52 protein-coding genes, 2 tRNA genes and 3 pseudogenes (1 of these 57 only partly in view) are annotated in these 56,570 nt (G+C 66.1%); 40 read left to right on the forward strand and 17 right to left on the reverse strand.

All coding sequences use genetic code 11. From position 1 onward, the window contains the following. The first annotated feature begins 10 nt into the window (after window positions 1-10). The 11 genes from rpmA (at window position 11) to AC50X6_RS08235 (ending at window position 8,429) form a co-directional block, all read left to right on the forward strand. Window positions 11-274: a 50S ribosomal protein L27 gene (gene rpmA / locus AC50X6_RS08185; RefSeq protein ID WP_069952019.1), complete on the forward strand. Its 264-nt coding sequence runs from the start codon at window positions 11-13 to the stop codon at window positions 272-274. 118 nt (window positions 275-392) lie between these two features. Continuing rightward, entirely contained in the window at window positions 393-1,982 is a 1,590-nt protein-coding gene (gene obgE / locus AC50X6_RS08190; protein WP_494965733.1) for a GTPase ObgE, read from the forward strand. After that, window positions 1,972-3,141, forward strand: a complete 1,170-nt coding sequence (gene proB, locus AC50X6_RS08195) for a glutamate 5-kinase (RefSeq protein ID WP_494965734.1) — start codon at window positions 1,972-1,974, stop codon at window positions 3,139-3,141. Before obgE ends, proB begins: the two co-directional genes overlap by 11 nt. 26 nt (window positions 3,142-3,167) lie before the next feature. Beyond that, window positions 3,168-4,526, forward strand: coding sequence for a glutamate-5-semialdehyde dehydrogenase (locus AC50X6_RS08200; protein ID WP_494965735.1), 1,359 nt, complete (start codon window positions 3,168-3,170; stop codon window positions 4,524-4,526). A 77-nt stretch (window positions 4,527-4,603) separates the two neighbouring features. Then, complete coding sequence (locus tag AC50X6_RS08205) at window positions 4,604-4,843, forward strand: hypothetical protein (RefSeq protein ID WP_494965736.1); 240 nt, start codon at window positions 4,604-4,606, stop codon at window positions 4,841-4,843. Between the two features lie 55 nt (window positions 4,844-4,898). Continuing rightward, entirely contained in the window at window positions 4,899-5,543 is a 645-nt protein-coding gene (gene nadD, locus AC50X6_RS08210; RefSeq protein WP_494965793.1) for a nicotinate-nucleotide adenylyltransferase, read from the forward strand. A 7-nt stretch (window positions 5,544-5,550) separates the two neighbouring features. Next, window positions 5,551-6,912, forward strand: a complete 1,362-nt coding sequence (locus tag AC50X6_RS08215; RefSeq protein ID WP_494965737.1) for a hypothetical protein — start codon at window positions 5,551-5,553, stop codon at window positions 6,910-6,912. Window positions 6,913-7,013: 101 nt separating this feature from the next. Further along, on the forward strand, window positions 7,014-7,415 hold the full coding sequence (rsfS, locus tag AC50X6_RS08220; RefSeq protein WP_326966225.1) for a ribosome silencing factor: 402 nt from the start codon (window positions 7,014-7,016) through the stop codon (window positions 7,413-7,415). Between the two features lie 151 nt (window positions 7,416-7,566). Beyond that, window positions 7,567-7,639 (forward strand) — tRNA-Ala (locus tag AC50X6_RS08225). A 372-nt stretch (window positions 7,640-8,011) separates the two neighbouring features. Continuing rightward, window positions 8,012-8,311: a hypothetical protein gene (locus AC50X6_RS08230; protein ID WP_494965738.1), complete on the forward strand. Its 300-nt coding sequence runs from the start codon at window positions 8,012-8,014 to the stop codon at window positions 8,309-8,311. Between the two features lie 45 nt (window positions 8,312-8,356). Then, window positions 8,357-8,429, forward strand: a tRNA-Ala gene (locus tag AC50X6_RS08235). 30 nt (window positions 8,430-8,459) lie between these two features. On the opposite strand, the gene AC50X6_RS08240 is transcribed toward AC50X6_RS08235, so the two are convergent. Beyond that, window positions 8,460-8,966, reverse strand: coding sequence for a DoxX family protein (locus tag AC50X6_RS08240; protein WP_494965739.1), 507 nt, complete (start codon window positions 8,964-8,966; stop codon window positions 8,460-8,462). 87 nt (window positions 8,967-9,053) lie between these two features. Between AC50X6_RS08240 and AC50X6_RS08245 the strand changes: the two genes are divergently transcribed. From AC50X6_RS08245 to AC50X6_RS08255, 3 genes are all read left to right on the forward strand, one after another. Beyond that, a complete protein-coding gene (locus AC50X6_RS08245; RefSeq protein ID WP_494965740.1) occupies window positions 9,054-9,407 on the forward strand; it encodes a zinc ribbon domain-containing protein YjdM in 354 nt (117 codons plus the stop codon). A 68-nt stretch (window positions 9,408-9,475) separates the two neighbouring features. Continuing rightward, window positions 9,476-10,678 (forward strand): class I SAM-dependent methyltransferase, encoded by a 1,203-nt coding sequence (locus AC50X6_RS08250; RefSeq protein ID WP_494965741.1) that lies wholly within the window; start codon window positions 9,476-9,478, stop codon window positions 10,676-10,678. Between the two features lie 132 nt (window positions 10,679-10,810). Further along, window positions 10,811-12,013 (forward strand): ROK family protein, encoded by a 1,203-nt coding sequence (locus AC50X6_RS08255; RefSeq protein ID WP_494965742.1) that lies wholly within the window; start codon window positions 10,811-10,813, stop codon window positions 12,011-12,013. A 38-nt stretch (window positions 12,014-12,051) separates the two neighbouring features. Here the strand turns inward: AC50X6_RS08255 and AC50X6_RS08260 are convergent, their stop codons facing one another. Then, on the reverse strand, window positions 12,052-12,249 hold the full coding sequence (locus AC50X6_RS08260) for a hypothetical protein (RefSeq protein WP_494965743.1): 198 nt from the start codon (window positions 12,247-12,249) through the stop codon (window positions 12,052-12,054). 150 nt (window positions 12,250-12,399) lie between these two features. Here AC50X6_RS08260 and AC50X6_RS08265 point away from each other — a divergent pair, with 150 nt between their 5' ends. The 8 genes from AC50X6_RS08265 to metE all read left to right on the forward strand — a co-directional run bounded on the left by AC50X6_RS08265 (window position 12,400) and on the right by metE (window position 21,453). Continuing rightward, window positions 12,400-13,395: an AAA family ATPase gene (locus AC50X6_RS08265; RefSeq protein WP_494965794.1), complete on the forward strand. Its 996-nt coding sequence runs from the start codon at window positions 12,400-12,402 to the stop codon at window positions 13,393-13,395. Between the two features lie 2 nt (window positions 13,396-13,397). Continuing rightward, window positions 13,398-14,279, forward strand: coding sequence for a DUF58 domain-containing protein (locus tag AC50X6_RS08270; RefSeq protein WP_494965744.1), 882 nt, complete (start codon window positions 13,398-13,400; stop codon window positions 14,277-14,279). Further along, window positions 14,269-14,784 carry a hypothetical protein gene (locus AC50X6_RS08275; protein ID WP_494965745.1) on the forward strand — a complete coding sequence of 172 codons (516 nt, stop codon included), beginning with the start codon at window positions 14,269-14,271 and terminating at the stop codon, window positions 14,782-14,784. Before AC50X6_RS08270 ends, AC50X6_RS08275 begins: the two co-directional genes overlap by 11 nt. Next, a complete protein-coding gene (locus AC50X6_RS08280) occupies window positions 14,775-15,788 on the forward strand; it encodes a vWA domain-containing protein (RefSeq protein WP_494965746.1) in 1,014 nt (337 codons plus the stop codon). Before AC50X6_RS08275 ends, AC50X6_RS08280 begins: the two co-directional genes overlap by 10 nt. After that, window positions 15,785-16,867: a vWA domain-containing protein gene (locus AC50X6_RS08285; RefSeq protein WP_494965747.1), complete on the forward strand. Its 1,083-nt coding sequence runs from the start codon at window positions 15,785-15,787 to the stop codon at window positions 16,865-16,867. Before AC50X6_RS08280 ends, AC50X6_RS08285 begins: the two co-directional genes overlap by 4 nt. After that, window positions 16,864-17,616, forward strand: a complete 753-nt coding sequence (locus tag AC50X6_RS08290) for a hypothetical protein (RefSeq protein ID WP_494965748.1) — start codon at window positions 16,864-16,866, stop codon at window positions 17,614-17,616. The genes AC50X6_RS08285 and AC50X6_RS08290 overlap by 4 nt, the downstream gene beginning before the upstream one ends. A 353-nt stretch (window positions 17,617-17,969) precedes the next feature. After that, complete coding sequence (locus tag AC50X6_RS08295; protein WP_494965749.1) at window positions 17,970-18,944, forward strand: methylenetetrahydrofolate reductase; 975 nt, start codon at window positions 17,970-17,972, stop codon at window positions 18,942-18,944. Between the two features lie 145 nt (window positions 18,945-19,089). Beyond that, on the forward strand, window positions 19,090-21,453 hold the full coding sequence (gene metE, locus AC50X6_RS08300) for a 5-methyltetrahydropteroyltriglutamate--homocysteine S-methyltransferase (RefSeq protein WP_494965750.1): 2,364 nt from the start codon (window positions 19,090-19,092) through the stop codon (window positions 21,451-21,453). Between the two features lie 83 nt (window positions 21,454-21,536). Here metE and AC50X6_RS08305 read toward each other — a convergent pair whose 3' ends face one another. Next, window positions 21,537-22,043 carry a DUF2004 domain-containing protein gene (locus tag AC50X6_RS08305; protein WP_326966208.1) on the reverse strand — a complete coding sequence of 169 codons (507 nt, stop codon included), beginning with the start codon at window positions 22,041-22,043 and terminating at the stop codon, window positions 21,537-21,539. A gap of 99 nt (window positions 22,044-22,142) precedes the next feature. Here AC50X6_RS08305 and AC50X6_RS08310 point away from each other — a divergent pair, with 99 nt between their 5' ends. After that, complete coding sequence (locus tag AC50X6_RS08310; RefSeq protein WP_494965751.1) at window positions 22,143-23,540, forward strand: aldehyde dehydrogenase family protein; 1,398 nt, start codon at window positions 22,143-22,145, stop codon at window positions 23,538-23,540. 28 nt (window positions 23,541-23,568) lie between these two features. On the opposite strand, the gene AC50X6_RS08315 is transcribed toward AC50X6_RS08310, so the two are convergent. Further along, on the reverse strand, window positions 23,569-24,534 hold the full coding sequence (locus AC50X6_RS08315; RefSeq protein WP_494965752.1) for a LysR family transcriptional regulator: 966 nt from the start codon (window positions 24,532-24,534) through the stop codon (window positions 23,569-23,571). Window positions 24,535-24,758: 224 nt separating this feature from the next. Here AC50X6_RS08315 and AC50X6_RS08320 point away from each other — a divergent pair, with 224 nt between their 5' ends. The 9 genes from AC50X6_RS08320 (at window position 24,759) to AC50X6_RS08360 (ending at window position 34,708) form a co-directional block, all read left to right on the forward strand. Continuing rightward, window positions 24,759-26,144 carry an NAD(P)/FAD-dependent oxidoreductase gene (locus AC50X6_RS08320; protein ID WP_494965753.1) on the forward strand — a complete coding sequence of 462 codons (1,386 nt, stop codon included), beginning with the start codon at window positions 24,759-24,761 and terminating at the stop codon, window positions 26,142-26,144. Continuing rightward, entirely contained in the window at window positions 26,141-26,872 is a 732-nt protein-coding gene (locus tag AC50X6_RS08325) for a DUF1365 domain-containing protein (RefSeq protein WP_494965754.1), read from the forward strand. Before AC50X6_RS08320 ends, AC50X6_RS08325 begins: the two co-directional genes overlap by 4 nt. After that, entirely contained in the window at window positions 26,869-28,230 is a 1,362-nt protein-coding gene (locus AC50X6_RS08330) for a class I SAM-dependent methyltransferase (protein ID WP_494965755.1), read from the forward strand. The genes AC50X6_RS08325 and AC50X6_RS08330 overlap by 4 nt, the downstream gene beginning before the upstream one ends. 474 nt (window positions 28,231-28,704) lie before the next feature. After that, the gene (nrdH, locus tag AC50X6_RS08335) at window positions 28,705-28,950 is read left to right on the forward strand and encodes a glutaredoxin-like protein NrdH (RefSeq protein ID WP_326966203.1); all 246 of its coding nucleotides are present in this window, start codon (window positions 28,705-28,707) and stop codon (window positions 28,948-28,950) included. Between the two features lie 39 nt (window positions 28,951-28,989). Next, window positions 28,990-29,484, forward strand: a complete 495-nt coding sequence (gene nrdI / locus AC50X6_RS08340; protein ID WP_494965756.1) for a class Ib ribonucleoside-diphosphate reductase assembly flavoprotein NrdI — start codon at window positions 28,990-28,992, stop codon at window positions 29,482-29,484. Between the two features lie 92 nt (window positions 29,485-29,576). Beyond that, entirely contained in the window at window positions 29,577-31,697 is a 2,121-nt protein-coding gene (gene nrdE, locus AC50X6_RS08345; protein ID WP_494965795.1) for a class 1b ribonucleoside-diphosphate reductase subunit alpha, read from the forward strand. A gap of 89 nt (window positions 31,698-31,786) precedes the next feature. Next, window positions 31,787-32,761 (forward strand): class 1b ribonucleoside-diphosphate reductase subunit beta, encoded by a 975-nt coding sequence (gene nrdF / locus AC50X6_RS08350; RefSeq protein ID WP_494965757.1) that lies wholly within the window; start codon window positions 31,787-31,789, stop codon window positions 32,759-32,761. Window positions 32,762-33,220: 459 nt separating this feature from the next. Then, window positions 33,221-34,132 (forward strand): hypothetical protein, encoded by a 912-nt coding sequence (locus AC50X6_RS08355; RefSeq protein ID WP_494965758.1) that lies wholly within the window; start codon window positions 33,221-33,223, stop codon window positions 34,130-34,132. A 33-nt stretch (window positions 34,133-34,165) separates the two neighbouring features. Further along, a complete protein-coding gene (locus tag AC50X6_RS08360) occupies window positions 34,166-34,708 on the forward strand; it encodes a hypothetical protein (protein ID WP_494965759.1) in 543 nt (180 codons plus the stop codon). Window positions 34,709-35,267: 559 nt separating this feature from the next. Here the strand turns inward: AC50X6_RS08360 and AC50X6_RS08365 are convergent. From AC50X6_RS08365 to AC50X6_RS08395, 7 genes and pseudogenes are all read right to left on the reverse strand, one after another. After that, on the reverse strand, window positions 35,268-35,885 hold the full coding sequence (locus tag AC50X6_RS08365) for a DUF4230 domain-containing protein (protein ID WP_494965760.1): 618 nt from the start codon (window positions 35,883-35,885) through the stop codon (window positions 35,268-35,270). After that, complete coding sequence (locus AC50X6_RS08370; protein ID WP_494965761.1) at window positions 35,882-36,379, reverse strand: hypothetical protein; 498 nt, start codon at window positions 36,377-36,379, stop codon at window positions 35,882-35,884. The genes AC50X6_RS08365 and AC50X6_RS08370 overlap by 4 nt, the downstream gene beginning before the upstream one ends. A 53-nt stretch (window positions 36,380-36,432) precedes the next feature. After that, window positions 36,433-38,106 (reverse strand): annotated as a pseudogene (locus AC50X6_RS08375) (DUF3387 domain-containing protein); the annotation flags it as partial. Between the two features lie 87 nt (window positions 38,107-38,193). Further along, complete coding sequence (locus AC50X6_RS08380; protein ID WP_494965762.1) at window positions 38,194-38,454, reverse strand: type II toxin-antitoxin system RelE family toxin; 261 nt, start codon at window positions 38,452-38,454, stop codon at window positions 38,194-38,196. A gap of 2 nt (window positions 38,455-38,456) precedes the next feature. Continuing rightward, window positions 38,457-38,714 carry a type II toxin-antitoxin system Phd/YefM family antitoxin gene (locus AC50X6_RS08385; protein ID WP_494965763.1) on the reverse strand — a complete coding sequence of 86 codons (258 nt, stop codon included), beginning with the start codon at window positions 38,712-38,714 and terminating at the stop codon, window positions 38,457-38,459. 202 nt (window positions 38,715-38,916) lie between these two features. Then, a pseudogene (locus tag AC50X6_RS08390) lies at window positions 38,917-39,213 on the reverse strand (DUF1016 N-terminal domain-containing protein); the annotation flags it as partial. A gap of 391 nt (window positions 39,214-39,604) precedes the next feature. After that, window positions 39,605-39,721, reverse strand: a complete 117-nt coding sequence (locus AC50X6_RS08395; RefSeq protein ID WP_494965764.1) for a restriction endonuclease subunit S — start codon at window positions 39,719-39,721, stop codon at window positions 39,605-39,607. A gap of 120 nt (window positions 39,722-39,841) precedes the next feature. Between AC50X6_RS08395 and AC50X6_RS08400 the strand changes: the two genes are divergently transcribed. Then, window positions 39,842-39,973, forward strand: a complete 132-nt coding sequence (locus tag AC50X6_RS08400; protein ID WP_494965765.1) for a hypothetical protein — start codon at window positions 39,842-39,844, stop codon at window positions 39,971-39,973. A 55-nt stretch (window positions 39,974-40,028) separates the two neighbouring features. Here the strand turns inward: AC50X6_RS08400 and AC50X6_RS08405 are convergent. Further along, a pseudogene (locus tag AC50X6_RS08405) lies at window positions 40,029-40,151 on the reverse strand (type I restriction enzyme endonuclease domain-containing protein); the annotation flags it as partial. 360 nt (window positions 40,152-40,511) lie between these two features. Here AC50X6_RS08405 and AC50X6_RS08410 point away from each other — a divergent pair. Then, a complete protein-coding gene (locus AC50X6_RS08410) occupies window positions 40,512-40,820 on the forward strand; it encodes a DUF4352 domain-containing protein (protein WP_494965766.1) in 309 nt (102 codons plus the stop codon). Between the two features lie 33 nt (window positions 40,821-40,853). On the opposite strand, the gene AC50X6_RS08415 is transcribed toward AC50X6_RS08410, so the two are convergent. Continuing rightward, window positions 40,854-41,876 carry a DUF808 domain-containing protein gene (locus AC50X6_RS08415; RefSeq protein ID WP_494965767.1) on the reverse strand — a complete coding sequence of 341 codons (1,023 nt, stop codon included), beginning with the start codon at window positions 41,874-41,876 and terminating at the stop codon, window positions 40,854-40,856. Window positions 41,877-42,067: 191 nt separating this feature from the next. Further along, entirely contained in the window at window positions 42,068-43,141 is a 1,074-nt protein-coding gene (locus AC50X6_RS08420; protein WP_494965768.1) for a LacI family DNA-binding transcriptional regulator, read from the reverse strand. A gap of 195 nt (window positions 43,142-43,336) precedes the next feature. On the opposite strand from AC50X6_RS08420, the gene pulA reads away from it, so the two are divergent. Continuing rightward, a complete protein-coding gene (gene pulA / locus AC50X6_RS08425; RefSeq protein WP_494965769.1) occupies window positions 43,337-46,414 on the forward strand; it encodes a pullulanase-type alpha-1,6-glucosidase in 3,078 nt (1,025 codons plus the stop codon). Here pulA and AC50X6_RS08430 read toward each other — a convergent pair. Continuing rightward, window positions 46,411-48,888, reverse strand: coding sequence for an alpha/beta fold hydrolase (locus AC50X6_RS08430; protein ID WP_494965770.1), 2,478 nt, complete (start codon window positions 48,886-48,888; stop codon window positions 46,411-46,413). The genes pulA and AC50X6_RS08430 overlap by 4 nt on opposite strands. Window positions 48,889-48,957: 69 nt before the next feature. Between AC50X6_RS08430 and AC50X6_RS08435 the strand changes: the two genes are divergently transcribed. Next, the gene (locus AC50X6_RS08435) at window positions 48,958-49,590 is read left to right on the forward strand and encodes a TetR/AcrR family transcriptional regulator (protein WP_494965771.1); all 633 of its coding nucleotides are present in this window, start codon (window positions 48,958-48,960) and stop codon (window positions 49,588-49,590) included. 26 nt (window positions 49,591-49,616) lie between these two features. Then, on the forward strand, window positions 49,617-50,471 hold the full coding sequence (locus AC50X6_RS08440; RefSeq protein ID WP_494965772.1) for a 3-hydroxyacyl-CoA dehydrogenase: 855 nt from the start codon (window positions 49,617-49,619) through the stop codon (window positions 50,469-50,471). Window positions 50,472-50,666: 195 nt separating this feature from the next. On the opposite strand, the gene AC50X6_RS08445 is transcribed toward AC50X6_RS08440, so the two are convergent. Continuing rightward, a complete protein-coding gene (locus AC50X6_RS08445; RefSeq protein ID WP_494965773.1) occupies window positions 50,667-51,347 on the reverse strand; it encodes an HAD-IA family hydrolase in 681 nt (226 codons plus the stop codon). Between the two features lie 144 nt (window positions 51,348-51,491). On the opposite strand from AC50X6_RS08445, the gene AC50X6_RS08450 reads away from it, so the two are divergent. After that, window positions 51,492-51,836, forward strand: coding sequence for a hypothetical protein (locus AC50X6_RS08450; RefSeq protein WP_494965774.1), 345 nt, complete (start codon window positions 51,492-51,494; stop codon window positions 51,834-51,836). Between the two features lie 96 nt (window positions 51,837-51,932). Here the strand turns inward: AC50X6_RS08450 and AC50X6_RS08455 are convergent, their stop codons facing one another. Next, window positions 51,933-53,912 carry a pectate lyase-like domain-containing protein gene (locus tag AC50X6_RS08455; protein WP_494965775.1) on the reverse strand — a complete coding sequence of 660 codons (1,980 nt, stop codon included), beginning with the start codon at window positions 53,910-53,912 and terminating at the stop codon, window positions 51,933-51,935. Between the two features lie 433 nt (window positions 53,913-54,345). On the opposite strand from AC50X6_RS08455, the gene AC50X6_RS08460 reads away from it, so the two are divergent. Next, window positions 54,346-55,638, forward strand: a complete 1,293-nt coding sequence (locus AC50X6_RS08460) for an ABC transporter substrate-binding protein (RefSeq protein WP_494965776.1) — start codon at window positions 54,346-54,348, stop codon at window positions 55,636-55,638. Window positions 55,639-55,641: 3 nt separating this feature from the next. Beyond that, on the forward strand, window positions 55,642-56,570 hold the 5' portion of the coding sequence (locus tag AC50X6_RS08465; RefSeq protein WP_494965777.1) for a carbohydrate ABC transporter permease. Its footprint extends 64 nt past the window's final position; the window shows 929 of its 993 coding nt (coding positions 1-929); it begins with the start codon at window positions 55,642-55,644; its stop codon lies off the right edge, out of view.

A 56,570-nucleotide genomic window follows, 5' to 3' on the forward strand; every position in this document is an offset into this window, starting at 1 on the left:
GCATTTTCAAATGGCACATAAAAAAGGCGCGAGTTCCACTCGCAACGGTCGTGACTCCAACGCCCAGTACCTCGGCGTCAAGCGCTTCGGCGGCCAGGTAGTTTCCGCAGGCGAGATCATCGTCCGCCAGCGTGGCACGCACTTCCACCCGGGCGCCGGCGTAGGCCGCGGCGGGGACGACACCCTGTTCGCACTGGCCCCCGGCGCCGTCGAGTTCGGCACCCGCCGTGGTCGCCGCGTTGTGAACATCGTGGCTGCCGCAGCTGCAGAGTAACAACAAGCAATAAAATCGGTGGGGCGGGCCAATAGGTCCGCTCCACCGGTGTTTTAACCGCAATACAATCATCTTGGGCCGTTTCGGGGGCCTAAGGAACAGCACTGAGGAGATCCACGTGGCGAGCTTTGTAGACCGGGTAGTACTGCACGTATCCGGCGGTACCGGCGGCCATGGTTGTGTCTCCGTCCACCGCGAGAAGTTCAAGCCGCTCGGCGGTCCCGACGGCGGCAACGGCGGTAACGGCGGCGACGTCATCCTGCGTGTTGATCCCCAGACCACCACCCTGCTTGACTACCACCACGCCCCCCACCGGCACGCCACCAACGGCGGCCCCGGCATGGGCGACTGGCGCGGCGGCAAAAACGGCGAAACCCTGATCCTTCCGGTGCCCGAGGGTACCGTGGTGAAGTCCAAGGACGGCGGTGTCCTCGCCGACCTCGTGGGCGAAGGCGCCGAATACATTGCCGCCGCCGGCGGCATAGGCGGACTCGGCAACGCCTCGCTATCGTCCCAGAAGCGCCGGGCCCCCGGCTTCGCCCTGCTCGGCATCGAAGGCGAGTCCAGCGACGTCGTCCTGGAACTGAAGTCCATCGCGGATATCGCCCTCGTCGGCTTCCCGTCCGCCGGCAAATCCAGCCTCATCGCCGCCATGTCGGCGGCGCGGCCCAAGATCGCCGACTACCCCTTCACCACCCTGATCCCGAACCTCGGCGTCGTCCAGGCCGGCGAGATGCGCTTCACCATCGCCGACGTCCCGGGCCTGATCGAGGGTGCCAGCGAAGGCAAGGGCCTCGGCCACTACTTCCTGCGCCACGTCGAACGCTGCGCTGCCCTGGTGCACGTGCTGGACTGCGGCACGCTCGAGTCGGACCGCGACCCGCTCTCGGACCTGGCCATCATCGAAGCCGAGCTCGAGAAGTACGCGGTGGACATGAGCTACAGCGGAGCCGACGGCGAGGTGGTGCCGCTGAACCACCGCCCCCGCCTCATCGCCCTGAACAAGGTGGACCTGCCGGACGGCAAGGACATGGCCGGATTCGTCCGCCCGGAACTCGAATCCCGCGGCTACAAGGTCTTCGAGATCTCGGCCACGAGCCATGAGGGCCTGCGCCAGCTCGGCTTCGCCATGGGCGAGATCGTCCAGGCCGCCCGCGACGCCCTCGCCGCCGCCCCGCCGAAGGTCCACGCGCCCGTGCTCAAGCCCCGGGCGGTCAACGAATCAGGCTTCAAGATCCGCCGCGAAGAAAAAAACCTCGAGCCGCTGTTCCGCGTCATCGGCGACAAGCCCGTGCGTTGGGTCAAGCAGACCGACTTTACCAACGAGGAAGCGATCGGCTATCTCGCCGACCGCCTCGCCAAGCTCGGCGTCGAAAATGAACTCTTCAAGCAGGGCGCCGTGCCGGGCGACACGGTCGTGATCGGCGAGGATGACGGCGTCGTCTTCGACTGGGAGCCGACCATGATGGCTGGTGCCGAGCTGCTCGCCGCGCCGCGGGGCACCGACGTGCGCTTCGCCGACATCGGCGACCGCCCCACCCGCGGGCAGAAGCGTGACGAGCAGGTGGAACGCCGCGAGGCCAAGGCCGCCGCCCGTGCCGAGCTCGAAGCCGAGCGCAAAGCCGGCATCTGGACCGAATCCGTCAGCAGCCGCAGGGTCGCCAAGCCGCTCAAGGAGAGTGCACTGGGCGAAGACAATGCGGAGTGAGCCCACAGACGTGAGTGAGGGGTCCGCAGCCATTATCGAGGAACCAGGCAACGGCAGGAGCGTGCTTGCCAGGGCGCGCCGCATCGTGGTCAAGGTCGGCTCGTCGTCGTTGACCAGCATCAAGGGCGGCATCTCGGAAGAGGCGCTCATCGCGCTGTCGGATGCCCTTGCGGCCAAGAGCAATGCGGGCATGGAAATCATCCTGGTGTCGTCGGGGGCCATCGCGGCGGGCCTGGCTCCGCTGGGACTGGCCAAGCGTCCCCGGGACCTGGCTACCCAGCAGGCGGCGGCCAGCGTGGGCCAGGGCCTCCTCATGGCGCGGTACACCCAGGCGTTCGGTGCGCACGGCGTGACTGTCAGCCAGGTGCTGCTCACCGCCGATGACCTCATGCGGCGCAGCCATCACACCAACGCCTTCCGCGCCCTGAACAGACTGCTCAACCTCGGCGTGGTGCCGGTGGTCAATGAAAACGACACCGTGGCCACGCACAAGATCCGCTTCGGCGACAATGACCGCCTGTCGGCACTCGTGGCCCACCTGGTGCGTGCCGATGCCCTGCTGCTGCTCTCCGACGTTGATTCGCTCTATGACGGACCTCCCGCGAAAGGCGCCAAGCGGATTCCCCGGGTGGATGGGCCGCAGGACCTCGAGGGCGTGACCATTGGCGCGCCCGGCAAGGCCGGAGTCGGAACCGGCGGAATGCAGACAAAGGTCGAGGCGGCCATCATGGCGGCTGATTCCGGGATCCCCGCGATGGTCACGTCGACGGCCAATGTGGCGGCAGCGCTGGCCGGCGACGACGTCGGCACGTGGTTCACCGTGAACGGGGCCCGCAAGCCGGTGCGGATGATGTGGCTCGCCCACCTCGCGCACGTGCAGGGCCGGCTGATCCTCGACGACGGCGCGGTGACGGCCGTCTGTGACCACCACACCTCGCTGCTCCCGGCCGGGATCTCGGCGGTTGAAGGCAGTTTCGAGGCCGGCGACGCCGTGGAAATGGTCGCCGCCGACGGCACGGTCATTGCGCGCGGTCTGGTCAACTATTCAGCGGCTGAGTTGCCGCAGATGCTGGGCCGTTCCACAGTGGAACTCGGGGAGTCGCTGGGACGCGGATTTGACCGTGAGGTTGTCCACGTTGACGACCTGGTTCTGGTTTAGCCGCCGCACCTGCCTAGACTTGAAGGATGACTGAGGCACTGATTCCCCAAGCCGTTGAGACTTCCGACGACGCCACGCAGGCGGCCTTTGTTCCCGGGCAGGAGACGGAGCGTCTTTCATCCGCCGATGTCGAGGCCGCCGTCCACGCGATTGCCGACCGTTCACGCCACGCCGCCCGCCGGATGGCGCGCGCCAACCGGGCGTGGAAGGACCGCGGCCTGCGCGCCGTTGCCGCCGCCCTGCTGGCGCACCAGAGCCAGATCCTCGCGGCGAACGCCCAGGATGTTGCCGCGGGCCGGGCCAGCGGAACCTCCGCGGCGCTGCTTGACCGCCTCACGCTCACCAGCGACCGCATCCAGGCCCTCGCCGCGGCGCTTGAAAACCTCGCGAACCTTCCCGATCCGGTGGGCAACGTGGTGCGCGGCCAGACCCTCCCCAACGGGCTGCGCCTGCGCCAGATCAACGTGCCGATGGGCGTCGTCGCCGCCATCTACGAGGCGCGCCCCAACGTCACCGTGGACATTGCCGGGCTGGGCCTGAAGAGCGGCAACGCAGTGATCCTGCGCGGCGGGACCGCCGCCGCCGCTACGAACGCGGCCCTGGTCACCGTCCTCCGCGAGGCCCTGGAGTCGGCAGGCCTGCCCGCCGACGCTGTGCAGAGCGTGGACCAGTTCGGACGCGAAGGCGCGAACGCCCTCATGCGGGCCCGCGGCCGCGTCGACGTGCTCATTCCCCGCGGCGGCCGCGAGCTGATCCAGTCGGTCGTGACCAACGCCAAGGTGCCGGTGATCGAGACCGGCGAAGGCAATGTCCACATCTTCCTGGACTCCTCGGCCAACGAGGACATGGCCGTGGATATCCTGCTCAACGCCAAGACCCAGCGGCCCAGCGTCTGCAACACCGTGGAAACCCTCCTGGTCCACTCGGATTCCACCGTGCTGCCCGCCGTCGCCGCCGCCCTTCGCTCCGCCGGCGTCACCCTGCACGTCGATGACAGGATCCGGGCGGCCCTGCCGGCGACGGTCGCATCCGTCCCCGCCACCGAGGAGGACTGGGCCACCGAGTACATGGACCTGGACCTCGCCGTCGCCATGGTGGACAGCCTGGACGACGCCGTCAAGCACATCCGAACCTGGTCAACCGGGCACACCGAGGCCATCCTGACCAATGACCTCGCCAACGCCGAACGCTTTATCGCGGAGGTCGATTCGGCCGCAGTGATCGTCAACGCGTCCACCCGGTTTACCGACGGCGGCGAGCTGGGCCTGGGCGCCGAGGTGGGGATTTCCACCCAGAAGCTGCACGCGCGCGGCCCGATGGGACTGACCGAGCTCACCACCACCAAGTGGATCGTGCAGGGCGAGGGCCAGATCAGGGGCCAGTAACGCTGTAACATGGAACAGAAGTCCGGAACGGCGGGGACATCCGCCGTCGCTAAATTTTGAACTCACTAGGGGAGAACATGCTGTCGCAGCAGATCGCCACCATCATTGCCGTCGCCGGCGAAGCCGGCCAGGAGGAACTCGCACCGATTTGGGCGCCGCCGTGGGTTTTCGGCGCATCGATCTTCGCGATCCTCCTCGTCATGTTGTTCGTCACGCTGTCCTACTCCAATCTGGGCAAACGGCACGCGGCCGTCGAGGAGCACGCGGATCCGCACCGCCAGCATCCGAACAAGCACGATAACGGCCACGGGCACTAATATTTCCGCCACCGTGAAGCAGCGCGGCGTGCAGCGCCGCCTGCGGCTTGGTGTGATGGGCGGCACCTTCGACCCGATCCACCACGGCCACCTTGTCGCGGCCAGCGAGGTCGCGGCCAAGTTCGACTTGGATGAAGTGGTGTTTGTACCGACGGGCCAGCCGTGGCAGAAGCTGAGCAAGAAGGTCAGCGAGGCCGAACACCGCTACCTTATGACCGTGATCGCCACGGCCTCGAACCCGCGCTTCACCGTAAGCAGGGTCGACGTTGACCGGCCTGGCCCCACGTACACGATCGACACGCTGCGGGATCTGCGCACGCAGCGGCCCGACGCCGATTTGTTCTTCATCACCGGGGCCGATGCCCTGGGCCAGATTCTGTCCTGGAAGGACATCGACGAGCTGTGGTCCCTGGCGCACTTTGTCGGCGTCACCCGCCCCGGCCACGTTCTGGACGGGATGGGACGCAAGGACGTCAGCCTGTTGGAAGTTCCCGCCATGGCGATCTCCTCGACGGACTGCCGCAGCAGGGTCGCGGCGGGGAATCCCGTCTGGTACCTCGTGCCGGACGGTGTGGTCCAGTACATCGCCAAGTACGGACTGTACGACGGCGACCCGGCAACCGTCGACCGCGGGGCCGGACAACGCGCCGCACGCTATGACCGAGCCACCGAGACAGCCCAACCCGCCAGCATTGAATGAGTCTGCAATGAGTCAGGAACAGCCACCCGTCCGCAGCCGTCGCGAACTGCGACAGGCCAGAGATGAACGCCTGGAAGCGAACCCGGAGTCCGGGCCCGATACCCCCGGGGGTCCCGGCGAGGTTTCGCCTGCCTCAAACCGGCCTGCCGCAAACCAGCCGGCCTCAAATCCCGCCGCGCAGGTTGACCCCGGCGAGCCCACCTCCGCCGAAACCACCGGCCGCAGCCGCCGCGTGGCCGAAGGCCCCGTGGACTCCGTGCGAACGGGGTCCGAACGGTCCTCCCAGGTCCGCGCCCGGGACCGCGCCGCGTTGCGCACCATCAAAGAACTTGCCGAAAAAGAGGGCCACCTGGCAGGCAGCGGACCGCTCACACGGCGCCAGCTCCGGCTCCTGCAGCTGGCCGCCGAAACAGCCCCCGCGACGTCGGCCAACCTGATTGTCCCCGCCTCGCCGCGGACCCGGGCCACGCCCGTCGTGCCCCACCCGGGCGTGCCCCAGCCGGGCGTGCCCCAGCCGGGCGTGCCCCAGCCGGGCGTGCCCCAGCCGGGCGCCACGCCGGGAGAGCAGCCGGCGGTCCCCAAGGGTACGAAGGCCGCAAACCGGGACACCGGTGCCCCCGGTCCCGGCGGTAAGGGTCCCGAGGGTATGACCGTGGAACAGGCCCTGGCCGCGCGTGAGCTCCTCGCCCGGCAGGCCCAGAACCAGCTGGCCAAAATCGAGCACATCAACGCGGCGGATCCCGACGCCGTCGATCCTGACGTACTGGCCGAGCAGATTGCCCTGGCCGAGCGGGCTGCCGTGCTGAACCGCAGGGCCGCAGCCAAGCAGAAGCTCGCCGAACAGAACAGTCAGCCGAAGCCAGCGCGGAACGATCCGACCACCGCCAACAACCTGGCGATGGTGACACCCCTGGAGTTCGTCCAGGTTCCCGGTGTGGAGCGGCCCGTCATGAAGCGCCCAGCCACGTCCTACGTTCCGGTGGTCACCAACTCGGGTCCCCGGGTGGAGAAACCCCGGAAATCCGGGAACCGCCGTCCCGGTTCCTCCCGACAGTACGGCCCGGGATCTGAGGCGGGCCGGGCCGGAGTGCTCGCCCGCGCCGAGGCGGCCGCCAGGGCAGCGCCCGGAACTCCGGCACCGTCGCAGCAGGCCGCGGGAGCCCCCGCGGTGAACCGGCCCGACGACAAGTTGGCGGGCCGGCCGCCGGTGGCGGCGAATTCGGCCTATGGACTCGATCCGCTGGATGCGGCCACTGCCGGCCTTGGCCGGGCCCGGCGCCTCCGGTTGCTGCAGCTGGGCGTGCTGGCCCTGGGTGTGCTGGCGCTCATTGCCGGCATCACCCTGATCGTCACCGGCCTGGGCCGTTAGCCCCGCAGGCTTCTGCACCGGATCTTCCGCCGGCCCCTTAGCCGGTTGTTTCAACCCCGCAGAATTCAACACCACAGCTTTTCACCCCAACAAGGAGTCCCGTGACTGCAACAGAATCAGCCATCGCCACAGCCCGACATGCAGCCCGAGCTGCCGCGGAGAAACTCGCCGAGGACATTATGGCCATGGACGTCAGCGAGCGTCTGGCCCTGGCCGACATCTTCCTGATCGCCTCGGCACCGTCCGAACGCCAGGTCAACGGCATCGTGGACGGCATTGAAGACGAACTTTCCAAGTTCGACCTCAAGCCGATCCGCCGTGAGGGACGCTCCGGCGGCCGCTGGGTCCTGCTGGACTACGGCGACATTGTCATCCACGTCCAGCACGAGGAAGACCGCGTCTTCTACGCCCTTGAGCGGCTCTGGAAGGACTGCCCCGTCGTCGACCTGCAACTGGGCGACGACAGCTCGGCCAAGGCCCCCGTGGCCTCCGAAACGGAGTAGCAGGCCGGAGCGGCCGGGCAGGAAGGCCGAATATGCCCGATTTGGAATTTTCCGAAAGGCTGTTCTAAGATATTTGAGTTGCTTCGGAGAGATCCGGACCAAGAGACGGAGCCGGAAGCGTAAGCTGACGGAGTCGGGGCAACAAAAATTCGGGGCTGTGGCGCAGCTGGTAGCGCACCTGCATGGCATGCAGGGGGTCAGGGGTTCGAGTCCCCTCAGCTCCACCGAATGATCCGCCGGAATTGAAAGATTCCGGCGGATTTTTTTGTGCCTTTTTCGTTAGCTGGGTCCGGCGGAAGTCGTCGACAGCGCTCCGCGAAGCCACCGTAGTTGCGGGGTGCACCGAGGGGCGCAGGAACCGTCGACCATACCCGGCTCCACCGCGCCGCGGTCACGGTATCTGACCGGGCCGCTGGCGCAGCGCGCGCTGAAGACATGAGCGCACTATCCCAAGGCTGTCGCCGAGGAGTAGATCGCGCGGATTGGATGTTGCCCGTTGCTATTTGACGATGGCGTCATTTCCGGTGACGGCGGGCGGAGCATGGAAACGCCCCGCCGGCGGGTTTTGGCGGGGCGGTCGTCGTCGGGCTGACGTAATGGCGGTCTTCGGTGACGGGGTGTCTTGCTCGCTGTTGCCGGTGATCGCGAACCCGGTGGAGATCCTTTCGTCCAGGACGGCCAAGACGGCGAGTTTGATCCGGCGGGTGCTCGCCGACAGGCAGCAGCCCGAAGTGGCTGCGGGAGTCCATTTCGGAGTTGGCGAGCATTCGAAGGGATTCCAGGTCGGTGTCGCCGAGCAGGTTGGCCTGGTCATTGACTGGCGCGGGCAGGCAGGCGCGTTCGCGCCGCTGAACTGCGTGGCGCGTCGATTCGCGCCAGCGCACAATGTGGTTTAAGCTAACTTGGTTGCTTCCGGGAAACCGGTTCTTCACCAGTGATTCGGGGCTGTGGCGCAGCTGGTAGCGCACCTGCATGGCATGCAGGGGGTCAGGGGTTCGAGTCCCCTCAGCTCCACCGAAGAGGCCCTGCTCAGTGAGCGGGGCCTCAGCTGTTTTCCGGCCGGCTCTCCTGCCGCCAGGTCCGCCACGCCCGCCAGGCACCCGTCGCCCACAGCGCCCACACCACGAGCAGCGGCTGGAAGAGCAGGCGGATCCCGCGGCTCAGGTCCGAGTTGAGACCGAAGGAATCGGTTGCCGTGACGAACTGCGAGATGTTTCCCGGGAACACCGCCACGAAGAATGCCGCAACGATCCAGCCGAGGGTTGCGCGCCTCCGCCGGAGCAGGAGCAGCCCCAGTCCCAGGGCGATTTCCACCAGCCCGGATGCCACCACCACGAAGTCCACATCCATCGGCAGCCAGGGCGGCACCTGGGCGCGGAATGCCTCACGGCTCCAGCCCAGATGGCTGACACCGGCCAGGACCAGGAACCCGCCCAGCAGCAGGCGGCCGGCGGTCCGCAACACTGAGCGCAGCCGGGAATCCGCGGCGCGGGACGGAATTTGATCTGGTGTCCGGACCGGACCGTGGGATTGAACTGGACTGTCGGACATGCGGCGCCGCCTTCTGCTGAGGTGGAATCAGCTTAGCAAGGCAGCTCAGGAGTCCCTCGCCCCGCCGGCGCCACTAATATTGGGGACGTGAATGCAACCCTGCCCCCGTGCCCCGAATGCGCCAGCGAATACACCTACCAGATGGGGGCGCTCCTGGTATGCCCCGAGTGCGCGCACGAATGGTCCCCGGCCGGGGCAGAGGATAGCGGAGAGCAGGAAGCGAAGCCGGTCAAGGACGCCGTCGGCAATATCCTCGCCGACGGGGACACCGTCACTGTCATCAGGGACCTCAGGATCAAGGGCAGCTCCACCGTGATCAAGGTGGGCACCAAGGTCCGCGGCATCCGGCTGGTGAACGGCGTGGGCGGCCATGACATCGACTGCAAAGTGGACGGCGTCGGTCCCATGCAGCTCAAGTCCAGCGTGGTGAAGAAGACCTGACCGGAGCAGGATAAGTTGGCAGTAAGAACTTGGAGATCACTGGTAGTTCCAGGTCACAGACACTTGGCATGAACAGAACAGGCGGCAGCTCGCGCGTGGCGGACGACAATCTCGAATCCCTCTTCTCCCGGCTGAGGAGGTTCCCGGATGTGGAGGCGGCGAACCTGCAGGCCTGGGACGCCACGGACAAGCTCCTGCTGGACACTGCCCGCGAAATGCCGGCCCCGGGGCTCCTGGAACCGGGCAGCAGGCTCGCCATCGTGGGGGACCGCTACGGCGCGCTGACGCTGGGGGCACTTGGCGTTCTCGGCCCGGATGCCGCCCCCGTTGCCGGCCCGGTCCGCGTCCACCAAGACCTCATCACGGGAGAACGCGCCCTCCGCCACAACGCCGGGACCCTGGGCGTCACCGGGGGCTTTGAACAGCTCCCGCTCGGCGCCGGGCTCCTGGCCGGGGCCACCGTGGTGCTCCTCCAGCTGCCCAAGTCCCTCGCCGAACTGGAGGAGATCGCCGACGCCGTGGCCCGCCACGCCGCGCCCGACGTCGTACTCCTCGCCGGCGGGCGGGTCAAACACATGAGCCTGGGCATGAATGCCGTACTGGAGCGCTTCTTCGGCGAGGTCCGGCCGCAGCTCGCCCGGCAGAAGTCCCGGATCCTGCTGGCCAGCAGCCCCAAACCGGTTATCGCGCCCCCGCGGTTCCCCGTCTCCGCGGACAATGCCGAGCTGGTCCTGACCGTTTATGCCCGCGGGGCCGTCTTTGCAGGAACGGGACTGGACATGGGAACCCGTTTCCTCCTGGACTTCCTCCCGCAGATGCCGTCTGCGCACCATGCCGTCGATCTGGGGTGCGGCACCGGGATCCTCGCGGCCATGTATGCCCGCGCCCACCCGGCGGCCAGGGTCACAGCCACGGACCAGTCAGCGGCCGCCGTCGACTCCGCCCGTGCCACCGCCCTGGCCAACGGGCTCCAGGACCGGGTCGATGTCCGGCAGGACGACGCTATGGACTCCCTGCCGACGGCCAGCGCCCAGCTGATCCTGCTGAATCCGCCCTTCCATGTGGGGGCCGCGGTCCATGCCGGGGCAGGCATCAAGCTGATAGAAGCTGCGGGGCGGGTCCTCGCTCCGGGCGGGGAACTTTGGACGGTGTTCAACAGCCACCTGCACTACCGGCCGGTGCTGGAGCGGCTGATAGGCCCCACCCGGGAGATCGGCCGGAACCCGAAATTCACCGTGACGGCGAGCATCCGCAAATCTGCGGACGTATGAAGCAGGGGTGTGGGCGGCTCCCGGCGCGTGACGTAGCATTCTCACATAAGCAGTGCTTGGCCAAGATGTTTAGGGGTACCAGTGTCTGAGATCCGTCAGCCCTCGCCGAGGCGCGGAACCAATTTGCCCCGGATGGGCGATTTCAACCTTACGGTCATCGTCGATGCCATCCGGCGCTCCCGGGCCGGACTGAGCCGGGTGGAGCTGGCCAAGATCGTCGGCCTGTCCCCGCAGACGATCTCCAACATCACCCGCCGCCTCCTCGACCAGAATCTGATCTACGAGGCTGGCAAGGCGGGCACCGGGCCCGGCAAGCCCCGGACCATTCTCCGGCTCAATGCCGCCGGAATGTCTGCCGTGGGCGTCCACCTGGACCCCGCTTTGACCACCTTCGTGGTGCTGGACCTCCTGGGAGCCGTGGTCAAACACTCCAGGATCAAGACTCCAGCCGGCACCGATCCCAAGGCCGTCATCAACACCATCGCCGACGAGATCAAGCAGCTCATCTCAGACTCCGGCGTGGACGCGTCCAGGATCGCCGGACTGGGTATCGCCTCGCCCGGCCCCATTGACCTCAACGAAGGCACGGTTGTTGACCCTCCGCTCCTGCTCGGCTGGGACCGGGTCCCGCTGCGCGATGCCCTGGCGGAAGCCACCGGGCTGTCCACCATTGTGGACAAGGACGTGACCAGCGCGGCGGTGGCCGAAACCTGGGCCGGCGGCCCCAGCGGCGCGGGCAGCTTCATTTTTATGTACATGGGAACCGGGATCGGCTGCGGGATCGTCCTCAACGACGAAGTGGTCCGCGGCACCTCCGGGAATGCCGGCGAAATCGGCCATATCATGGTTGACCCGGGCGGGGCGCCCTGTGACTGCGGGCTGCGCGGCTGCGTGAAGTCCTCCTGCATCCCGCAGGTGCTGGTGGCCCAGGCCGTCGACGCCGGTGTGCTGGCCGCCTCCCACCAGGCCGCGAACGGCCCTGCGATCCAGGAAAGCTTTTATGCGCTGTGCGCCGCGGCCGCCGCAGGGGACCAGCGCGCCACCGACATCATCGACCGCTCTGCCGTGCTTGTCGCCCGGGCCGTCTCGACAATCACCAACGCACTGGACGTGGACCGCGTGGTATTCGGCGGCCCTTTCTGGACCTGCCTCGCGGACCGCTACCTGGCCCGGATCCCGGAACTGGTCAGGGAAAGCAGTGCCACCCGGAAGATCCACGAAATCGAGGTGGTGGGCACCGGCGTCGGCGAAGATGTGGGCGCTATCGGAGCAGCCTGCCTCGTCCTGGAGCACATGCTGGCGCCCCGCTCGCAGCGCCTCCTGCTGGAGGGCTAGCCAGCCGGGCCGCTGATCCGCGCCCGGCGATGCGCCGCTCAGTCGATATCCTCGATGACGGTGCCGAAGGGGATACTGTCGTCGAGGTGCGCCTGATGGCCGTGCGGAAGCACGAGAATCCTGACGCCGTGCGCCTTGTCCGCCGCGGACTGCATCAGAACGGGCCGGACCGTGTTGACGAAACTCTCGCTCTTGCCGGCGAGGTACTCCTGGTAACTGGCTGGAAGCTGGATCATGGCAACAGGATAGTCCTGCGCAGGCGCAATGGGGAGGGGTCCCCATTGCCGGATCCATGGGCACGGGCTTGGATAGGATGGCCGGTGGCGCGGCAGCTGCCGCCGCCGGACCAGACCAGCTACCAGGGGGACCTCCACGTGCTTCAGACTATGGCCGCCGTCCGGATCGAACCGGCCGAACTGGCCCGGGCGCAGCAGACCCTGGCCGCGATTTCCCGCAGCTTCGAGGCCAAGGTGGTGGGCCAGGGCAGGCTCCGCGAATCCCTGCTTGTGGGGCTCATGACCGGCGGGCACATCCTGCTCGAAAGCGTGCCGGGCCTGGCGAAGACCACGGCCGCCCGGACCGTGGCCGAGGCGATCAGCGCCGACTTCCGCCGGATCCAGTGCACGCCTGACCTGCTGCCCAGCGACATCCTCGGAACCCAGATCTACGACGCCGGCCAGGGCACCTTTGTCACCCGGCTCGGCCCGGTGCACGCCAACATCGTCCTGCTGGATGAAATCAACCGCTCCAGCGCCAAAACCCAGAGCGCCATGCTCGAGGCCATGCAGGAGGGCCAGACTTCCATCGGGGGACAGGTGCACCCGCTGCCCGCCCCGTTCCTGGTGTTGGCCACCCAGAATCCCATCGAGCAGGAAGGCACCTACCTGCTGCCCGAGGCCCAGATGGACCGCTTTATGCTCAAGGATGTGCTGGACTACCCCACCCCCGCCGAAGAGGCCGAGATCATCCGCCGGATCGACGCCGGTGTCTTCAGTGCGGAGCAGAAGCCGGCGGCCGCCGCCTCCCTCGATGCCGTCTCGGAGCTGCAGGAAACCGTCCGCCGGGTGTACATCGATCCGGCCATTGTCCGGTACATCGTGGGCCTGGCCTTCGTCACCCGCAACGCCGGCCAATACATCGACGCGCGGCTTGCCGGCTTCATCGAGTTCGGCGCGAGCCCGCGGGCCAGCATCGCCTTCAGCCAGGCCGCCCGCGCCGTAGCCCTGCTCAACGGACGGGACCATGTCATCCCGGAGGACGTGAAATCGCTCGCGCACCGAGTCCTCCGGCACCGGCTGATCCTGGGCTTCGAGGCGGTTGCCGAGCAGGTGCCGGTGGAAACCGTCATCGACGCCATCGTCGCCGCCGTCCAGACCCCTTAGAGATGGCTCTCCTCCGCCGCGTGAAGTCGCAGATGTCGATCTTCGCGCACCGCAGGGCCCGCGGCCTGCTCGAAGGCGAATATGGCTCCGTCTTCAAGGGCCGCAGCCTCGATTTCGATGACCTGCGCGCCTACGTGCCCGGCGATGAGGTCCGCGACATCGATTGGAAAGCCACGGCCCGCCACGGCTCACCGCTGGTCCGCCATTACCTCGCCGTCCGCCGGCAGACCGTTCTCCTCGTCACCGATACCGGGCGCAACATGGCCGCCGAATCCCGCGACGGCGAGGAGAAGAAGGACGTCGCCGTGATGGTCCTCGGCGTCGTCGGGTACCTTGCCCACCGCCACGGCGACGCCGTCGGACTGGTCAGTGGCGACGCCGGCGGTTCCCGGACGCTGCCGGCCAAGACGGGCGAAGCGCACCTCGAGCGGCTGCTGCGGGCAGTCCATGACGGTACCTCCCTGTCTTCGGCGCCGAGCCGGATCGAAACCCAGCTGGACTTCGTTGCCCGGAACTACGCGCAGCGGATGCTGCTCCTGGTTGTCGCCGATGAAGTGCTGCCCGGTGCGGAGACGGAGCGGCTGCTCCGCCGGCTGCGGGCCCAGCACGAGATTCTATGGTTCACCGTCCGGGACGCGGAACTGGCAGGGGCGGGGGCGCGGGCCGGGGACGCCGTCGACGTGGCAACTTCCGGACTGCTGCCGGGCCGCCTCGCCGCGTCCGCCTCGCTGGCCGGCGCCTACACGCGGGCCAGGGACGAACGCGACGCCGCACGGCTGTCCCTGCTGCGCCGGCTGGGCATCGCCGAAGCCGACGCCGGAGGCAGCCGCGACGTGGTCCCCGCGGTCTTTTCGCTCCTGGAACGGCACCGCCGTGGACGGTAGCTTCTACGGGCCCCTCGGCTACAGCGGGTGGTTCCCCTGGGCCGCCCTGGGCCTCGTGGTTCTCGTGGCGGCCTGGTACGCCTACGTCGTCCTGAGCACCCGCCGCCGGACCGGGCCGGGGGCGCGAGAAGCGGCGCGGTTCACGCCGCCGTCGGACATCTCCGGGCTCCAACAGGACTACCTGCGGCGGATCGATGCGGTCGCCCGGGAGGCCCAGGCTGGCGCGCGCTCTGCCCGCGCCGCCCACCAGGAGCTGAGCCTGCTGATCCGCGGCTTCACCCGGGACGTCTCGGGGGTGGACGCTCCGCGCATGACGCTTGCCGACCTCCGGTCCGTCGAGCCGCACGGCGGGAACCTGCCCGCCGTGGCGGAGGCCATCGGCCGGTTCTACCCGGCAGAATTCGCGGCCGCCCCGGGCTGTGCTGTGCCGGGCTCTGCCTGCCATGCTTCCGCTGTCCCGGAAGCGGCCGAGACCGCGCGGGAGGTGATCCGGTCATGGAACTGACCTTCTGGTGGATCCTGCCCGCTGCCCTGGTCACTGCCGTCGCGGCCTGGTACCTGGCGAACCGACGGCCCCGTCCGCTGGACGCCCGACGCCGGCCGGTCGCGCACAGCGACCGTCTCACGGCGTTGCCCGAGTACCAGGCGGCCCTGAGGCGGCACCGCAGCGGGCTCCGGGTCATCGCAGCAGCGGGCGTCGTGCTGGCGGTTGCTGCCGTCGTGGCCGCGGCCCGGCCTGCCGAGCGCAGCACCGTCCGCCCCGAACAGCACAAGCGGGACATCATCCTCTGCCTGGACGCCTCCGGGTCCATGACCGGTGCCGACGCCGCCGTCGCGGAGGTCTTCGGCCAGCTCGCGAAGGAGTTCGACGGCGAACGCATCGGCCTCACGGTCTTCGACAGCAGTGCGGTGCAGGTCTTTCCCCTGACCGACGACTACGACTATGTCCAGGAGCAGCTGCGGCAGGCGAAAGAGGCCTTCGAAGGTGCCGGCAGCCGCAGCTTCCTCGACGGAACCTGGAACGGCGAGGGCTCCTCCCTGATCGGCGACGGGCTGGCGTCCTGCGTGCAGGGCTTCCCCACCACCAATGCCGGGACGGGAACGGGGGAACGCGCCCGCTCGGTCATCCTGGCCACGGACAATTTCCTCGCCGGCACGCCCATCCTCACCCTGGCGGCGGCCGGCAGCCTGGCGAAGGGCCGGAACGTAGCGGTCTACGCCCTCAACCCCGGCGACTACGACTTCGGCGACGGCACCGAAGCAGCCACGGAACCGCGGCAGCCCGGCGCCTCGCTGCGCGCGGTGGCGGAGGGTTCCGGCGGCGCCTACTACGCCCTCAACAGCCCCGGGGCGGTGCCCGGCATCGTCGCGGGGATCGAGGCGGGCCAGGCCGCGGCACTCCGGGGGGCACCCCGGGCCGTGGTCTCCGACCGCGCCGAGGCGCCGCTTATCGTGGCTCTGCTCGCGGGCCTGGTCCTGGCCGGCGCGTCCTGGCGGCTGACGCGATGACGTTCAACCCCGTACTGCCGTGGTGGCTCATGGCCGTGCTGGCCGCCGGCATTGTTCTGGGCATCTGCTGGGTCCTGCTCCGTTCCCGGCAGCAGCTCGCGCCTTCCGGGGAGCTCCGCGGCTGGCTCTTTCGTGGCAGTCTGGTGCTCCTGCTTCTTCTGGCCGCAGCCCGTCCCGGGGTCCCGGGCGGCGCCGTACCGGCGGCCGCCAGCGGGCTGAATGTGTTCTTTGTGGTGGACACGAGCAGCAGCATCGTTGCCGAGGACTTTTCCCCGGCCGGGCAGCAGGGCGTCGGCGGAACGCGGCTCGACGGCGTTCGCCGGGACATTCGGACCATCGCCGACGAGCTCGCCGGCGCCCGCTACTCGCTCATCAGTTTCGACTCAGAGTCAGTGCTGCGGATGCCCCTGACGGCGGACGCCTCCGCGCTGGACACAGCGGTGTCCGTGCTGGGCCCCCAGATCACCTCCTACTCCAAGGGCAGCAGCGTCACCGCGGCCCGCACCGTGCTGGCCCAACGGCTCGCGGCGGCCCGCGACAGCCACCCGGAGCGGCCCCGCCTGGTGTTCTACTTCGGCGACGGCGAACAGACCAGCGCCACGGCACCCCAGGCGATGGGGCTGGACTCCTCGCTGGTGAGCGGCGGCGCCGTGCTGGGCTACGGCACTGCGGAAGGCGGCAGGATGAAAGAGAACAGCGGCGACCCGGCGCGGCCCGCCGTGGACTACATCCAGGCCCCCGGCGGTGGTGGCCCCGGCAGTGGCAGCCAGGCCGCGGTATCGCGGATCGACGAGGAGATGCTGCGGGACATCGCCCGCGGGCTCTCCGTGCCCTACGTCCACCGGGCCGCCGGCGATTCCGCCGCCCCGATGCTGCAGAAGGCCATGCCCGGCACGATGGAACGCACTGGGGAGCCGCTCGAGGGCAGGACCGAGCTGTATTGGCTTCCCGCGCTCGCCGCCTTCCTGCTGGCGCTGCGCGAAACCCTGCTGGTGTTCCGCCAGCTCCGGGAGCTGCGGCCGGTCCGCAGCGCATCTCCGGGCACGGCACCGGCTGCGGCCAAAGGGCTAAACACTTGAGCGGCCAGCCCGCCAACCGGCGCCGTCGGCTGCTGCTCTGGTCCGCCCTGCCCGGGCTGCTGGCGCTCGCGCTGGCTGCAAAACTGCTGGCCGCGGCGTGGTTCGGCGGGCAGGCCGCGGCGGCCTTCGCCCGCAGCGACGCACCCGCCGCCGGGTCCGCCGCCTCCGCCCTGGCCTTCGCGAACTTCCTGGAGCCGCACAAGGCACCCTTCGCCGCGGGCGACGCCCTGGCGCTCCGGGGCGACTACGCCGGTGCACGCACCGCCTTCGAGGCGGCCCTGGCCGGCGCCCCGCCGGAGGATGAATGCCGGGTACGGGTGAACCTTTCCCTCAGCATCGAGCGGCTCGGCGATGCCGCCCGCGCCGCAGGTGCCGCCAGCGCCGGCACTGACGACGGCGTCCGACTGCTGGAGGAGGCCCTGGCAGTGGTCAGGGCCGCGCCGCCCGGCTGCTCCGCCGTCGACGCCGACAGTGCCGACAGCGGGGCGGGGGAGAAGCTGCAGACCGCAGGGCAGCGGCTGGAGGAGAAAATCGAGCGGCTCCGCGGCCAGCCGGAATCCGTCGAACCCGGCACAAAACCCGGACCGGAAGACGGCAGCGCCGCGGACCCGGGGGGCTCTCCCGAGACGCGGCTTGAACAGCTCAGGGAGTCCGGAGAGTCCGCCCAGCAGGAGCGAAACCGCGGCCTGCAGCGGGAGGAGTATCTCAACGGCAGCAGCCCCGGCCCGCTCACGGACAGGCCTTGGTAACTTCCCGGGCGAAGAATATTCTGTCGCACCCCGAAATATGCCGTAAAGGTGCGTCTTAATTCGGCGGCGGACTTGAACGTCCCCGCCGCCGGGTCCTAGAGTTCAATACAAGTTACCCCGGTAACGTGTCAGCGATCCTCCGCTGAAGGCCAGCCCCTGGAACATTTCACGGGCGGCCGAGGAGGGTGTGGGTGCCCCCATGTGGGCCTGACATTTGCTCACGGACAACTTCGTATCAGGCGTAACAGTCGCGGCTGCGTCCTGCCGAAGTTTTCACCGTGTTCCCCACCTCAATTCACCGACGGCCCCCGTCTTCCGGGCAAAGCCGTCAGTGTTCACAGTCAAGGACGCAAATGTCTCCTCCAAGCCTTATTGACACCCATCCGAATCTTGCCGGCGCGGCCCCCGTGGCCCTGTCCTATGAACTGTTCCCGCCGCGGTCGCCCGCGGCTGCGGAATCGCTCTGGGCCACCATCGGCGAATTGGAAACCACGGACCCGGACTACGTTTCCGTGACCTACGGCGCCAGCGGCTCCAACCGGAACACCGCCGTCGAGCTCATCAACCGGCTCGTGCAGGAAACCACGCTCCGGCCGCTGGCCCACCTGACGTGCGTGGGAAACTCCCCGCAGGAACTCGCGGACATCATCGGCGAACTGCTCGACGTCGGCGTGCGCGGCATTCTGGCCCTGCGCGGCGACCAGCCCAGGGACGGCGTTATCCCTCCCGAGGGATCGCTGCGCTACGCCCAGGACCTGATCGAGCTCATCCGGCGCGTGGAACAGCGCCGGTCGGCGCTGCTGTGCGCCGGAAAAGTCGCCGTCGGTGTCGCCGCGTACCCCACCCGGCACCCGGAATCCCCGAGCGAGGCGCACGACGTCGAGGTGCTGCTCGCCAAGCAGCGCTCCGGCGCCGACTTCGCCATCACCCAGGTCTTCTTCCACACCGAGCAGTACGCGGACCTGCTCACCCGGGCACGCCGGGCCGGCGTCACCATCCCGATCATCCCGGGCGTGATGCCGCTGACCAGCATCCGGCGGCTCACCCGCCTGGCCGAGCTGACCGGCGTCGAACCGGACCCGCACGTGATCGAACAGCTAGCCGCCGCCGATACCGACGCCGAACGGACCCGGATCGGGGTCAGCGCCACCGTCGACCTCGCCAATGCGGCCCTCGACGCCGGCGCCCCGGGCCTGCACCTCTACACGTTCAACGAACACACGGCCGCCCTCGAAGTGCTGGACAGGCTCGCGCTGCCCCGGCCGCGAAGGGGCAACCGGCACGGTAGCAGCCAGCGCAATGCCGGCCGCCGCCAGCTCGCCAGCTGACCGCACCTCGCCAACTAAGCACCCCGCCAACTAGGCACCCCGCCAGCCAGGCACCCCGCCAGCCAGGCACCCCGCCAGCCAGGCACCCCGCCAGCCAGGAACAAAACATCCCTCCGCACCAAGCCACCAATTTTTAGGACCTCCCATGACTGACCAGCACACGCCCCGCAGCACCACCCCCTTCCCGTCCGCCTCGATCCTGGGCTACCCGCGCATCGGCCGCCGCCGTGAACTCAAGAAGGCCGTTGAAGCGTACTGGGCCGGCACCATCGACGCCGCCGCGCTCGACGCCGCCGCCAAGGAGATCCAGCTCGGCACCGCCCGGCGCCTCCAGAGCCTGGGCCTCACCGAAGACGCGGCGGTCCCCGGCACGTTCTCCTTCTACGACCAGGTGCTCGACGCCGCCGCCCACCTCGGCGCCGTGCCCGCCCGCTTCGGCAACCTCCTCGACGCCGGTGGCCAGCTCGACATTGACGGTTACTTCACCCTCGCCCGCGGCACCAAGGACCAGCAGCCGCTGGAAATGACCAAGTGGTTCGACACCAACTACCACTACCTCGTCCCGGAAATCGGCCCGGACACCACCTTCGCTCTGACCTCCCACCGGATCGTCGAGGAATTCGCCTACGCCCTCGCAAACGGGGTTCACACCCGCCCGTACCTCGTCGGCCCGGTCACGTTCCTGCTGCTGAGCAAGGCCTCCGACGACGCCCCGGTCGGCTTCAGCCCGCTGTCCCGCCTCGAGGACATCCTCCCGGTCTACGCCGCGCTGCTCGAAAAGCTCGCCGCCGCCGGCGCCAGCTGGGTCCAGCTGGACGAGCCCGCCCTCGTGGTGGACCAGGACACCGCTGCCGGGGAGATCCAGGCCGCCGTCGCCCGCGCCTACGAGGTCCTCTCCGCCGTCGCGGGCCGCCCGCAGCTGTTCGTCTCCACCCCCTACGGCGCGCTCAACGGCCAGCTCGGCACCCTAGCCGCGACCGGCATCGACGCCCTGCACCTTGACGTCTTCAAGGGGGAGGTCCCGTCCGCCGCGGCGCTGGCCGCGCTGGGCGATACCACCCTCGTCGCCGGCGTCGTGGACGGCCACAACATCTGGCGCAATGACCTCGCCGCCTCAGCGGACAAGATCGCCGAGCTCAAGAAATCCGTCGCCAGGCTGGCGGTCAGCACCTCCACCACCACCGCGCACGTCCCGCACGACGTCGACGAGGAGACCCAGCTCTCCGCGCAGCTGCGCAGCTGGCTGGCCTTCGCCGACCAGAAGGCCACCGAGGTGGTGACCCTCGCCGGACTGCTGACCGACGAGGCAACCGGCGCCCCATCACGGGATGTCCAGCCGGCCATCGATGAGGCTACCCGCATCATCGCCGACCGCGCCGCCGCTGACGGTGTCCGCCGCGCCGAGGTCCGGAACCGCACCGCCGCCCTGACCGACGCCGACTACAGCCGCTCGGCGTACGGCGTCCGCGAAGCCGCTCAGACCGCTGCCCTGCACTTGCCGCCGCTGCCCACCACCACTATCGGCTCGTTCCCGCAGACCGGTGAAATCCGCACCGCGCGGGCCCGCGCCAACAAGGGCGAACTCAGCACGGAACAGTACAAGCAGCTCATGAAGGATGAGATCAAGCGCGTTGTGGAGCTGCAGGAAGAACTCGGCTTTGACGTGCTGGTCCACGGCGAGCCCGAGCGCAACGACATGGTCCAGTACTTCGCCGAGAACCTCGAAGGCTTCGACGTCACCGTGCACGGCTGGGTCCAGTCCTACGGCTCACGCTGCACCCGGCCGTCCATCCTGTGGGGCGACGTCACCCGCAGCGCCCCGATCACGGTGGAATGGGCCCGCTACGCGCAGTCCCTGACGAACAAACCGATGAAGGGCATGCTCACCGGTCCTGTCACCATCCTCGCGTGGTCCTTCGTCCGCGACGACCAACCCCTCGGCGAGACCGCCAACCAGGTGGCGCTGGCCCTCCGGGATGAGATCGCCGACCTCGAAACCGCCGGCATCCAGGTCATCCAGGTGGACGAGCCCGCCCTGCGCGAGCTCCTGCCCCTGCGCACAGCGGACCAGGCCGCGTACCTGGACTGGTCCGTTAAGTCCTTCCGCCTCGCCACTGCCGGCGCCGGGGACAGCACTCAGGTCCACACCCACCTGTGCTACTCGGAATTCGGCGCCATCATCGACGCGATCGACGGCCTCGACGCCGACGTCACCTCGATCGAGGCGGCACGGTCCCGGATGGAGGTGGTCCACGACCTCGAGTCCCACGGCTTCGGCCGCGGCGTGGGCCCGGGCGTCTATGACATCCACTCGCCGCGCGTCCCGGGCCAGCAGGAAGTCACCGAACTGCTCAGCACCGCCGTCCGGCACGTCCCGTCCCGCCAGCTCTGGGTCAACCCGGACTGCGGGCTGAAGACCCGCGGCTACACCGAGACTGAGGAGTCCCTGCGCAACCTGGTCGCGGCCACCAAAACGGTCCGCGCCGAACTGCTGGAAGCGGCCAAGTAGCAGGCGGCTGAACCAATAAGTTCATCGATTGCTGAGCAATGGCCGTTTTGAGGGCTCAAAAGGGCCGTATCGGAGCAATCGATTCAGGATTCCCAGAGGATCTCGTCGTCCACGACGCCGTCCTCGTCCGCGGAGGCTACGAGGACCTCGTCGGTGAAATGTGTGCCAAGGGTGAAGTCCAGCACGAAGTAGCGTTCCGGCTGGCCGGGGAAAATACCCACATGGCCCAGCTTCAGTGCCTTAAGAAAGACCTGGTCTGTGAGCTGGGCCTTGTCCTCGACGCCGAAGACCTTCCGCAGCTGCTCGTCCTTGATCGCGTTGCAGTGGAAGTGCCGGTACTCCTGCGGGCTGGTGCCTTCCTGCTCCAGTTCATCGGCGATCATCTCCCGGACCTGGTCCACGAGTTCGGGCAGGAAGCGCAGTCGGTAGTCGACTTTGTGCATGGCCGCCTCGTCGAAGTGGTCATGCGCATTGACATTCAAGTCAAGCTCCACGGTGTGGCCCGCCAGGTCCTGCGTGGCGGTGAAATTGTGATCCCGTCCGTGGTTGAGCTCGACATCGCCGAAGTGCTTGCTCGCTACCTTGTTCATACCTTCAACATAGTCCTGAATACCGGCCCGTTCCAGCGTTCCCAAGCTTTTCTCCGGTATCTGACCAGTTGGGAGACCGGTGGCCGGTACATTGAGCGGATGCAAACAGTTGCCCCCGCCGTCGCCCGTTCCCGTGAAGTTTTTGACAGCGGGATCACCCGTCCGCTGGCCTGGCGGCTGGAGCAGCTGTCCAATCTGCGCCGGATGCTGATTGAGCGGCGCGACGACTTCGCGGCGGCACTCGGCAGCGATCTGGGCAAGCACGCCACCGAAGCGCAGCTAACGGAGATCGGCTTTGTCACGGCCGAGGCCGCGCACCTGGCGAAGAACCTTCAGGCCTGGCTGCGGCCGCGTCCCGTGCCGGTGCCGCTGTCCGTCCAGCCGGCCAAAGCCTGGACCGAACTGACGCCGCTGGGCGTGGTCCTGGTGATCGGCCCGTGGAACTACCCCCTGCAGCTGGTGCTCGCCCCGCTGGCCGGCGCCCTGGCAGCCGGCAACACCGTGATGCTCAAGCCCAGCGAACACGCCCCGGCCACCTCGGCGGCCATGGCACGCTGGATCCCGGAGTACCTGGCCGGAGCGGCCGAGGTGGTCCAGGGCGGCATCCCCGAGACCACCGCCCTCCTCGCGATGCGCTTCGACCACATTTTCTTCACGGGCGGCGAGGTCGCGGCCAAGGCGGTGCTGCGGGCGGCGGCGGAGAACCTCACCCCGGTGACCCTGGAGCTGGGCGGGAAGTCCCCTGCGTACGTGGACGCCTCCACGGACCTGGCCAGGGCGGCCAAGCGGATCGCGTGGGGCCGGTTCCTGAATGCGGGCCAGACCTGCGTGGCGCCCGATTACATCCTGGCCACCGAGGATGTGCTGGTTCCCTTGGAACGCGAGCTGGTCAAGGCCATCCGTGCACTCTTCGGGGCGGATTCTGCCCTCAGTGAGTCCTATGGCCGGATCGTCAATGACCGGCACTTCGCGAGGCTCGCCGCCCTCGCGGACGGCAGCACCGTGGCCCACGGCGGGGAACGGGACGCCGCCAGCCGCCACTTCGCCCCGACGCTGCTGCGGCCCGCGCCGGGGGACACGGTGATGGGGGAGGAGATCTTCGGGCCGCTGCTTCCGCTGGTCCCGGTGGCCGGACGCGACGAGGCCATCAGGATGATCAACGACGGCGCCAAGCCCCTTGCGCTGTATGTCTTCAGCAACGACCCGGAGACCCGCCGGGCCTTCTCGGAACGGACCTCCTCGGGGGCCCTGTGCTTCGACGTCCCGGCCGCGCACCTCCTGGTGCCGGGGCTGCCGTTCGGCGGCGTGGGCGGCAGCGGCATGGGCGCCTACCACGGGGAACACTCGCTGCGGACGTTCTCGCATGAACGCTCCACCCTGTCCAAGCCGCACTGGCCCGAAACCCTGGAACTCATCTTCCCGCCCTACACCCGGGCGAAGCACCGGATCATCAGTTCGCTGGTGGCCCCGGCGGGAAAGCGGCCCGGGAAGCGCTAGCCGGCGGCGGGAAACTCCGGGGGCGCGCTCAGCCCGTGCGGGTACCCCCGGGTTTCTGCAGCGTTGCTTTGTTCGACGGGTCCTTGTGCAGCGTGTCCTTGTGCAGCGTGTCGCCCAGCAGCTCCACGAAGAGCTGGACCCGGGCCGTCTGTTTTTCGTTGATCAGGAGTGCGAAGATGTTGCGGGCCAGCCGGATTTCCGGGACATCCAGGACCACCACGCCGGCGGGGCGGTGCCGCAGCGCGAGCTCGGGTACCAGGGCCGCTCCCAGCCCGGCCGCCGCCATCTCCAGGCTGGCGTGGAAATCGTCGCTGTACGCCACCACCCGCGGGTGCAGGTTGCAGCTGGCGAAGAGCCGCTCGATCACGGTGGCGTCGGACGTGCCCGGGTGGTGCACGATCCACGGCATATCGGACAGGTGGTCCGCGGCCACCTTGGAATCCGTGCCGATGCCCCACGCCGCGGGCAGCACCACGCGGAAGTCGTCGTCGCCGATCCATTGCCGGTTCACCGAGTGCGGCCATGCGAGCCCGGACTGGCCCACCTGGTATACCAGGGCCACGTCCAGTTCGCCGCCGGTGCGCAGGCCCTGGATGGTCTGGGCGGGTTCGGCCACGGACACCCGGAGGTCGATCCCCAACTTCTTCCACGCCGGGTTGTCCAGGATCCTGGGCAGCACATAGGTGGCGAGGCTGGGGAAGATGCCCAGCCGGAGCTCCTGGCGGGTGGTGTCTCCCGTCCGCGAGGCCGCCGCCATGAGGGCCTCGATGTCTGTGAGGACCTTGGCCGCGTGCCGGGTCATCACCAGCGCGGCTTCGGTGGGGTGGATACTGCGGGCCGAGCGCTGGAACAGTTCCACGCCGGTGTCGCGTTCCAGCGCGGCCATCTGCTGGGACACCGCCGACGCCGTGTAGCCAAGCCGGGTGGCGGCGGCAGCAAAGGAGCCCAACCGGGTCACTTCAACGAAGGTCCGCAGATGGATGGGGTTGATCAAGGGTTGCCCTTCGCAGGTTCCGGTGAGGCGGGACCGCAATCCCGCTTCATTCTGGCACATTGGTCGGAGGCGAAATGCTTGGAAGCAATACACATCCGGAGCCCCGATGGTTACGAATTGCCCACAAGACGATTTACCGGGACGATTCAGGCAGTCGATGCAGGCAATCGAGTCACACAGCCAAATCGGTCCAACTAGCAAAATCAGCAAACAGGAGCAGATCAGTGTCACAAGCAGCAGGGATTCCGGCGGGCCGGCGGGTAGCCGTCATCGGCAGTGGCGTGGCAGGGCTGACCGCCGCCTATGTCCTCAACCGGCAGGACCGCGTGACCCTCTTCGAAGCCGACCCGCGGCTCGGCGGCCATGCCCACACCCATGACGTGCCGCAGGCGGACGGTCCCGTCCTTGGCATTGACACCGGCTTCATCGTCCACAACGAGCGGACCTACCCCACGCTGCTGCGGCTTTTCGCGGAGCTGGGCGTCGAAACCCAGGACTCGGAAATGAGCATGTCCGTCCGCTGCGACGGCTGCGGCCTGGAATACGCCGGTGCCCGTGCCAAGGGCCGCGGCATCATTCCGCGGCGCTCCACCCTGCTGCGCGGCCGGTACCTGCTGATGCTCGTGGAGATCATGCGCTTCTACCGCCGGGCCCGCGCCCTGCTCGCGGAGGCGGCCCCCGCCGGGAAGGCCGAGCTCACCCTGGGCGAGTTCCTGGCCCGCGAGAAGTTCAGCAGGTACTTCGTCTCCCACTTCATGACCCCGATCGTCAGCGCCGTCTGGTCCTGCGACCCCACCACCGCGCTGTCCTACCCGGCCCGCTACCTCTTCACCTTCCTGGGCCACCACGGCCTGCTCGGCGTCGCGGGCTCGCCCCAGTGGCGCACCGTCACCGGCGGCTCGCGCGTTTACGTGGACAAGCTCGCTGCCACACTGCCGGATATCCGCCTGGGCACCCCGGTCACCGGCGTGCGCCGCCACGATGACGGCGTCGAGCTGACAGCGAAGGACAGCACCGGCACCGTCAGCACCGAAACGTTCGACGCCGTCGTGATCGCCACTCACCCGGAGCAGGCGCTGCGTATGCTGACCGACGCGTCGCCCGCCGAGCGGGCGGCCCTTGCCGGGATGCCGTACTCGGTCAACCACACCGTCTTCCACCGCGACGGCTCCGTGCTGCCGGCCAGTGACAACGCCAAAGCCTCCTGGAACTACCGCCTGCCCTCCTGCGACGCCCGGCCGGACAAGGTCCTGGTCAGCTACGACATGACCCGGCTGCAGCGGCTCGATCCCGCGGACGGCGGCCGCTACATTGTCAGCCTCGGCGAATCCGGGCTGATCGCGGACGCCACGGTGCTGGAGCGCATGGTGTACGAGCACCCGCAGTACACCCCGGAATCCCTCAAGGCGCAGCAGCAGATCCTCGAACTCGGCGATGGCCGGCTGGCTTTCGCCGGCGCCTATCACGGCTGGGGATTCCATGAGGATGGCGCCCTCTCCGGTGTCCGGGCCGCCGCACGGCTGGGACGCGACTGGGACGAGGCCTCGTTCGTGCCGGCCGGCGTCTCCCTCGACCCGGACCTGCAGACCGTCGCCGCGGAGGGCGCATGAGTGCCCCGGCGGCCATCTACCGCACGTCCATCGCGCATGTGCGGCGCACGCCGCTGAAGAATGCCTTCACTTACCGCAGCTACAGCTGGTATGTGGACGTCGACCGACTCCCCACCCTGCCGCGCCTGCTCAGGCCGCTCGCCAGCTTCGCCGTGGCGGACCACCTGGGCGACCCGGACGGCACACTGCGGGGCAACGTTGAACGGTTCCTCGCCACCCGGGGGATAGCGCTCGACGGCGGCCGGATCACCATGCTGGCCAGCGCCCGCGTGTTCGGGTACGTTTTCAATCCCGTGAGTCTCTACTGGTGCCACAATGCCGCCGGGGAGCTGCGCTGCGTCGTCGCCGAGGTCCACAACACCTACGGTGAACGGCACTGCTACGTCCTGGAACCGGACGACGCCGGCCGGGCCAGCGTCCCGAAGGCGCACTACGTCTCGCCGTTCAACGACGTCGACGGCCAGTACCGGATGAAACTGCCGGAACCCGGCGAACGGGTCGCCGTCTCGATCGTCCTGGAGCGGGAGGGGCACCAGCCGTTCATCGCAACCATGGATGGGGACCGCCGGGACGCCACCGTGCCGAACATCCTCGCCGCGGCGCTCGCCGTGCCGCTGGCACCGCTGCGCGCCTCCGCCCAGATCCGCTGGCAGGGAATTAGGCTCTGGGCACGCCGGCTGCCCATCATCAAACGACCACACCACCCTTCACAGGAGGCAGTTCAGTGACAATGACCGATGCGAGCGGATCCGCTGGCGCACAACGGGTTCCCGGCGCGGTGCCCTACACCGTTCCCCAGCCGCCTGCGGTTATCGACGCCGCCATCTGGCCCAGCATCGCCACCGTGCCCGCCGGGCTGAAGGCCGCTGTGGCCGGCCGCGTGGCCCAGGCCATCTTCAAGGCAGCCGTCCGCCGGCTCCCCATCGAAGTCCGGTACCCGGACGGGACCGTCCTGGGCAACACCGGGCCGGGCTCGGGAGTCCCGGTCATGACCATTAACCGGCCGGACGCCTTCGCGGCCCGGCTCGGCGACGGCGGCCTGATCGGCCTGGGCGAGTCCTACATGGCCGGCGACTGGGACGCCGACGACCTCACGGCCGTCATGGAGGTCTTCGCCGCCAGCGTCGGGACGCTTGTCCCTGAACCCCTGCAGCGGCTGCGTGCGCTTTACCTGCCGCGCCAGCCGCACAAGGAACGCAACACTGAGCAGAACACCCGCTCCAACATCTCGCGGCACTACGACCTCTCCAACGAACTCTTTGGGACCTTCCTGGACGGGAGCATGACGTACTCCAGTGCGCTCTTCCCTGAATCGGGAGAGGCCCTGAAGAGCGTCAAATGGGACGGGTTCGGCACCGCCCAGCATGCCAAGATCGACCGGCTGCTGGATAAGGCCGGCGTCACCGCGGGAACCCGTGTGCTGGAAATCGGCACCGGCTGGGGTGAGCTGGCCCTCCGCGCTGCCCAGCGCGGCGCCACGGTCTACTCCGTCACGCTCTCCAGCGAGCAGCAGGAACTGGCCCGCCGCCGCATCGCCGAGGCAGGCCACGCCGACGCCGTCACGATCGAGCTCAAGGACTACCGCGCGGTGGAAGGCGAGTACGACGCCGTCGTCTCAGTGGAGATGATCGAGGCCGTGGGCTTCGAGTATTGGGCCACCTACTTCCAGACGATCGAGCGTGTCCTTGCCCCCGGCGGAAAGGTGGCCATCCAGGCCATCACCATCGCGCACGACAGGCTGCTGGCTACCCGCTCCAGCTACACCTGGGTGCACAAGTACATCTTCCCCGGCGGCGTCATTCCGTCCGTCCGCGCCATCGAGGACATCACGGCCACGCAGACCGGGCTGCGGGTCCGTGAACGCCTCGCCATGGGGGAGCACTACGCGCAGACCCTGCGGCTCTGGGAGGAGCGCTTTATGGCCCGCGCCGAAGAGGTCCGCGGGCTGGGCTTTGACGAGATCTTCCAGCGCATGTGGCTGTTCTACCTCTGCTACTCCCGCGCCGGCTTCGAGACCGGCTACCTGGACGTGCAGCAGATTGTGCTGGACCGCCGGACAGCGGGCGAGGCCGGTAGGGGAGCCTAGGACCGTAACCCGTTGGTTGCGTCACCCTGCGAAAGGCGGGCACCCCGGGGTGCCCGCCTCTTTCGTGTTCCCGGGCTTGTGTTCCCGGACACAACATCCAGTATTTGGCACCACCACCCGGCACCCGTCCGCGACGCCGCGACACGCCGTCCAGCACACGACACGCACGGGAGTTAACTGTGTACAGGTACTCCACAGCCTGTGGATTTCGTCCACTAAAACGGCGGAAATCCGGACATTTTTAGGCCCTCCGCCTGTGGACGGACGGTGCATAAAATGACATACTTGTAATACATCATCTAGGGGTCCGTGCCCACCTCGCGCACTACATGTAGTGCTGCATGTAGTATCGGACTACAGTTCCAGACCAGCGGCAAAGTCCGCCGGCTGGGGCCAGCAACGGATAAGGATTCCTGTCCCGCACCGGCCCGGCGAACGACCAAATACAGACTTCAGTAAAAGGGGACAGGAACCATGAACGTAACGGTTTACACCAAGCCGGCCTGTGTCCAGTGCAACGCGACCTACCGCGCACTGGATAAAAAGGGCATCACCTACCAGAGCGTCGACATCTCGCAGGACGCGGATGCGCTCGAGCGCCTGAAGGCCCTGGGTTACATGCAGGCCCCTGTGGTGGTCACGGACCAGGACCACTGGTCCGGTTTCCGTCCGGACAAGATCGCAGAACTGGCGCTGGCTTCCGCCGCCGCCGTAGCCTGAACCGCTTCGTAAGAATCCACGTCAGTTGAGGTGACTCCCATGGCACCAGTTGCAACAGCAGCGGCCCACGCGTCGCCGGCGGCGGACACTGTGCCGGCGGACACTGTCCGGACCACCGGCAGCCACCTCATCTACTTCTCCTCCACTTCGGAGAACACGGCACGCTTCGTCAGGAAGCTGGGCGTCGACGCCGCCAGGATCCCGCTCCATTCGAGGGAGTCCGCGTTGGTGGCCACCGAACCCTTCGTGCTGGTGCTCCCCACCTACGGGGGCACCGGGGGAGACGGATCCGTTCCGAAGCAGGTCATCCGCTTTCTGAACCATCCGGGGAACCGGCAACGGCTCCGGGGCGTGATCGGGGCGGGCAACACCAACTTTGGGGACAACTACTGCATGGCCGGCGACATCATCGCCGCGAAATGCCAGGTCCCGCACTTATATCGATTCGAACTCATGGGGACGCCGGAAGACGTCGGCCGTGTACAACAAGGATTGGAAGAATTTTGGACACGACTGTCGCAGACACCGAAGTGACCGGATCCGGCAACGCCGGGAATACCGCCGTCGGGAACACCGCCGTTGAGAAGCACGTCGAGAAGCACACCGTTCCCGGTGAGAAGCCGGTCATGCCGGCCGCCTTCCAGGGCCTGGGTTACCACGAGCTGAACGCCATGCTGAACCTTTACGGGCCCAACGGCGAGATCCAGTTCGAGGCCGACCGCGAGGCTGCGCACCAGTACTTCCTGCAGCACGTGAACAACAACACCGTGTTCTTCCACGACCTTGAGGAAAAGCTCGACTACCTCGTGAAGAACGAGTATTACGAGCGTGAGACCCTCGACCAGTACACGATGAACTTCATCCGCGAGCTCTACAACCGCGCGTACAAGAAGAAGTTCCGCTTCGAGACCTTCCTGGGCGCGTTCAAGTTCTACACCTCCTACACGCTGAAGACGTTCGACGGAAAGCGCTTCCTGGAGCGCTACGAGGACCGCGTCTGCATGGTGGCCCTGCACCTGGCCCGCGGCGACGAGCAGCTTGCCCTGCAGATGGTGGACGAGATCATCGAGGGCCGCTTCCAGCCCGCCACCCCCACGTTCCTGAATGCCGGCAAGCGCCAGCGCGGCGAGCTGGTCTCCTGCTTCCTGCTCCGCATCGAAGACAACATGGAGTCGATCGGCCGGTCCATCAACTCAGCGCTGCAGCTCTCCAAGCGCGGCGGCGGTGTGGCCTTTGCACTGACCAACATCCGCGAGGTGGGCGCGCCGATCAAGCAGATCGAGAACCAGTCCTCCGGCGTCATCCCCGTGATGAAGCTCCTCGAGGACAGCTTCTCCTACGCCAACCAGCTCGGTGCCCGCCAGGGTGCGGGAGCTGTGTACCTGCACGCGCACCACCCGGACATCTACCGCTTCCTGGACACCAAGCGCGAGAACGCGGACGAAAAGATCCGCATCAAGACCCTCTCGCTCGGCGTCGTCATCCCGGACATCACCTTTGAGCTGGCCAAGCGCGGCGAGGACATGTACCTGTTCTCCCCGTACGACGTCGAACGCGTCTACGGGATGCCGTTCTCCGACGTCTCGGTCACCGAGAAGTACTACGAGATGGTGGACGATTCCCGGATCAAGAAGACCAAGATCAAGGCGCGTGAGTTCTTCCAGACCCTCGCCGAGATCCAGTTCGAATCCGGCTACCCGTACATCATGTTCGAGGACACCGTGAACCGGGAAAACCCGATCGACGGCAAGATCATCATGTCCAATCTGTGCTCCGAGATCCTCCAGGTCTCCCAGCCCACCACGTACCACGATGACCTGTCCTACGACCAGACCGGCAAGGACATCTCCTGCAACCTGGGTTCGCTGAACATCGCCAAGGCGATGGACTCGCCGGACTTCGGCCTGACCATCGAGACGGCCATCCGGTCCCTCTCGGCCGTCTCGGACATGTCCAACATCACCTCGGTGCCCTCGATCGCCCGCGGCAACGACCAGAGCCATGCGATCGGCCTGGGCCAGATGAACCTGCACGGCTATCTGGCCCGCGAGCGGGTCCACTACGGCTCCGAAGAGGGCCTGGACTTCACCAACATCTACTTCTACTCGGTGGTGTTCCACGCTGTCCGCGCCTCCAACCGGCTGTCCATCCAGACCGGTCAGACCTTCGGCGGCTTCGAGAAGTCCAAGTACGCCTCGGGTGAGTTCTTCGACAAGTACACCAACCAGGAATGGGTCCCGCAGACCGCCAAGGTCGCGGAGCTGTTCAAGAACATCCACATCCCCACCCAGGATGACTGGCGCGAGCTGAAGGCCTCCGTCATGGAGCACGGCATCTACAACCAGAACCTGCAGGCCGTTCCGCCGACCGGCTCGATCAGTTACATCAACAACTCCACCTCCTCGATCCACCCGGTGGCGTCCAAGATCGAGATCCGCAAGGAAGGCAAGCTGGGCCGCGTGTACTACCCGGCGCCGTACCTGACCAACGACAACCTGGAGTACTACCAGGACGCGTACGAGATCGGCTACGAGAAGGTCATCGACACCTACGCCGCCGCCACCCAGCACGTGGACCAGGGCCTCTCCCTGACGCTGTTCTTCAAGGACACCGCCACCACCCGCGACATCAACAAGGCCCAGATCTACGCCTGGAAAAAGGGCATCAAGACCATCTACTACATCCGTCTCCGCCAGCTCGCGCTGGAGGGAACTGAGGTTGAGGGCTGCGTCAGCTGCGCACTTTAATCTTCAACTAAATCGCGACAGTACGACGGCGGCAGCCGCCCGCCGTCGTACGCTTCACTTCACGAAGAACCCAACTCTTAGGGGATGACATGACCGCAAAGGTCAAGCTGCTTAGCCACGTTGAAGCCATCAACTGGAACCGTATCCAGGATGACAAGGACGTGGACGTCTGGAACCGCCTGGTCAACAACTTCTGGCTGCCGGAGAAGATCCCGCTGTCCAACGACGTGCAGTCGTGGGCGACGCTGACCCCGGACGAGCAGCAGCTCACCATGCGCGTGTTCACCGGGCTGACCCTGCTGGACACCATCCAGGGCACCGTCGGTGCCGTCTCGCTGATTCCGGACGCGATCACGCCGCATGAAGAGGCTGTCTACACGAACATCGCGTTCATGGAGTCCGTGCACGCCAAGAGCTACTCTTCCATCTTCTCCACGCTGGCCTCCACCAAGGAGATCGACGAGGCATTCCGCTGGTCCACCGAGAACGTGAACCTGCAGAAGAAGGCCCAGATTGTCATGGACTACTACCAGGGCGACGATCCCCTCAAGCGCAAGGTGGCCTCCACGCTGCTGGAGAGCTTCCTGTTCTACTCGGGCTTCTACCTGCCGATGTATTGGTCCTCACGGGCCAAGCTGACGAACACGGCCGACCTGATCCGCCTGATCATCCGTGACGAGGCCGTCCACGGCTACTACATCGGCTACAAGTTCCAGAAGGGCCTGGAGGGCCTGTCCGAGGAGCGCAAGCAGGAGATCAAGGACTACACCTTCGAACTGCTCTTCGAGCTGTACGAGAACGAAGTCCAGTACACGCACGACCTCTACGATTCCGTCGGCCTGGCCGAGGACGTCAAGAAGTTCCTGCACTACAACGCCAATAAGGCGCTGATGAACCTGGGCTACGAGGCCATGTTCCCGGCGTCCGTCACCGACGTGAACCCGGCCATCCTGTCCGCGCTGTCGCCGAATGCGGACGAGAACCACGACTTCTTCTCGGGGTCGGGGTCCTCCTACGTGATTGGCAAGGCTGTCAATACTGAGGATGACGACTGGAATTTTTAGGTCGCAAGTTGAATCAGTTCTGGACACCTTGACCTAGGCCCAACGTGCTCCGCCGAGTGGCAACTTTGGTCTCTTGGCCGTCCCTGCGGCTGATCCTGCGCGCAAGGTCAGCCGTCTTGCGAGTCGGGACTAGTTGTGAGGTTAGAGATTGCGGGCGACTTCAGGCCGGAACCTGTCCGCGTCTAGATATTCGATGCTTACGTGGCGCGATTGAATCATCAACGGTGAACGACTTACTCAGGCTCGTGCTCGGGACGAGGGTCTTTAGAATCGTCCACAACCTAAGGACGAGCCGACGCTTACCTCCTCGTCAGCGGCGATGGGCACTTTAATCGGTTGCGGTGCCCAGTTCCCCGGAGGCAGGAAGTAGCGGGCCCTCTTAGTGTTTTGCATGACCGAACCGCTGCCCAGCAGCCTTGACCGCATTTTTTTCCGTTCGTTTTCACATAGGGGAGAATTTTGGCGAATAAGACCGTGCACTTCATGGAGGCCTGCTGGAAGGATCCCAGCGACAAGGTGAGCCCCATGGAGCTTGGTTTCTGGCGACACTTTGTTGAAGCTGCGGCAGACATGAGTGAACAGGAGCGCACTGTTCCCTACATGGGGCTGTCGTTGGAGGGTGAAACTGGCCGCGATTTTCGAACCTCCCTTGACTACGTCTATATAGCTAAGGAACGCTCCGCGATGGACCGGCCTCACACCAAGCAAGGCCCCGGTCTGTTCGGAACGATCATGGACGGGCCAACGGTGAAGGGCGTGTACGAACCTACATACGCTGCTGGCGTCGGAAGCACCAACGTTGCCGCTTTCATGCGCACGTCAGGCGCTGCGTCTTGGTCCGCGATCGAGGATTGGCTAAATGGAGTGGTTGGGCCCCAGGAAGGAGGCAACCGGGTGGCCCTCCGTGCCGTTGTCTCCCACAACGGCTTTCAGGAGCTGCAGCGCTGCTTTGGAGTGTCCAAAGTCCATGTCAAAGGGGACGCGGACGCATTTCAGGACATAGAAACCAGGGGAGACATCGTCACAGCGGTCCAGCAAGCTGGGCGCGTAGCTAGCGGTCTGAGTATCGATCTCACCTTGAGCTTTGGACACGCGACGCCCGAAGATCACTCGGCCGAACGCCTGAAAGATGAGCTCGAGGACTTCCTAGAGGCGAACAAATTCAATCTGGCAGGCAAGGGCAACAGGGCCAGCGCCACGTTGATGTTCGCCCGCGACGACGGTGGAGTAGATCGCCGACCCGTCGATTTTATCTACAATAAGATCACCACGAAGGAGAGAGTGGACCTCATCGGGGATGAGCCCACGAGGGATTCCGTGCTTCTTGCGTTGCAAAATGCGATCCGGCGGTATCAGAACAACGAACTTTAGAGATAGTCGGGGGTGCCAGCTAGGGTGCGACTCATGAAGAGTGCAGTGAACGCCGTTCAGGACCGACCTCGTCTGGTTACCCTCGTATGCCTTCTCATCCCGGTCATCAATTGGATCTGTGTCCTCCTGGGGCTACTGCCGGACCACTGGTCGCAGCTACGGGGGCTGCCGCTCGGAGAATCGCTGGCGGTCTACATCGGGGTGGCCGGGGCCGCGAGCCTCGTGGCCGGGTTCGCAGGTGTGGTCGTCGTTTTCGGACTCTCCGGAAACAGTCATTCTCAACGAGTATTTCGCGCTTCAGCCGGCAGGTCACTTCGTTCCAACTGGTCGTCAGTGGTGGCCACGGGCTTTGGCGCGGCAGGTATGGCCATCGCCGCCACTCTCATGCCGGTTCTTCAGATGGGATACGCCGCGCCGTGGGTGATGCAGGCTGCGCTGCTCCTCCTGGCGCATGCGGCGCTGCGGATGGTCTGGTTGATGAATAAGCTCATCGAAATGGTGCAGGTAGATGATGCAAGCGTTCTCGACAGAACGAGTGTTAGACCACTGCCTACCATCGAGCGGCGCAGCAACTAACTGGGCCCGGTCCAGGCGGCCCTTGGGTAACATGACGCTCCCAGTCGAGCACGGCGGCGACTGATCTCCACCAGCTGGGTGGGGCGGCCGAGGACGGTGGCCAGGCCGCTGATCGTGTTCGGCCGCCCCGGAACAGCACCCCGAATGTTGCAGTGACAAGTTGCCAGCCCCGTCCTTATGGCCTGGCCTGTGGTGAATGTCAGGCGGGCCCTTCCAAGGCGCCTGACCTTGCGGTGTCTGGAGCGCTGTTGGTTCAGTTGGAATGAACGGCCTTTGCGATCCAATCACGTGCTCGGTTCACCAGTTGCGGGCTTTCAGTCATGATCACGAGGAGACCGGCCTACGCGGACACCCGACGGATCTTGCTGCCGACTGTCCCCGGTCCAACCTGACACCGGAAGCGGGCCTCCCTGTGGGCCCTTCGAAACCTGAAACGATCCCGCACGCAGACGCATGCGGGGTCGTTTCGTCCGGCTAACACCACGGATGTTGGCTGGATCGAGGGCGGAAATCTAACATCGTTCTGAGCTTGTGGATCGTACCGACTCAATCACCAAGTCTAGCCAGACGCGTCGTCGGAGAAGGTGACCTGGATTCCGAGCCCGCCTAACATGCCGGTCAGCATGGTCCTGGTATTTTCGGCAGCCTGCTTCCGCAGCTCCGAAGCTTCCGCGGCGGCGGCAAACTTCGACTCAGCGAGTTTGTAGATTGGCGCTTGGTCGGGCGCTTCGATCGCATCGGCGATTCGATCCAACGCGCCTCGATCCTGACTGTGCATATAGGACTGGTCAAGGTCGAGGTTTGGCTTGTCGAGCCTCGGCTCGGGCAGCCGCACTGTCGCCGATTTGCCGTCCGAAGAAAGCGCAATGTCCTTGTCAGCGAGGCCTGCCAGATCCACATAGGCGTTGACGGTGCCCGCAGCGACAAACAACGTCCGTCGTCCGGCGATGATGGGTGGCACCCACGTTTCGTCGCTCTTGTCGTCGATCACTACCTCAAAGTGGCCGACCGCGGCGTGGTACTGGCTGAGTTTCTGGATGGACTTCAGCATCGCGGGACGGTCCCGGTCGGCCTGGCTTACCCGGAACGGGCTGAACCCAAGAACGTTTGCTACACCGAGTCCGACCAGCGCCAGGACCACCGCCCCAGCCACCGCGATTGCGATTCGCTTGATCATAAAATCCCCTCCGGGCGTTGAGATGGTTTGGGTTTCTTTCCAAACACGCCTGACCCATCGAAGCCGCGGATGACCAGCTCGCCGGCAATCCCGATGCCGATAAGCGCAAGTAGATTGCCATTCCGGGCCGAGCTGGCTGCGATGTAGGAGTTTTGGGACGCTTCAATCGCGGCGATGTCGTTTGCGTACCAGCCGTTGGCGACGCTCTGCTGCGGCGCGCCCTTCGTATCTCCGGCGGTGAGTTCATTTTTGACGGCAGCTGCAGCCAGTTCCGACTTCCAGTCCGAAGGGCTGCTGCCGCTGTGAAATGCGGGGTTGTTGGCGGCCCACGTCGTGACGAGTAGGAGGGTCACGATTGCACCGAGAATGACGCGGGCGAGGTTGGCCGCTCCGATTCTGGCTAGTTTTCGCTGTTTTGACTGGAGCTGCGGTGCGTGGTCCGGCGCAGGCGGTAGTTCAGTAGCCGCGTCGGTGGATGCTTGGTACGTAGTCATTTCCCCGTTTTTCATATTGTTGTTGCAACCGCCTGATGGCGGAAATCTCTTCGTTAGTGCCGCGCCTCGGCAAACCTCGGCGCCATGGACTCCATCTGCTCCATGACCAGTTTGATGGCTTCGGGCTGCTTGTCCGGCGGGTAGCCGAAGCGGACCAGGAGCCGCTTGATCGAGGAGCGCAGCTTGGCGCGGACGTCGTCGCGGACGGTCCAGTCGGTGCGCACGTCGCGGCGCATTACGGACACCAGTTCGCGGGCGATATCAGCCAGGATGCCTTCCCCCTGGACTTCCACCGCGGATTCGTTCAAAGCGACGGCATCGTAGAACGCCAGTTCATCCGAGTTCAGCGGGGGAGTGAACCGAGCTCCGCGGTTGCCTTCGGCGGCGACTTCACGCGCCAGCTCCACCAGCTCCGCGATTACCTCGGCGGATGTCAGCTGCTGGTTGGTGTACTTCTTCATCAGTTCGGTGATCCGCTCGGAGAAGGCACGCTGGCGGATCACGTTGTTCCGCGTCGTTGCGGCGGACTCGTCGGCGATGAGCTTCCGCAAGGCCTCGATGGCCAGCTGCGGGTTCCGTGCCTGCTGGGTTTTGGCAATGAACTCCGGCGTCAGGTCATCCAGGGAAGGCTTGGGCATGCCGGCGGCCTCGTAGATATCCAGCACCTCGCCGGAGGACGTCGCGGAAGCGATCAATGCGCCCAGCAGCCGCTGGATCTCCTCCGGCACCGGTTCGCCGCTGGCCTGCCGGTCGGCGGCGTCGAACTTGGCCATGTACACCCGGGTCTCTTCGTAGACCTGGATCTCCGGCCGCAGCTCCGCCAGTGTCTCGGACCCCGAACACAGCGCCCAGGCACGGGAAAGCTGGCTGGAAAACCGCCGGTACTTCGAGGCCAGCGTCTCCTCGCCAGTGGCCGGCTGGTTCCCCGGCGTCTCCGGGCTGCGCAGGTAGTTCGCGGAACCCGTCGCAGCGGACACAAACGCCTTCGGGCCGCCCTTCATCAGAACGTCCCGCCAGTCGTAGCCAGCGAGGAGGCCGCGCAGGGATTCCACCAGACCGAGTGCAGCCACTACGGCTTCGTCGATGTTCTTACCCACCGGCTTGTTCGCCCTGTCGCCCTTGGTGTATTCGCCCAGTGCTTTGGCCAGGTTCTCCGCCAGCGGCGCATACGCCACCAGCAGCCCGTCCTTCTTGCCGCGGAAGGTCCGGTTCACACGTGCAAGCGTTTGCATCAGCAGCGCGCCCTTGAGCGGCCGGTCCAGGTACAGGGTGTGCAGGGGCGGGGAGTCGTAGCCGGTGAGCATCATGTCCTTGACGATCACCAGTTCCAGCTCGTCGTCCACGTCCTTGAGCCGCTCCTTCACCACGGCGTTCAACGAGTCGCGGCGCACATGGTCGGAGACCGGCGGGACGTCGGACGCGGTGCCGGAGTAGACCACCTTGATCTTGCCTTTGGCGAGGTCATCGGAATGCCAGTCGGGCCGCAGCTCCACGATCGCCGTGTACAGCTTCGCGCAGATTTCCCGCGTCCCGCCCACGACCATCGCCTTGCCCGGCGCCTCGATGAACTTGCCCATCCGTGCCCTGCGGTTCTCCCAGTGCGCCACCAGGTCGGCGGCCAGCGCAGCGATCCGCTGCGGCGCTCCGTAGACAGCGTTCACGACGGCGACACTCGCCTCGACGCGCGCCCGCTCGGTGTCGTCCAGGCCCAGGGTGGCCTCGTCGGCGAGCACCCCTGCGCCGCTGATTCGACTCCGGCCCCACAGCAACGCCTCAGGCCTCCGCTGAGAGGCGCCGTAGGGCTCGGATGTGGATCATTTCCTGTAGACCTCGCGCCGGTGGGCGACGCGCACGACGGTGACGGTCAGAATGTTGTCCTCGATCTCGTAGAGCACGCGGAAATCTCCGATCCGGATCCGCCAGGCGTGTTGTTCGCCGGCGAGCTTCTTGCATCCTTTGGGGCGCGGGTCAGTTTCGAGTTCCGCGATTGAGCTCAGGATCCTCCTTCGCGCTCCCGAGTCCAGCTTGCGGATCTCCTTGGCGGCTCCAGTGGTGAAATCGACCGAATAGCCCACGCCTAGAGTTCGGCCTGCAGTTCGGCTAGACCCTCACGGCCGCCGTCATCCTCGGCTTTGGCTGCGCGGTATTCGGCCAAGTCCACAGCATCTTCGAGTTCCTCAAGGCGCGCATAGTCTTCCACTCCGATCAGGACAGCCACCGGCTTGCCATGACGGGTGATCTGAACGCGTTCGTGCCCGTAATTCGCCCTGTTGACGACGTCGGGCAAGTGTTCGCGCAAGGCCCCGATGGTGACAGAGTTCGGGTTCGGTTCCATGTCTGTAGATTACTCTTTTCCTCTCGTTTTGTACATAATTAGCAAAATGCAAGAATCATACACATAACAAGTTGCTCGGGCTCGTAGTCTCCGAGTGGTCGTATCGTGCCGCCGCCGGGACATCCGCGGCACTCGGCGAAGCCGATCCCGGCGCGTGCGCTATGGGACTGTCTTGGAAGCGGCGATGGCGCGGTCCACGGCATCAACGTCCAGAAGTTCGGGATCGTAAGGCAGCAGCGCACCAAACGCGGTTGTCGGGATCGCTGAGTTTCTGGATGAGGGCTATGTGGTGGTAGCAGGGCAATTGTGAAAGCGGCGCTTTCACAATTGCCTGCTCATTCCATGTGGCTGCCAGCGCACGCATGAACATGAGATTTCGGGGCGAGAGCCCTTTGGATTGAGGAAACCGTTCCCGAAGGTCTGCGGCAAGGCGGCTGGTCACCTTCGCACCCCAGGCTTCCGCTCCTTGGCGATTGAGGATGTCGCGGCCGATAGCCCAATATGTGGCACGTGTTCTTGATTGGCGGCCGCTACGGCGCGGGCTCGACCCAGCTCAACCCGCTGGGAGACGCTGCCGAGTAACTGCTGATACCACTCCGGCATGGCGCTCTTCGCTGGCGTTTCGGGGAAGGACGCACCCCGGCGTGCTTGCGTGTTCCGGGTCTGATGCCCATCTTGTTGGATTCTGTTGGGATCGGTTTACTTGGCGTGGACGTGACAGGTCCCCTCCGCGGTCTTCGGTCTGGATACCTCGACGCTACCGAAGGGGTACGACGCTGAGGCAGAACACGGCTGGCCAACGAAGGTGGAAAGCGGCGCTTGCCACACTTTGCCATTCTTCGACGGCAATGTTGCAACGCGTTGCACAGATGCCTCGGCGCTACTTGCCGTCACACGCCGACCCTGGCCAGAACGGATTCGGCATCTCTGACGTGGAGCTTGCCCGACATGAGCCTGGGGAGGAGCGCGTCGCGCGTGGCTGCGAGATGGGCGTTCTCTTCCTCCACACCGTGGATAACAGCGATTATGGGCCGGTATCGAGCTGCGAAATCAGTTGCTGCGGGGGCGTCGGGATCTTAACTTCTCTTTTCATGTTGGGCAGGAGGTGTGCAACAGCGGATCCTACAGTGGGACACTTCTGCCTCATCGACCGGCTCGTCACCCAAGTCGAACGGGTCATGAAAACCAACGAGCTCAGCACCATCACCGATGACGACATTGAGGCCGCACACTCAACCCTCGTCATTGGAATCAGCTAAAACCGCCAAATCGAGCTGTGAAAAAACCGCCATTCTGAACTAACAATTACCCAAACCGGACCAGGAGCCGTTTGATCGAGGAACGCAGCTTGGCCCGGACGTCATCGCGGACGGTCAAGTCTGTGCGCACATCGCGCCGCATCACGGAGACGAGTTCGCGGGCGGTGTCAGCCAGGACCCGCGGGGCATAACGGTCAAGGCGATGTTGCAGACGCCGTCTGCAACATCGGCACGCGCCTCAATAAAACTTGTGCAGCGGACTGCTGCACGATTCAATTCGACCTAGGTTTTGCCACATGACCGGTGGCCAATGTCGGACGCCCAGGCCGTGGGCGGCCGCCAACTGCTGCAACTGCCCCCTGCAAATGATGGAACGGCTTCGCGACGGGCCAATTTTGCAAGTGCCGCTCGCAAGATTGAGAAAGGGCCTGTCCAAATTGTGCAAGCGGCGCTTGCACAATTGGCATCCCTCTTCTTGGCTAGTTGTGCAGCGCGTTGCACAACTACACGCCGGCCTTCTCCAACAGATTCTCAGCGTGTGTCTTCGGCACCTGCAGCGCCCGCTCCGACGGTAGCTGCCGGACCCGCCGTCGGCGCTCCGTTCAGCGTCAAGATGGGCAACGGCGACGTCGCGGAGATCACGATTGTCTCGGCTGTTCTGAAAGACGCGAATGGGCGCAAAGCCGATCTGAGCCTCTTCGCGGACAAGCAGCTGGCCTCGGGCAACATTCTGCCGGGTGACAAGGCGCGGGGATTCATTGCCTTCGACATCGTCCCCGGTGCGTCAATAGTAATGATCTCCACGCCGCTGATGCAGGAAGCCGCACGGATCCAGATCCCGGCGTAGCCGAGTTCTGGTTTTGGTCCTCTGAAGGTTGAGCTAGGAAGCGGGATCGGAGGTGTGTTTCGCCGGATGGGAGCCGGCGACTTCGGCGCGGACGTCGTCCCCTTCGTGACCGCCCTTCCTTTTGCCGAACGGCAGCACTTTCAGCAGCGGGCCCACGATAGCCATGACGACGAGGCCCCAAGCGAGTCCGAGGACGGCCGAGCACAGGGTGTTCACGAGCCAGGCCAGGAAGCCGCCCGCCACGGGGATCCCTGTGAAAGGGGCTTCGAGGACATGGACAAGGTCATACGGCACGTGCCAGCCGAGATCGTACGCCCCCTGCAGCATGATGTGGCCACCGACCCAAAGCATGGCGATCGTCCCGACGAGGGTTATTGCGGCGAGCACTGAGGGCATCCCCTTGACGAGCAGCTCGCCAAAGCGCTGGGAGCCCGCGGAGTCCTTAGAGGCCAAGTGCAGGCCGAAGTCGTCCATCTTGACAATGAGTGCGACGGCACCGTAAACGAGCACCGTGATCAGGACCGCGACGACGGCCAGGATGATCGCCCGGACCAACAAAGACTCATCGGTCACCTCGTTCAACGAGATAACCATAATCTCGCAGGACAGGATGAAGTCGGTGGTGATGGCGCCCTTGGTGACCTTAGCCTCCGCCTCCGGACCCCGTTCGACCGCCGGCGCCTCTTCGTCCGCGTGCTGGCCGCGGAACTTGTGCCAGACTTTTTCGGCGCCCTCGTAGCAGAGGTAGGTGCCGCCGAGCATAAGGATGAACGGGATGGCACCCGGGACGAAGGCGCTGACGAGCAGCAGTGCCGGCAGGATGATCAGCAGCTTGTTCCGGAGCGAGCCCCAGAAGATCCGCTTGATCATCGGCAGTTCGCGGGACGGGTCCGCCCCCGACACGTACTGCGGGGTAACGGCGGCGTCGTCGATCACCACACCGGCGGCCTTGGCTCCCGCCTTCGCTGCTCCGGCAGCGACGTCGTCCACCGAGGCGGCGGCTATGCGGACCAGAGCTGCGACGTCATCCAGCAGGGCGACGAGACCGCCGCTCACAGACCGCTCCCGCACTGCTTGAGCGGGGACTGCAGGGCATGGAGGCCTCGATTGAGGCGCGTGATCGGCATGCTCAAATTATACAGTCAGCCGAAGCGGGTGACGCCCGTGGCCTCGACTATCCCCGAGAAGGACCGATCCTCCTAAGGTCTTCCTTCAGCGTTCTAATAGGTACTCTTCATTGCCGGGGATCACCGGCTGCGCGGCGGGCCTGAAGGTGTTGTCGCAGGACCGGTAGACCCGCGCAGTACAAGGTCTGACGAGAGAACTACCGGCGAGCGGCTGGAGTGTTCGCCGGCCATGTCGGCAGCGAGGGCATGGACGGCAGCGTGCGCAATGGCGGCGGCAGGCTGGCGGAGTGTTGTCAGCGGCGGATTGGTGAGGGCCATCAGCGTGGAGTCATCGAAGCCGACGATTGACACGTCCTCGGGCACACGCAGCCCCCTGGCCCGCGCTGCGCGGATGGCTCCCAGCGCCATCACGTCCGAACCACACACAATCGCCGTGTGGCCGGAGTCGAGGAGTTCATTGGCCGCGCTCTGGCCGCCTTCCACCGTGAACATGCTGGTTGCCGTATGGGGTTCAGGGTTGTCAATATCCAGGAACTCGGCGAGTGCGATGCGGAATCCGGCCAGCTTCTGCCGGCTGGGAATGAAGCGGTGCGGGCCGATTGCCAGCCCCACGTTCCGGTGCCCTAGGCTGGCGAGATGCTGGACCGCGGTGCGGATCGCGCCGGCGTCGTCATTGGACACCGAGGCTGCCCCAAGTTCCGGGCGGGGGCCGTTAACCAAGACGTAGGGGATGCCCCGCCCGCGCAAACGGTGGTAACGCTCCAGGCTGGCCTGGCCATCGGCGTGGGCGCTGCAGATGAAAATGATGCCGGATGCCCCCTGCGCCACGAGCATCTCGATGTACTCGTCCTCTGTGCGTCCTCCGCCCGGCAAGGCACAGATCACGGGCATGAAGTCCTCCTGGGAGAGAAGGGAGACCACAGCCTGGGCGATGGCCGGAAAGATCGGATTGGTCAGGTCCGGGACGATGATCCCCACTTGCCCCCTGGTGGCGCTGCGGGCGCGGTCCGGGCGCTCGTAGCCCAGGTCGTCCATTGCAGCGAGGACTGCCTGGCGCACCTCCCGTGAAACCCCCTTTCGGCCGTTGACCACCCGGGACACAGTGGCGATGCTGACGCCGACCTTCCGTGCAAGGTCTTCCAGTTTTGGACGTTCGGCTGCGGCAGGTTCCGCCCCGCCCCGGGTCATGCTCATGTTGCTCCTTCGCCGGAACAGCTGTCCGGAAGCTATGGTGCTTCCCAGTGTACGGAATAACAGATGATCAAAACATGAAAAAAAAGCGTGAAATTTTCAGCAAATCATTGACGTGCGCGAGAAAGGGGACCTAGGCTCTTGGATACCCCCGCCCCTCACCGCTGCCGGCCGGGGCGTATTCAAGGAAGGTCTTCCATGACTCACCGCTCCACACTTCTCGGGCCCCCAGCTGCCCTCAACAGAAAACTCGTGGCCGCCCTGGTGGCAGCCTGCGCCACTCCCTTGGCATTGGGAGGGCTGGCCCTCCCCGCGTTTGCAGACCACACCGCCGCGCCCCAGGCCGTGGTGCTCGTCGGCTCGCTGCAATCCGAAATCGGCTGCGCAAAAGACTGGCAGCCGGACTGCGCAGCCAGCAAGCTGCAACCCGTGGAGGGCTCCGCATCGCTCTACCGCGCCACGTTCGATATCCCCGCGGGCACCTACGGCATGAAGGTCGCCCTCAACAATTCGTGGGATGAAAACTACGGTGCAGGCGGAGCAGCCGGGGGTGGCGACGTCGTGCTCAATGCCCCCGGCGGGCCCGTAACTTTCACCTACGACCACGCCAGCCACACTCTCAGTGACGACGTCCCTGATGCGCCCGCGGCTGAGGCAGGATCACACTGGCTGTCGGCGGACACCATCGCCTGGCAGGCGCCTGCGGCCGAAGGCACCACCTACCGGCTTTACAGTGCCCCCGATGGCGGCATGGCCGTGGCCGACGGACGGGTCACCGGCGGAAGCTACACAGCGCTGGAAAAGGCCGGCGAGGCGCTGGACGCCGGTCTGGCAGCCAAGTATCCCCATCTGGGGGACTTCGCCGCCTTTCGGCTGGCGGAAGGTGACAGCCTGCGCGCCGGAGAATTGCTCAAGGGTCAGTTGATCGTCGCCGCTGTCGGGGCGGACGGCAAGGTCACAGCCGCCACCGGAGTCCAGGTCCCCGGGGTCCTGGACACGCTTTACCGGGGCGCAGCGGAGCAGGAACTCGGACTGAGGTGGAAGGGTAACCGGCCAGAGCTTTCCGTGTGGGCGCCTACAGCGCGCAGCGTCACCGTCCACACTTACGCTTCCGGTTCAGCCGGCGATCCTGTATCCAGCCGGACTATGGAACCTGGCAAGGACGGCGTCTGGTCCATGACCGGAGACAAAGACTGGAAGGGCGCGTACTACCTGTACGAGGTGGAGGTCTTTGTGCCGGAAACCGGCAAGGTTGAGCGGAACCTGGTCACCGATCCCTACAGTGTGGGCCTCTCCGCCAACTCCGAGCGCAGCCTTTTCGTTGACGTGGAGGACAAATCCATGGCCCCCGCCGGCTGGAAGAAGCTGCAGAAGCCGGCGCTCAGCAAGCCGGAGGACCTCTCCCTCTACGAGCTGCAGGTCCGTGACTTCTCCATCACGGACGAGTCCGTTCCGGAGGCGCACCGCGGCACCTACAAGGCCTTTACCGATTCCGACAGCAACGGCATGCGGCGACTCCGGGAGTTGACTGAGGCCGGGATGAACGCAGTCCACCTGCTGCCAGTCAATGACATCGGCACCATCGAGGAAAGGCGCAGCGACCGGCTCGAACCGGCCTGTGACCTCGCCGCCCTACCCGCAGATTCGGAGGAACAGCAGTCCTGCGTGGGAAAGACCGCGGCTAAGGACGGGTTCAACTGGGGCTACGATCCGCTGCACTACACGGCGCCTGAGGGCTCGTACGCCACCAACCCGGACGGGACAGCCAGGATCACCGAATTCCGCGAGATGGTGGCCGCGCTGAACACCGCCGGAGCGCGCGTCATCCAGGATGTCGTATACAACCACACGTCGAGTGCAGGTCAGTCCGGGAGCAACAACCTTGACCGGATTGTTCCCGGGTACTACCACCGCCTGAACGCGGCCACCGGATCCCTTGAGACATCGACCTGCTGCGCCAATACGGCCACTGAGAACGCGATGATGGGCAAGCTCATGATCGATTCCCTGGTGACACTTGCCAAGACCTACAAGCTGGACGGCTTCCGGTTTGACCTTATGGGCCATCACTCCAAACAGAACTTGTTGGACGTCCGGGCGGCCCTCGACGAGCTGACGCCGGCCAAGGACGGCGTCGACGGCAAGAACATCACCCTGTACGGCGAAGGCTGGAACTTCGGTGAAGTGGCGGACAACGCCCGTTTTGTCCAGGCCACCCAGGCCAACATGGCCGGAACCGGCATCGGCACATTCAACGACCGCCTGCGCGATGCTGTCCGTGGCGGTGGTCCTTTTGATCCTGATCCGCGGGTCCAGGGCTTCGGGTCAGGCCTGTTCACGGACCCCAACAGTTCGCCGGCCAACGGCACCCCGGAACAGCAAAAAACAGCCCTCCTCCTTGCCCAGGACCTGGTCAAGGTAGGCCTGACCGGCAACCTGAAGGACTACTCCTTCGTTGACCGCACCGGAGCCACCGTCACCGGGGCGGACGTGCCGTACAACGGCGCCCCCGCCGGCTACACCAGCGATCCGCAGGAAGCCGTCAGCTACGTCGAGGCCCACGACAATGAGACGCTCTTTGATTCCCTCGCCCTGAAACTGCCGCAGGACACGGTGATGGCTGACCGGACCCGGATGCAGACCCTTTCCCTCAGCACCACGGCCTTCAGCCAGGGCATCTCCTTCTGGCACGCGGGAGGCGAATCGCTGCGCAGCAAGTCACTGGACCGCAACAGTTACGACTCGGGCGACTGGTTCAACATCCTGGACCACACGGACGCCACCAACGGCTTCGGCCGCGGGTTGCCGCCCAAGGCTGACAACGAGGACAAGTACAACTACATGCGCCCGCTGCTTGCGGACCCCGCGCAGAAGCCTGCCTCCGCTGAGATTGCCGAAGCGCGCGGCCGGGCCGCTGAGCTGCTGCAGATCCGCAAGAGCACGCCGTTATTCCACTTGGGGGAAGCCAGCCTGGTGCAGCAGAAGGTGTCCTTCCCTGCCGGCGGCCCCGAACAGGCGCCGGGCGTAGTGGTAATGCGCATCGACGATACCGTGGGCCCGGACGTGGACAAGGACCTGCGCGGGCTGGTGGTGGTGTTCAACGCCGCCGATGAGCCTGTCAGCCAGACTGTTGCCGGGACAACAGGGGCCGCTTATGCCCTGCACCCGGTACAGTCCGGGGGCATCGATCCGGTGGTCAAGAAGGCCACCCACGATTCGGCGACTGGGACCTTCACCGTCCCCGCCCGCACGGTGGCGGTGTTCCAGGTCCGCTAGCGGTGCGCTGCTTGGCGGCCAGGCACCCGGGGTGCGCTCTTGTCGACGACGGCGGACTCGGCTGCCGCGGCGGCCGGACCCAGCCGCCCCGCCAGGACCCGGGCGAGGAACTCCTCAACCACTGCGGCGAACTCGTCGGGCCGTTCGATCTGCGGCATGTGTCCCGTCTTCGGGAAGACGTGCGACTCGGCGCGTGGAAACGCCACGGCGGCCGCCTCCAAGTGGCTGAAGGGAAGGACGTGGTCGTGGTCGCCCCAGACCACCAGCGTCGGAATGTCCAAAGGCGCCAAGGCCTCCACCAGAGCGGTCCGCCAGCCGGCCCTGATACCGGAGATCGTGCCGAGATCGCGGGCGATTTCTTCGACTGTTTGACGGTGGGCCGCCCGTTGCGACAAAGCGAAAGCATGACCAACACGGGCTTCGGTCACCAGATCCTTGTCGTAGAAGATCGACTCGACAGTGCGGCGGGAAGCCTTCACATCCGGACGCATGAGCAATGCCGCCAGCGGCCTGACCGTGAGCAGGCGCAGGACCAGTGCAACCTCCTGGCCGAACCCGGCGCTGTTGGCCAAAACGAGGGCTGAGACGCGGCTGGGATTGTCGGCAGCGAACCTCATGGCGACGGCGCCGCCGAGCGAGTTGCCCATCACGGGCAGCGGCCGGTGCACCCCAACGGCGTCGAGGAAGTCGGGCAGGACGGCCGCCAGCTTCGCCAACGTCGCCGGCCCGGAGAGGCGCTCGGAGTACGCGAAGCCGGGCAGGTCAACGCTGTAGACGGTGTGGCGTGCCGAGAGACGTTCGTGCTGATCGTTCCAGTCCTCCAGGCTCTGGCCAATGCCGTGCAGGAGCAGCACGGGATCTCCACTGCCGGTTTTCCGGTAGCGCAACCGCGTGCCGCCGGCGTCGACGTGCCCTGTCCCGGGGAGGGAAAGCGGGTCCTGGGCCGCCGCCGAAGTTTCGGGCTCCGGCGCGGCCACCTGCTGCCCGCGGCGACCGAAGCGGACGTGGTCCGTCAGCCTGCCGGCTCTGAGCAGGGCGAAGTCGCGCACATAGTTCTGGTGCAGCCGCCACGGCGAGCCGGCGCCCTGCCTGGGCAGGTGCTCGGCGTCGCGGAGGATGTAGCCGGCCTTCAGATCGATCAGGGACGTCAGCCCAGCGTCCGTCACGCCGGCGGGAGCTTTGGGTGCCACCCATTGCAGGTCCCGGCGGTCGAGGTGCTTCAGCAGCCGGCAGATGTAGCCGGCCACCAGGTCCGCTTTGAGGGTCCAGGACGCATTGGTGTAGCCGATGGTGAGCGCAAAGTTGGGGACGCCGTCGAGCATCATGCCCTTGTACGTCAGGGTCTTGCCGACGTCCACCGGCCCGCCGTCCACGGTCAGCGTCATGCCGCCGATCACCAGCAGGTTCAGTCCCGTCGCTGTGACAATCACGTCGGCCGGAATCGACCCGCCCGAGACCAGGTCGATCCCCTCCGGGGTGATCCGCGAGATCCTGTCGGTCACGATCTCCGCAGTGCCCGCGCTGATGGCGCGGTAAAGGTCGCCATTGGGGATCGCACAGACCCTCTGGTCCCACGGCTGATACGACGGGGCCAGGTGCGTGTCCACCGCAAAGCCCGCCGGCAGCTTGGCGACGGCCGACTTACGGAGGATCGCCTTCATCGTCTCCGGCCGGCGTCGGCTGAGCTGGTAGGTGAACATCGAAAAGAGAATGTTCTTGGCCCGCACGACGCCGTACGCCAGTTGGGCGGGCACCTTGCCCCGGAGGCGGTCCGCCAGGTGGTCGCGGGACGGGACGGGCGCGATGTAGCTGGGGGAGCGCTGCAGCATGGTGACTTTGGCAGCCGACTTTGCCATCGACGGCACGAGTGTCACCGCGGTGGCCCCGCTTCCGATGATCACCACCTGTTTGCCGTCGTAGTCGAGGCCGGCAGGCCAGTGCTGCGGGTGGACGATCGAACCGGAGAAAGTGTCGGCACCCGCGATGGCCGGGGTAAAGCCTTCGTCATAGCGGTAGTAGCCCGAGCAGACGGACAGGAATGAGCAGGTAAATGTGACTGGTTTGGCGGTCGACGCCGGATCGTCCTGCCGGTATTCGCCGCCGGCCGTGCGGGCGGCCGTGACCGTCCACAGCGCGGTGTCGCTGGACCATTCGGCCGATACCACCCGGTGGTTCAGCCGGATCCGCGGTGCCAGGCCCTCGTCCGCGACCGTCGCCTCGATGTAGTCCCGGATTGAGTCGCCGTCGGCGATGGCCTTGGCTCCGGCCCAGGGCCGGAAGGAGTAGCCGAGCGTGAACATGTCGCTGTCCGAGCGGACGCCCGGGTACCGGAAAAGATCCCAGGTGCCTCCGACCGCACCGCGGGACTCCAGGATTGTAAAAGTCTTTCCGGGTACCTCGCGTTTCAGCCGGCTGGCGAAACCTATGCCGCTCAGCCCGGCTCCAACAATCAACACATCCACGTGTTCGCTCATGAAGCCAAGCTATCGACATAAAGTTGACAGAGTCAACACTGTGTCGAGAACCCGGGCTAGGATGGGCGCATGGCTCAACGAGGAAGACGTAGCGCACGGATCTCGGGGGATGAGCGCCAGGACGCAATCCTCGTCACGGCCGAGGCGCTCCTCGGCGAGCGGGGCTTTGATGACATTTCGATCGAGGATCTGGCCCGCGGCGCCGGCATCTCCCGCCCCACCTTCTATTTCTACTTCTCGTCCAAAGACGGGGTGCTGCTGGCGCTCCTGGAGCGTGTTATCACCGAGGTGGAACACCGGGTGGGCCAGCTTCCGCGGGATTTTGACAGTGATCCCGCGGGAGCCTGGACCCGGTCCATCGGCGTGTTCGTCGAGGTGTTCACGTCCCACCGCGGCGTCGCCACCGCCGCGATCGCTGGATGCTCCCGTAACGAGGAGGTGCGGAAGCTATGGTCCAAGTCGATGCAGTCCTGGGCCGACTTCTCGACCGACGTGATTACGTCAGAGCAAGCCCGGGGCGCCGCTCCCGGGGGCATTGACGCCCACGACCTCGCAGTAAGCCTCAACCTGATGAACGAGCGGGTGATCACCGCGGTCCTCAACCAGGAGAGTCCCGCCATCGCAGAGTCCCGGGCCCTGGACGTGTTATCGACCATCTGGGTCCGCAGTATCTACGGATCCGTCCAACCGGTCAGCCCGTAACGCCCGCCTCGAAAGGAAGAACCCGAATGCCCCACATCAAGACGCTGACCGTGCTCGGTACCGGAGTGCTCGGCTCACAAATCGCCTACCAGGCCGCGTTCCACGGATTTGCCGTCACGGCCTATGACATTGACGACGCGGCCCTGGATAGGGCCCGGGCCCGCTTCGCGCATCTCGCCGGCATCTACCGGGCCCAGGTCACCGGCGCCACGGAGAGCCAGGCCGAGGCCGCCCTTGACAAGCTGAGCCTCAGCGCTGACCTCGCGGCCGCCGTCGCCGACGCAGACCTGGTGATTGAGGCCGTTCCCGAACTGCTTGAGCTCAAGCGGGACATATACCGCAAGCTCGCGGACCTGGCCCCCGCCAGGACCATCTTCGCCACGAACTCTTCGACCCTGCTGCCCAGCGACCTCAAGGATTCCACCGGCCGTCCAGACCGTTTCCTTGCCATCCACTACGCCAACAACATTTGGGCGCAGAACATCGCCGAGGTGATGGGCACCGCCGAAACCGATCCGGCCGTGTTCGACGCCGTCGTCGAGTTCGCCCGGAACAGCGGGCTGGAGCCGATCGAGATCAAGAAGGAGAAAGCCGGCTATGTCCTGAACTCGCTTCTGGTCCCGCTCCTGAATGCGGCCGCCGGCCTGCTGTTGCAGGGCGTCGCCAGCCCGGAAACGATCGACAAGACCTGGCGCATTGCCACCGGGGCGCCGAGCGGACCGTTTCAGATCTTCGACGTCGTTGGCCTGGGTACCGCGTACAACATCTCCGCGTCCTCCCCAGACGCAGGGTCCCGGGCATTCGCCCAGTATCTGAAGGAGAACTACATCGACCAGGGCAAGCTCGGCGTCGCGACGGGCGAGGGCTTCTACACCTACTGAGTCCGCCGAGTGTCGCCGCGGCGCCCTCGGAGCCGGAACGCCCGGGCTTCCGCGTCCGTGTTGGCGATCACCCTTGGTCATCGGCGCGACGTTTACAACAAGTAGAGGGCCAGAGCTGGCTGCGCGTCGTTTGTCTACCGCGAAATTCGTTGCCCGCTTTTTCCTCGCCGACAATGACCGCGGCGTTGGGCAACCCTAAAGCCGGAAGGAAATAGTCCGGAAGCCGGCGTCGTCCGTTTCCACGGTGGCGCGGACGGAAGTGTAGTCCTTGATGTGCAGCACACCGTCGGGGAGCGGGCCGGTATTCGGGCCCACTCCCACCGTGCGGATGCCGGCAGCCAGGCCGGCTGCGATCCCGGCAGGCGCATCCTCGAAGATGAGGGCGTCCGCAGGCTCTACCCCCAGCAGTTCGGCCGCCCGCAGATACCCTTCCGGATGCGGCTTGCCATGGGTGATGAGGTCGGCGGTGACGGACGTCGCAGGCATGGCCAGGCCGGCTGCGCCCATACGGATGTCTGCCAGGATCCGGTCGGCCGACGTCACCAGGGCCACAGCGTTGCCGGGAAGAAAACTCAGGAGCTCCGCGGCCCCGGGCAGCGGCAGAATCCCCTCGGTCCGGACACGTTCCATGGCGCCAAGCTCGGCTGCAAGCGCTGTGACGTCCGAACCCGCAGGGGCGAACCGGCGGACAGTGTCGATGGCCTGCACGCCGTGGGAGGTGCGTAGAATCTCGGCAGCGTCGAGGCCGTACCGGGCCGCGAACTCGCTCCATACCTGTTCCACAACGGGCGTGGAATCAACCAGCGTGCCGTCCATGTCAAACAGGACTGCACGGCAGGTGAGGGTGCGTGGAACAGCGGGAGCGGGGATAGCCATCAGCCAATCATGGCCCACCTTGATGCTGGACGGACGAGTGTTACGCGCTGATGCCGCCCCAGCTCTCCCGCGGGTGGCGTGACGCTAAACACCATATGCTGTGACGGCAACCATCGCGAGCACCACGGAACACCAGGGGGACCCATGTCGACCAGCCAGTATGGACCACAAAACGCCTATCAGCACCCGGATCAGCAGCCAGTGACGATGGGGCAGCTGCGCTGGTACATGGAGGGCATGCGGCACGCACGGCTGGCCACGGTGTTCGGCATCCTGGCGATCGTCAGCCTGGGGATCCTGTTCGGGCCGCTGGCGATATCCCAGTCAAAGAAGGCCGAGGCCTTCGGCGTTCCTGCGGCCGAAGGGCGGGTGCTCGGCTGGGTGGGGATCGGCCTGTTTATCCTGTGGGTGGTGTTCTTCATCGCCTACCTGGCTCTGATTTTCACCCTCATCGGAAGCCTCCCGAACTCGGGCATAACTGGCGCGTAGCCGCCTTACCTTAGCTTTGGGGGGACGTGCGTTTCCGGGCCGTGTCGGCCCGGCCGTGTCCGGCGGGCGGGCCCGTGGGTCCCGCCCGCCGGCTTTTCAGCCGAAGTTGGCGACGTAGCTGGGCACCCCGACTGCATCGACGGACACCGGCGCGCCGGTGTCGTTGATGACGTGGTCCAGGGTCCCGGCGCCGAGGTTGACGGTCAGCAGGCCGTGGAGCTTCACACCGGGTGTGACCGGCACCTCAAAGCCCCGCGTGGCGTGGATCGTGGGGTCCACGTTGTTATAGACGTAGCTGCCCCCGCCCCAGAGCTCGTGGGTCTTGACCGAATCGGCAACCTTGTAGCCGGCCCAGCCCAGGACGCCGTCGTGCTGCCAGGCGGCCTGGTTGGGCGCATCGTAAGGCAGCTCGTTCTGGAAGAAGACGGTCCTGCCGTTCTCGCCGTTCCAGATGACGTTGTACTGCTGGTAGTGCTCGACGAAGAGTCCGGTGGCGGTGACGTTGTCGCCGTTGACGATGACGCCGTTCTGTCCGGTGCTGACGGTCCAACCGAAGCTGCCTGGGTTGCCGTGGTCCGCGCGCCAGGCCCAGATGTGGTCCAGGAGGACGTTATCACTGTTGACCTCCAGGCTCACCGTCGCCTTGCCCACATGGGGGCCGCCGATGCGGAAGAACACATCGTGCAGCGTGGTGGGGTTGGCGGGATCACTGGTTTTGCCCGACTTGCCGGATTCGTCAGCCTTCGCGGGCTTGCCGGATTCGTCAGCCTTGGCGGGCTTGTCGGCCTTACCGATGCGCATCAGCGCGGGCGAGTTCACCTCGCCGGCATCGATGGTTACGCCGGCAATGTCGACGCCGGGGACGTCCGCGACAGTCAGCGGCACGGCGCCGTCGACGGCGGTGAGGGTGGCCATGCCGAGTCCGAGCACGACGGTGTTGGCACGCTTGACCTCGATGCTCTGGCCGACGTCGTAGATCCCCGGGGTGAGCAGCAGGTTCTTGCCGCGCGCCAGCTGGGAATTGATGGTCTTGACCGAATCGGTGGGCCTGGCCACGAAGAAGTCAGACAGTGCGATGCTGCGGCCGGCCGTCGGACCGTTTTCCCACGTGGTGCCGGCGGAGTCCTTGCGGACGGCGGGAACAAAGACGCCGTACTGACCCGCCGCGTCAACGGTGAGGTAGGGCTTCTCCCTGCTGACCGGGGTGCTGGCCAGGTTGGTGTAGGGCGGACTCGGGAAGGACTGTGCCGGGGCGCCGTTGACGCCGGAGAAGACCTGGTTCCAGACGCCGTTGGACCAGCCGCCGATGCTGCTGTCACGCACATAATACTGCTGCTGTGAGCCGTTGATGACGGTGCCGGTCTTCGAGTCGGAGATGAAGCCGCCGCTGGCGAACTGCGGCCCGGCGGTGCAGTAGTCCATCAGGGAAAGGTTGCCGCCGGTGATGTTGACCCGCCGCATGGGGGAGGCCTGTGAGGCGGCCCAGAAGTTCGCCGAGCCGCGGCAGCCCTCGAGGCCGGTGACGTTGATGGTCAAGTTGGACAGCGAGCGCCAGAAGTTGTTCAGCGCAATGCAGTTGTCCGCGGTAAGGCACCTGTTGTAGACGTCGACGTGCCCGTTGATGGTGACATCCGTGGGTGAGGCGCCCAGGCCCGCCACCTCGGTGGAGTAGCCCACCTGCACGATCAGGGGCTCGGCCGCGCTGCCGTAGGTGCCGGGCTTGAACAGCAGGGAATAGCGGTTGGAACCCATCTCGTCGTCGACCTGCTGGGCCGCAATGGCAGCGACGGTGGCCTGGATCTCGGCCACAGGCATGCTGGGGTCGAAAATCCGGACGTTGGGACCGAAGCCGGGGTCCGCGGCCTGGGGGCCGGCCGGTGCGGGGGCTTTGGGCGCAGCCGGTGCGGGGGCCGGCGGCTTGGCCGGCACCGAGGCGGCAGCGACGCCACCGCCGCTGCCGATGAGGCCAATGAGGAGGGCGACGGTGCCGGCGATGAGGCGGCCCCGGGCGCGCCGCGGCTGCGGAATCTCGCGCCGGGCGGCCCGTGGCCGAAGGGGGAAGTGGGCTAGCGGCATTGCTGGTCCTGTTCTCTGTGGGGAAGGGCTCCGCGCGTGCGGCGGTGACTTTACGTCCGTACCTTGCGCGCATGGTAGACGGTGCCGGCTGAAGGGCGGGACCCTTGCGCCAGCGCAGTGGGTGTGCCGACGTACGGACTATCGGCACGGAAAATCGGGCTGGATAAACAACGAGAGCCGGTCACGACAACAGTTGTGGGAGCGCTCCCGCATCGGTAGCCTAGCATCGCCCCCGGGCCCCGGCAAGAGTCTGGGCCGGGGGAGAAGTCCGCTCTTGACAACGGGATGTGAGGTGGGACACCATGACCGTGAGAGCGCTCCCATCGGGATCGTTCACCATGCCAACGGTGCTGTTGCCCCCAACCCAGCCACGGCGAATTGCCGCTTCCGGCCCTGCGAAGCGGATGGAATTTTGACGAAGGAGTCTTCCCCTGTGAAAAACCAAAGCAAGTTCACTGTGTTCTCTGCTGCGGCCGCCTGCCTGGCCCTGTCGCTGGCAGCCTGCGGATCGTCCGCTCCCGAAAAGGCCGGCGCTGAGGACGCCACCGGCGCCAAGCCGGTGACCCTGACCGTGGGCACCTTCAATGAGTTCGGCTACGAGTCACTCTTCGCGGAATACGAGACGTTGAATCCGAACGTCACCATCGAGCATAAGAAAGCGGCCACCACCAACGAGGCCCGCGACAACCTCACCACCCGGCTGGCCGCCGGATCCGGCCTGTCCGACATCGAAGGCGTTGAGGTGGACTGGCTGCCCGAGTTGTTGCAATACCCTGACCGCTTCACCGATCTGAGCGACCCGGCGGTCGAGGGGCGCTGGCTGGACTGGAAGGCCGATGCCGCGAAGACCGCTGACGGGAAGCTTCTGGGCTACGGCACGGATTCCGGGCCCGAGGCCGTCTGCTACAACTCCGAGCTGTTTAAGAAGGCGGGCCTGCCCACCGAGCGTGGGGAAGTCGCCAAGATGCTGGGCGGGACCTGGGAGAGCTACTTCGAGGCCGGAAAGAAGTTCAAGGCCGCCAATCCGGGCGCTGCATGGTTCGATTCCGCGGGGGCCATCTACCAGGGCATGAGCAACCAGCTGGAGAAGGCCTATGAAGAAAAAGACGGCACCGTCATTGCCACGGATAACCGGAAGGTGAAGGACACCTACAACCAGGTGCTGAAGGCCTCCACGGAGGATGGACTGTCGGCCCACCTCAAGCAGTGGAGCGACGACTGGGCCGCCGGCTTCCAGACCAAAGCGTTCGCCACCACCCTTTGCCCGGGCTGGATGCTCGGCGTGATTGAAGGCAACGCGGCCGGGGTCACAGGCTGGGACGTGGCCAACGTCTTCCCCGGCGGCGGCGGCAACTGGGGCGGCTCCTACCTGACGGTCCCCACCCAGAGCGAAAACCAGGCCGAGGCCAGGAAACTGGCCGGCTGGCTGACCGCCCCCGAGCAGCAGATCAAGGCCTTCACCGCGAAGGGCACCTTTCCGAGCCAGAAGCAGGCCCTGGAAAGCAACGAATTGCTGGGCAAGACCAACACCTTCTTCAACGGCGCCCCCACCGGCAAAATCTTCGCCGAACGGGCCAAGGCCGTTGAGGTGACCCCGTTCAAGGGCACCAAGTTCTTCGCCATCAACGACGCCATGCAGCAGGCCCTCACCCGGGTGGACGTCGACAAGACGGACGACGCCGGCTCCTCCTGGGAGAAGTTCGTCACCGCCGTAAAGTCCCTGTAAGCCATGACCGTCACGGACCGGGTCAGGCCCCGAAGCGCCGGTGGTCAGCCAACGCCGCCGGGCGGCGGCAAAAGCGTCCGCCGCCTGGCGTTCTCCCGGCAGGTCTCCAGATGGGACGTGAAGCTGTCCCCGTACCTCTACATCTCCCCGTTCTTCATCCTGTTTGCCATCACGGGTCTCTTCCCGCTGATCTACACGGGCTGGGTGTCGCTGCACAACTGGAACCTCATCGGCGGCCAGGGGAAATTCACCGGCCTGGAGAACTACGGGTTCGTCCTGGCGCAGCCGTACTTCTGGAACGCGGTGGGCAACACGCTCAGCATCTTCCTCCTGTCCTCCGTTCCCCAGGTGGTCTTAGCCCTGGTGATAGCGGCGGTGCTGGATGCGAACCTGAGGGCCAGGACGTTTTGGCGGATGGGGGTCCTGGTGCCGTTCGTCGTCGCGCCCGTTGCGGTGGGGCTGATCTTCAACAATCTCTTCGCGGACCAGTTCGGCCTGATCAACGAGATTGTGAAGGGCCTGGGGCTTGATCCGGTCCGCTGGCATTCCGAGTCGCTCGCAAGCCACACGGCAATCGCCACCATGGTGAACTTCCGCTGGACCGGCTACAACGCGCTCATCTTCCTCGCAGCCATGCAGGCCATCCCGCGGGATGTGTTCGAAGCCGCAACGATCGACGGCGCCGGCCGGCTGCGGCAGTTCTTCTCCGTGACCGTTCCGATGCTGCGGCCGACGGTGATATTTGTGGTCATCACCTCCACCATCGGCGGACTCCAGATCTTTGACGAGGCGCGGGTGTTCGACCAGTCCGGCCTCGGCGGGGCGGACCGGCAGTGGCAGACCCTGACCATGTACATCTGGGAACTCGGCTGGGGCCAGCGGAACTTCGGCCGGGCCTCCGCCGTGGCGTGGCTGCTTTTTATGATGATCGT

The sequence above is a fragment of the Pseudarthrobacter sp. HLT1-7 genome (assembly GCF_059383435.1).

Bases quoted from the DNA above. Each gene is read 5' to 3' on its own strand.
- rpmA (WP_069952019.1), top strand. From the start codon at position 11: ATGGCACATAAAAAAGGCGCGAGTTCCACTCGCAACGGTCGTGACTCC.
- proB (WP_494965734.1), top strand. From the start codon at position 1,972: ATGCGGAGTGAGCCCACAGACGTGAGTGAGGGGTCCGCAGCCATTATC.
- AC50X6_RS08200 (WP_494965735.1), top strand. From the start codon at position 3,168: ATGACTGAGGCACTGATTCCCCAAGCCGTTGAGACTTCCGACGACGCC.
- AC50X6_RS08205 (WP_494965736.1), top strand. From the start codon at position 4,604: ATGCTGTCGCAGCAGATCGCCACCATCATTGCCGTCGCCGGCGAAGCC.
- nadD (WP_494965793.1), top strand. From the start codon at position 4,899: ATGGGCGGCACCTTCGACCCGATCCACCACGGCCACCTTGTCGCGGCC.
- AC50X6_RS08215 (WP_494965737.1), top strand. From the start codon at position 5,551: ATGAGTCAGGAACAGCCACCCGTCCGCAGCCGTCGCGAACTGCGACAG.
- AC50X6_RS08230 (WP_494965738.1), top strand. From the start codon at position 8,012: ATGGCGGTCTTCGGTGACGGGGTGTCTTGCTCGCTGTTGCCGGTGATC.
- AC50X6_RS08240 (WP_494965739.1), bottom strand. From the start codon at position 8,966: ATGTCCGACAGTCCAGTTCAATCCCACGGTCCGGTCCGGACACCAGAT.
- AC50X6_RS08250 (WP_494965741.1), top strand. From the start codon at position 9,476: ATGAACAGAACAGGCGGCAGCTCGCGCGTGGCGGACGACAATCTCGAA.
- AC50X6_RS08255 (WP_494965742.1), top strand. From the start codon at position 10,811: ATGGGCGATTTCAACCTTACGGTCATCGTCGATGCCATCCGGCGCTCC.
- AC50X6_RS08260 (WP_494965743.1), bottom strand. From the start codon at position 12,249: ATGATCCAGCTTCCAGCCAGTTACCAGGAGTACCTCGCCGGCAAGAGC.
- AC50X6_RS08265 (WP_494965794.1), top strand. From the start codon at position 12,400: ATGGCCGCCGTCCGGATCGAACCGGCCGAACTGGCCCGGGCGCAGCAG.
- AC50X6_RS08270 (WP_494965744.1), top strand. From the start codon at position 13,398: ATGGCTCTCCTCCGCCGCGTGAAGTCGCAGATGTCGATCTTCGCGCAC.
- AC50X6_RS08280 (WP_494965746.1), top strand. From the start codon at position 14,775: ATGGAACTGACCTTCTGGTGGATCCTGCCCGCTGCCCTGGTCACTGCC.
- AC50X6_RS08285 (WP_494965747.1), top strand. From the start codon at position 15,785: ATGACGTTCAACCCCGTACTGCCGTGGTGGCTCATGGCCGTGCTGGCC.
- AC50X6_RS08295 (WP_494965749.1), top strand. From the start codon at position 17,970: ATGTCTCCTCCAAGCCTTATTGACACCCATCCGAATCTTGCCGGCGCG.
- metE (WP_494965750.1), top strand. From the start codon at position 19,090: ATGACTGACCAGCACACGCCCCGCAGCACCACCCCCTTCCCGTCCGCC.
- AC50X6_RS08305 (WP_326966208.1), bottom strand. From the start codon at position 22,043: ATGAACAAGGTAGCGAGCAAGCACTTCGGCGATGTCGAGCTCAACCAC.
- AC50X6_RS08310 (WP_494965751.1), top strand. From the start codon at position 22,143: ATGCAAACAGTTGCCCCCGCCGTCGCCCGTTCCCGTGAAGTTTTTGAC.
- AC50X6_RS08325 (WP_494965754.1), top strand. From the start codon at position 26,141: ATGAGTGCCCCGGCGGCCATCTACCGCACGTCCATCGCGCATGTGCGG.
- nrdH (WP_326966203.1), top strand. From the start codon at position 28,705: ATGAACGTAACGGTTTACACCAAGCCGGCCTGTGTCCAGTGCAACGCG.
- nrdI (WP_494965756.1), top strand. From the start codon at position 28,990: ATGGCACCAGTTGCAACAGCAGCGGCCCACGCGTCGCCGGCGGCGGAC.
- nrdE (WP_494965795.1), top strand. From the start codon at position 29,577: ATGCCGGCCGCCTTCCAGGGCCTGGGTTACCACGAGCTGAACGCCATG.
- nrdF (WP_494965757.1), top strand. From the start codon at position 31,787: ATGACCGCAAAGGTCAAGCTGCTTAGCCACGTTGAAGCCATCAACTGG.
- AC50X6_RS08360 (WP_494965759.1), top strand. From the start codon at position 34,166: ATGAAGAGTGCAGTGAACGCCGTTCAGGACCGACCTCGTCTGGTTACC.
- AC50X6_RS08365 (WP_494965760.1), bottom strand. From the start codon at position 35,885: ATGATCAAGCGAATCGCAATCGCGGTGGCTGGGGCGGTGGTCCTGGCG.
- AC50X6_RS08370 (WP_494965761.1), bottom strand. From the start codon at position 36,379: ATGACTACGTACCAAGCATCCACCGACGCGGCTACTGAACTACCGCCT.
- AC50X6_RS08385 (WP_494965763.1), bottom strand. From the start codon at position 38,714: ATGGAACCGAACCCGAACTCTGTCACCATCGGGGCCTTGCGCGAACAC.
- AC50X6_RS08420 (WP_494965768.1), bottom strand. From the start codon at position 43,141: ATGAGCATGACCCGGGGCGGGGCGGAACCTGCCGCAGCCGAACGTCCA.
- pulA (WP_494965769.1), top strand. From the start codon at position 43,337: ATGACTCACCGCTCCACACTTCTCGGGCCCCCAGCTGCCCTCAACAGA.
- AC50X6_RS08430 (WP_494965770.1), bottom strand. From the start codon at position 48,888: ATGAGCGAACACGTGGATGTGTTGATTGTTGGAGCCGGGCTGAGCGGC.
- AC50X6_RS08435 (WP_494965771.1), top strand. From the start codon at position 48,958: ATGGCTCAACGAGGAAGACGTAGCGCACGGATCTCGGGGGATGAGCGC.
- AC50X6_RS08440 (WP_494965772.1), top strand. From the start codon at position 49,617: ATGCCCCACATCAAGACGCTGACCGTGCTCGGTACCGGAGTGCTCGGC.
- AC50X6_RS08445 (WP_494965773.1), bottom strand. From the start codon at position 51,347: ATGGCTATCCCCGCTCCCGCTGTTCCACGCACCCTCACCTGCCGTGCA.
- AC50X6_RS08450 (WP_494965774.1), top strand. From the start codon at position 51,492: ATGTCGACCAGCCAGTATGGACCACAAAACGCCTATCAGCACCCGGAT.
- AC50X6_RS08455 (WP_494965775.1), bottom strand. From the start codon at position 53,912: ATGCCGCTAGCCCACTTCCCCCTTCGGCCACGGGCCGCCCGGCGCGAG.